At 23.0% G+C, this 57,671-nt stretch carries 40 protein-coding genes and 1 pseudogene (2 of these 41 only partly in view); 21 read left to right on the top strand and 20 right to left on the bottom strand.

Annotated features, from left to right (window positions below; genetic code table 11):
• The 5 genes from rpmE to era all read left to right on the top strand — a co-directional run.
• Positions 1–197: the 3' portion of a 50S ribosomal protein L31 gene (gene rpmE, locus WEOB_RS00730; RefSeq protein ID WP_281263999.1), read on the top strand. It extends 10 nt beyond the left edge of the window; 197 of the gene's 207 nt are visible here — the last part of the coding sequence; its start codon lies off the left edge, out of view; it ends in the stop codon at positions 195–197.
• Between the two features lie 506 nt (positions 198–703).
• Positions 704–2,497 (top strand): translation elongation factor 4, encoded by a 1,794-nt coding sequence (lepA, locus tag WEOB_RS00735; RefSeq protein WP_281264064.1) that lies wholly within the window; start codon positions 704–706, stop codon positions 2,495–2,497.
• A gap of 24 nt (positions 2,498–2,521) precedes the next feature.
• Entirely contained in the window at positions 2,522–3,502 is a 981-nt protein-coding gene (gene lepB / locus WEOB_RS00740; RefSeq protein WP_281264000.1) for a signal peptidase I, read from the top strand.
• A gap of 102 nt (positions 3,503–3,604) precedes the next feature.
• Positions 3,605–4,285, top strand: coding sequence for a ribonuclease III (rnc, locus tag WEOB_RS00745; protein WP_281264001.1), 681 nt, complete (start codon positions 3,605–3,607; stop codon positions 4,283–4,285).
• Between the two features lies 1 nt (position 4,286).
• Positions 4,287–5,147, top strand: a complete 861-nt coding sequence (gene era / locus WEOB_RS00750; protein WP_281264002.1) for a GTPase Era — start codon at positions 4,287–4,289, stop codon at positions 5,145–5,147.
• Between the two features lie 255 nt (positions 5,148–5,402).
• On the opposite strand, the pseudogene secA reads toward era, so the two are convergent.
• The 13 genes and pseudogenes from secA to WEOB_RS00815 form a co-directional block, all read right to left on the bottom strand.
• Positions 5,403–7,910: pseudogene (gene secA / locus WEOB_RS00755) on the bottom strand (preprotein translocase subunit SecA); the annotation flags it as partial.
• Positions 7,911–8,091: 181 nt separating this feature from the next.
• On the bottom strand, positions 8,092–9,270 hold the full coding sequence (ftsZ, locus tag WEOB_RS00760) for a cell division protein FtsZ (RefSeq protein WP_281264004.1): 1,179 nt from the start codon (positions 9,268–9,270) through the stop codon (positions 8,092–8,094).
• A 21-nt stretch (positions 9,271–9,291) separates the two neighbouring features.
• A complete protein-coding gene (gene ftsA, locus WEOB_RS00765) occupies positions 9,292–10,548 on the bottom strand; it encodes a cell division protein FtsA (RefSeq protein WP_281264005.1) in 1,257 nt (418 codons plus the stop codon).
• Positions 10,549–11,210: 662 nt separating this feature from the next.
• A complete protein-coding gene (murC, locus tag WEOB_RS00770; RefSeq protein ID WP_420885189.1) occupies positions 11,211–12,665 on the bottom strand; it encodes a UDP-N-acetylmuramate--L-alanine ligase in 1,455 nt (484 codons plus the stop codon).
• Positions 12,666–12,708: 43 nt separating this feature from the next.
• Positions 12,709–13,788, bottom strand: a complete 1,080-nt coding sequence (murG, locus tag WEOB_RS00775) for an undecaprenyldiphospho-muramoylpentapeptide beta-N-acetylglucosaminyltransferase (RefSeq protein ID WP_320408522.1) — start codon at positions 13,786–13,788, stop codon at positions 12,709–12,711.
• A 505-nt stretch (positions 13,789–14,293) separates the two neighbouring features.
• Positions 14,294–15,631: a UDP-N-acetylmuramoyl-L-alanine--D-glutamate ligase gene (gene murD, locus WEOB_RS00780; RefSeq protein WP_281264007.1), complete on the bottom strand. Its 1,338-nt coding sequence runs from the start codon at positions 15,629–15,631 to the stop codon at positions 14,294–14,296.
• 15 nt (positions 15,632–15,646) lie between these two features.
• The gene (gene mraY / locus WEOB_RS00785; protein WP_281264008.1) at positions 15,647–16,741 is read right to left on the bottom strand and encodes a phospho-N-acetylmuramoyl-pentapeptide-transferase; all 1,095 of its coding nucleotides are present in this window, start codon (positions 16,739–16,741) and stop codon (positions 15,647–15,649) included.
• On the bottom strand, positions 16,722–18,116 hold the full coding sequence (murF, locus tag WEOB_RS00790) for a UDP-N-acetylmuramoyl-tripeptide--D-alanyl-D-alanine ligase (protein WP_281264009.1): 1,395 nt from the start codon (positions 18,114–18,116) through the stop codon (positions 16,722–16,724). The genes mraY and murF overlap by 20 nt, the downstream gene beginning before the upstream one ends.
• Entirely contained in the window at positions 18,113–19,645 is a 1,533-nt protein-coding gene (gene murE / locus WEOB_RS00795) for a UDP-N-acetylmuramoyl-L-alanyl-D-glutamate--2,6-diaminopimelate ligase (RefSeq protein WP_281264010.1), read from the bottom strand. Before murE ends, murF begins: the two co-directional genes overlap by 4 nt.
• A gap of 663 nt (positions 19,646–20,308) precedes the next feature.
• Positions 20,309–21,256, bottom strand: coding sequence for a 16S rRNA (cytosine(1402)-N(4))-methyltransferase RsmH (rsmH, locus tag WEOB_RS00800; protein ID WP_281264011.1), 948 nt, complete (start codon positions 21,254–21,256; stop codon positions 20,309–20,311).
• A gap of 528 nt (positions 21,257–21,784) precedes the next feature.
• A complete protein-coding gene (locus WEOB_RS00805; RefSeq protein ID WP_281264012.1) occupies positions 21,785–22,537 on the bottom strand; it encodes a sulfite exporter TauE/SafE family protein in 753 nt (250 codons plus the stop codon).
• A gap of 746 nt (positions 22,538–23,283) precedes the next feature.
• On the bottom strand, positions 23,284–25,065 hold the full coding sequence (gene ligA, locus WEOB_RS00810) for an NAD-dependent DNA ligase LigA (protein WP_281264013.1): 1,782 nt from the start codon (positions 25,063–25,065) through the stop codon (positions 23,284–23,286).
• Positions 25,066–25,675: 610 nt separating this feature from the next.
• The gene (locus tag WEOB_RS00815) at positions 25,676–26,269 is read right to left on the bottom strand and encodes a peroxiredoxin (RefSeq protein WP_281264014.1); all 594 of its coding nucleotides are present in this window, start codon (positions 26,267–26,269) and stop codon (positions 25,676–25,678) included.
• A 1,613-nt stretch (positions 26,270–27,882) separates the two neighbouring features.
• Here WEOB_RS00815 and glpK point away from each other — a divergent pair.
• Positions 27,883–29,424, top strand: a complete 1,542-nt coding sequence (glpK, locus tag WEOB_RS00820; RefSeq protein ID WP_281264015.1) for a glycerol kinase GlpK — start codon at positions 27,883–27,885, stop codon at positions 29,422–29,424.
• A gap of 671 nt (positions 29,425–30,095) precedes the next feature.
• A complete protein-coding gene (locus WEOB_RS00825) occupies positions 30,096–30,839 on the top strand; it encodes an FAD-binding oxidoreductase (protein ID WP_281264066.1) in 744 nt (247 codons plus the stop codon).
• Positions 30,840–31,294: 455 nt separating this feature from the next.
• Here the strand turns inward: WEOB_RS00825 and yajC are convergent, their stop codons facing one another.
• Together yajC and tpiA are read right to left on the bottom strand one after the other, a co-directional pair.
• Entirely contained in the window at positions 31,295–31,633 is a 339-nt protein-coding gene (gene yajC, locus WEOB_RS00830; RefSeq protein WP_281264016.1) for a preprotein translocase subunit YajC, read from the bottom strand.
• Positions 31,634–32,767: 1,134 nt separating this feature from the next.
• Complete coding sequence (gene tpiA, locus WEOB_RS00835; protein WP_281264017.1) at positions 32,768–33,547, bottom strand: triose-phosphate isomerase; 780 nt, start codon at positions 33,545–33,547, stop codon at positions 32,768–32,770.
• A 383-nt stretch (positions 33,548–33,930) separates the two neighbouring features.
• Here tpiA and nusB point away from each other — a divergent pair, with 383 nt between their 5' ends.
• The gene (gene nusB / locus WEOB_RS00840; protein WP_420885190.1) at positions 33,931–34,353 is read left to right on the top strand and encodes a transcription antitermination factor NusB; all 423 of its coding nucleotides are present in this window, start codon (positions 33,931–33,933) and stop codon (positions 34,351–34,353) included.
• Between the two features lie 532 nt (positions 34,354–34,885).
• Positions 34,886–36,364, top strand: a complete 1,479-nt coding sequence (thiI, locus tag WEOB_RS00845) for a tRNA uracil 4-sulfurtransferase ThiI (protein WP_281264019.1) — start codon at positions 34,886–34,888, stop codon at positions 36,362–36,364.
• Between the two features lie 343 nt (positions 36,365–36,707).
• On the opposite strand, the gene cyoD is transcribed toward thiI, so the two are convergent.
• The 4 genes from cyoD to cyoA form a co-directional block, all read right to left on the bottom strand.
• Positions 36,708–37,055 (bottom strand): cytochrome o ubiquinol oxidase subunit IV, encoded by a 348-nt coding sequence (gene cyoD / locus WEOB_RS00850; RefSeq protein WP_281264020.1) that lies wholly within the window; start codon positions 37,053–37,055, stop codon positions 36,708–36,710.
• A 22-nt stretch (positions 37,056–37,077) separates the two neighbouring features.
• Entirely contained in the window at positions 37,078–37,704 is a 627-nt protein-coding gene (gene cyoC, locus WEOB_RS00855) for a cytochrome o ubiquinol oxidase subunit III (RefSeq protein ID WP_281264021.1), read from the bottom strand.
• Between the two features lie 24 nt (positions 37,705–37,728).
• Entirely contained in the window at positions 37,729–39,696 is a 1,968-nt protein-coding gene (cyoB, locus tag WEOB_RS00860) for a cytochrome o ubiquinol oxidase subunit I (protein ID WP_281264022.1), read from the bottom strand.
• 78 nt (positions 39,697–39,774) lie between these two features.
• Positions 39,775–40,626 (bottom strand): ubiquinol oxidase subunit II, encoded by an 852-nt coding sequence (cyoA, locus tag WEOB_RS00865; RefSeq protein WP_281264023.1) that lies wholly within the window; start codon positions 40,624–40,626, stop codon positions 39,775–39,777.
• Positions 40,627–41,150: 524 nt separating this feature from the next.
• Between cyoA and clpP the strand changes: the two genes are divergently transcribed.
• From clpP to rplI, 12 genes are all read left to right on the top strand, one after another.
• Complete coding sequence (gene clpP, locus WEOB_RS00870; protein WP_281264024.1) at positions 41,151–41,768, top strand: ATP-dependent Clp endopeptidase proteolytic subunit ClpP; 618 nt, start codon at positions 41,151–41,153, stop codon at positions 41,766–41,768.
• 100 nt (positions 41,769–41,868) lie between these two features.
• Complete coding sequence (clpX, locus tag WEOB_RS00875) at positions 41,869–43,131, top strand: ATP-dependent Clp protease ATP-binding subunit ClpX (protein WP_281264025.1); 1,263 nt, start codon at positions 41,869–41,871, stop codon at positions 43,129–43,131.
• Between the two features lie 236 nt (positions 43,132–43,367).
• On the top strand, positions 43,368–45,704 hold the full coding sequence (gene lon / locus WEOB_RS00880) for an endopeptidase La (RefSeq protein WP_281264026.1): 2,337 nt from the start codon (positions 43,368–43,370) through the stop codon (positions 45,702–45,704).
• 646 nt (positions 45,705–46,350) lie between these two features.
• The gene (locus tag WEOB_RS00885) at positions 46,351–48,234 is read left to right on the top strand and encodes a SurA N-terminal domain-containing protein (RefSeq protein ID WP_281264027.1); all 1,884 of its coding nucleotides are present in this window, start codon (positions 46,351–46,353) and stop codon (positions 48,232–48,234) included.
• Positions 48,235–49,620: 1,386 nt separating this feature from the next.
• Positions 49,621–50,589, top strand: coding sequence for a tRNA (adenosine(37)-N6)-dimethylallyltransferase MiaA (gene miaA, locus WEOB_RS00890; RefSeq protein WP_281264067.1), 969 nt, complete (start codon positions 49,621–49,623; stop codon positions 50,587–50,589).
• 77 nt (positions 50,590–50,666) lie between these two features.
• Positions 50,667–50,978, top strand: coding sequence for an RNA chaperone Hfq (gene hfq / locus WEOB_RS00895; RefSeq protein WP_281264028.1), 312 nt, complete (start codon positions 50,667–50,669; stop codon positions 50,976–50,978).
• Positions 50,979–51,630: 652 nt separating this feature from the next.
• On the top strand, positions 51,631–52,812 hold the full coding sequence (gene hflK / locus WEOB_RS00900; protein WP_281264029.1) for an FtsH protease activity modulator HflK: 1,182 nt from the start codon (positions 51,631–51,633) through the stop codon (positions 52,810–52,812).
• A 68-nt stretch (positions 52,813–52,880) separates the two neighbouring features.
• Positions 52,881–53,915, top strand: coding sequence for a protease modulator HflC (gene hflC / locus WEOB_RS00905; RefSeq protein ID WP_281264030.1), 1,035 nt, complete (start codon positions 52,881–52,883; stop codon positions 53,913–53,915).
• A 739-nt stretch (positions 53,916–54,654) separates the two neighbouring features.
• Positions 54,655–55,395 (top strand): 23S rRNA (guanosine(2251)-2'-O)-methyltransferase RlmB, encoded by a 741-nt coding sequence (gene rlmB / locus WEOB_RS00910; protein ID WP_281264031.1) that lies wholly within the window; start codon positions 54,655–54,657, stop codon positions 55,393–55,395.
• Between the two features lie 614 nt (positions 55,396–56,009).
• The gene (gene rpsF, locus WEOB_RS00915; RefSeq protein WP_281264032.1) at positions 56,010–56,354 is read left to right on the top strand and encodes a 30S ribosomal protein S6; all 345 of its coding nucleotides are present in this window, start codon (positions 56,010–56,012) and stop codon (positions 56,352–56,354) included.
• A gap of 184 nt (positions 56,355–56,538) precedes the next feature.
• Entirely contained in the window at positions 56,539–56,793 is a 255-nt protein-coding gene (rpsR, locus tag WEOB_RS00920; protein WP_281264033.1) for a 30S ribosomal protein S18, read from the top strand.
• A gap of 5 nt (positions 56,794–56,798) precedes the next feature.
• Complete coding sequence (rplI, locus tag WEOB_RS00925) at positions 56,799–57,260, top strand: 50S ribosomal protein L9 (protein ID WP_281264034.1); 462 nt, start codon at positions 56,799–56,801, stop codon at positions 57,258–57,260.
• 405 nt (positions 57,261–57,665) lie between these two features.
• On the opposite strand, the gene ppa is transcribed toward rplI, so the two are convergent.
• A protein-coding gene (ppa, locus tag WEOB_RS00930; protein ID WP_281264035.1) for an inorganic diphosphatase crosses the window boundary here: on the bottom strand, positions 57,666–57,671 show its 3' end. It continues 531 nt past the right edge of the window; the window shows 6 of its 537 coding nt (coding positions 532–537); its start codon lies off the right edge, out of view; the stop codon is at positions 57,666–57,668.

A 57,671-nucleotide genomic window follows, 5' to 3' on the forward strand; every position in this document is an offset into this window, starting at 1 on the left:
GTATTCATCCGAAATATGTTAAAATACGGGCTGTATGTTCATGTGGAAATATTATGAGTATTTTTTCTACTTTAGTTAATGATATTTCATTAGATATATGTAATGTTTGTCATCCTTTTTATACGGGAAAACAGCGTATTATTGATAGTAGTGGTCGTGTGAATAAATTTAATAGAAATTTTTCCTTGTTGAAATAACAATTTTTAATTAAGTAATTTTAGTATTTTAGTTTATATTCAAATTGTTGAACTGAATTTTGTTTTATTAAAAAGTGTGATTAGAGATTCTAAAAAATTAAATCTATTATATTTTAAAAGTTAAATGGTAATGAATTTATGTTCTTATATATTTATTATTTAAATTGAAAATTTTATATGATATATAATTTTTTTATTTTGTATAAATAATTTAGTTTAATTTTGTTTATGAATGTCATTTTATATATTTTTTGAAAGTTTATTTTAAAAGGATATTTTTTTATATTTGTTTTATAAATCGAATGAATTTTAAGTTGATTTTTTATGCAAATAAATTTTTTAATGTGATTTCATATTTTGAATATTTAAATGTTTTGTATTATTTAAATATAATAAATTTATTTTTTAGAAGAGTTTATTATATTATATTTTAGGGTTAAAATATTGAATAATTTTTATAACATTTATTAATAAGTGCATTTATTTTTTTGAATATTTATATGATTATAAAAAATATACGTAATTTTTCTATTATTGCTCATATTGATCATGGAAAATCTACCCTTGCTGATCGTTTTATTCAAATTTGTGGGGGGTTAAATAAAAGGGATATGGTAGACCAAGTTTTGGATTCTATGGAATTAGAGAAAGAAAAGGGTATTACAATTAAAGCACAAAATGTATCGTTGAATTACAAATCACGTAGCAATGAATTTTATCAATTAAATTTTATTGATACTCCAGGACATGTCGATTTTTCACATGAAGTATCTCGTTCTCTTTTTGCTTGTGAGGGAATATTATTATTAATTGATGTTAGTAAAGGAATAGAATCTCAAACTTTATCTAATTATTATTTTGCTATAAAAATGAAATTAAAAACAGTAGTTGTATTAAACAAAGTTGACCTTTGTGTTGATAATATTAATCCAGTGATTGAACAAATAGAAAATGTTATTGGAATTAGTTCGTCTGATATAGTTAAATGTTCGGCGAAGACTGGATTTGGCGTAATAGATGTACTAGAGCGTTTAATACATGATATTCCTTGTCCTATAGGAAATATTAATCTTCCTTTGCAAGCGTTGATTATTGATTCTTGGTTTGATAATTATTTAGGAGTAACATTATTAGTTTGTGTTAAAAACGGAATTTTAAAAAAAAACGATAAAATAAAAATGATGAGTAACGGTTTATCATATTTTGTAACTAAATTAGGTATATTTACACCAAAACGTTGTTATAAAGAAGTATTAATTTCGGGAGAAATTGGCTGGGTTGTTTGTTCTATTAAGGATATTGATAGTGTAAGAGTTGGGGATACGATAACACTTGAAAAAAATCCAGCTGTTTGTTTTTTACCATCTTTTAAAAAAATTAATCCCCAAGTATATGCGGGAATTTTTCCTTTGCATTCTAATAGTTACGAAAAATTTTGTAGGGCAATTAAAGAACTTAGTTTAAATGATTTTTCGTTTTGTTTTAATGTGGAACATTCTGTAACATTAGGTTATGGATTTCGATGTGGTTTTCTTGGTTTGTTGCATATGGAAATCATTAAAGAGAGATTGAAACGTGAATATGGTTTTGAATTAATTGTTACTTCTCCTACAGTTTCTTATGAAATAGTAATGAAAAATCATCATATAGTATATGTTAATAATCCTTGTGAAATATCTTTAATTAATGGAATTATAGAATTTCGTGAACCTTTTGTTGAATGTTGTATATCATTTTCTTTTCATAAATATATAGGGAAAATTATAGAATTATGTATTAGTAAACGTGGAATTCAAATTGATATTATATATAAAAAAAATCGAATAGAATTGATTTATCATATTCCTATGGTAGAAGTTATATCAAAATTTTTTGATGAGTTGCAAATTATTTCAAACGGGTATGCTTCTGTAAATTATGAATTTAAATATTTTAAAAAATCAAATTTAAAGTATGTAAATATACTTATTTGCGGAAAAAAAATTGATGTATTAGGATTTGTCGTTCCTTATAATAAAGCATTTAGTTTTGGAAGTAAGTATATTAATAAATTAAAATCTTTAATTCCTCGTCAACAATTCGATGTAGTTATTCAAGCTGCTATAGGGAAACGTATTATTGCTCGTTCTAATATACAACAGTTAAGAAAAAATGTTACAGAAAAATGTTATGGAGGAGATGTAAGTAGAAAAAAAAAATTATTAGAAAAACAAAAAAGAGGAAAAAAAGCAATGAAGAAATTAGGTCATTTATCTTTGTCAAAAGAAATTTTTTTGAGCCTTATGGATATAAAAGTATGATGTGATGAATTTTAAGAGGATAATATGGTCGGTTTTTGTTTTTTATTTGGAATGTTGTTTATTGTTTTTATGTTATTTTTTTGTATGCAAAAAATTCAAAAAATTCTTTATTTTGTTTTCTTTTATTTGTATAGTAAAATAAAGAAAAGAAGTTTTTTTTTCAAACAAAATAGTTTTTTTATTTTTAAAAGACTTAGTCAATTATGGTTGGTTCAAACGTGTACTTTATTTTTTTCTGTATTGTTTTGGGTATTTATATTTCGTTCTTTTTTTTTTGAGCCATTTCATATTCCTTCTGGATCTATGATGCCAACTCTTTTAGCCGGGGATTTTATTTTAGTAAATAAATTTTCTTATAATATTAAAAATCCAATTACAAAAAAAATTATTATAAATGTTAGCGTTCCTAAACGTGGAGATGTAGTAGTGTTTAAAAATCCTTTAAATCCGAAATTATATTATGTAAAGAGAATAGTGGGATTACCAGGTGATAAAGTTAAATATGATGTATATAAAAAACAATTGACAATACGATATAATTATGTTTATAAAGATAAAAAATATTCAAAAATATTTCCAATGTTTTACAGTGATATTATTCCTAGTGATTTTATAAAAATTTTTTGTTCAAATGATACAAATAATTTTATAAATATTCCATGCGATTCAATGTTAGAAAGTAATTTCCCAAGTATACGTTTAATGCAATGTAAAGAATATATGGGTGATATATTTCATTATATTTTTATTATTCCTGGATATCAGGATTTTTGCCATATGTATTATAAGCAACCAGGGACTTTGTCTGCAGAGTGGATTGTTCCAAACGGAAAATATTTTATGATGGGAGATAATAGAGATAATAGTTCTGATAGTCGTTATTTTGGTTTTGTACCTAAAGAAAATCTAGTTGGGAAAGTTTCAATGATATGGTTAAGTTTTGATAAACAAAATAAAAATTTTCCGTTTTATGTACGATTTAAGAGAATTGGATTAGTTTTTTAACATATAATGTGAATATATAAATTTTGTTGTTGTTTAATTTGATTTTTTAAAAGAAATGAATTTTAAAAATTTTAAATACTATAACATTTTATTTGATAAATTATGAATTTAAAATTGATAAATATGCTTCAAAAAAATTTGGGTTATTTTTTTCGAGAAGAAAAACTTTTATTTTTAGCATTGACTCATAGAAGTGCCAGTAGCATTCATAATGAGAGATTGGAGTTTTTGGGTGATTCTATATTAAATTACGTAATCGCTAATGTTTTGTATAGACGTTTTCCTAATATAGATGAAGGTGATATGAGTAGGATGCGTGCAGTTTTGGTTTGTAAAAATACTTTAGTGGAAATAGCAAAACGTTTTAAGTTAGGAATATATCTTTTTCTTGGAATTGGAGAATTAAGAAACGGGGGAATTTACCGTGAATCTATTTTAGCTAATGCTATAGAAGCATTAATTGGTGCAATATTTTTGGATAGTGATATTCGAAGAATTGAACAACTCATTTTATCTTGGTATTCTCAATATTTAAATGAAATTATTCCAGGAGAGAATCAAAAAGATCCAAAAACTAGATTGCAAGAATATTTGCAAGGAAATCATTTACCCTTACCTGTATATATTTTAGTAGAAACTAGAGGGGAGAAACATGATCAAGAATTTGTTATACAATGTCATGTTAGCGGATCTAAAGAAGTGATTTTAGGAATTGCTTCTAGCAGAAGAAAAGCTGAACAAATTGCTGCAAACAAAGCAATTAGATTATTGAAAATAAAATGAAATGAAAAATAAATGTTTTGGATTTGTAATGATAATTGGTAGATTTAATGTTGGAAAGTCTACATTATTAAATCGAATGTTAGGAAAAAAAATTTCTATTGTTTCTTCTAAAAGAAATACTACTATTTTTCCTATTGCTGGTGTTGTAAAAGATGATTTATATCAATGTGTTTATATTGACACACCTGGTTTATATATACAAAAAAAACAAAATATTGATTATTTTAAAGATGTTTTTTTGAATGTATCTATTTCTTCTAGTATGATTAATATTATTTTTTTTGTCATTGATATATATTGGACACATTATGATGAATTAATTTATAACAAACTTGTTCGTTTTTATAATAATTGTCAAGTTATTTTGATTATTAATAAAATAGATAATTTTTTACAAAAAAGTAAGGTATTACCTTATATTCAATTTCTTTCTAAGAAGATTAATTTTGATGAAGTTGTTCCAATTTCTGCAAAAAAAAATATTAATATTAATACTTTGTTTGAAATTGTAAAAAAAAAATTATCAAAATTAAAGTGTTATTTTCCAAATGAAATAACTGTAAATTATTCAAATAATTTTTTTGCGTCAGAAATTGTTAGAGAAAAAATCATGCAATATTTTTGGGATGAAATCCCTTATTCTGTTGTAGTGAAAATTGAACCTTTTTTAATTGATAAAAATTTTAATAATTTTTGTAATATTTATGGATTTGTTTTTGTGTTTTGTGATATGCACAAAAAGATGATTATTGGAAAAGAAGGAAGAAAAATTAAAAAAATTATTTATTTTGCAAAAAAAGATATGGAAATTGTTTTTAGTTCCCGTGTTAATTTGAAATTATGTGTGAAAAGGATGACATAAATTTATAATATTTTAAATTTGTTGATTTTTTAAAAAATATGAATTATTGAGGACTACAGTATTTATTATATGAGTTTTTTATGTTTGTCAAGAAAATTTAGAGAAATTTTGATATTTAAAATAATGTTTTAGATATAAATTAATATTACATTGTATGATTTTTCATGAAAACATGAAAATGTTTTGTCATAATAAGTTATATGAATAATACTATATTATTTTTGTAGAAATTTTGTATTTTAAAAATTTTTATTTTTTTGTATTTATTTTACTTAATGTGCTTATTACTTCATATTGTAATGAATCTAACATATTGCTAAACATTATAAAAGATTCTCGTTTATATTCTTGTTTCGGATCTTTTTGCGCATAACTTCGTAAATGAACACTATTTCGTAAATGTTCCATTAATGTTAGGTGTTCTTGCCATAAATTATCTATTGTTTGTAAAGTGATATTTTTTTCAAGATCACGTATAGAGGTTGTTCCTAATATAGTTTCTGTATTTTTGTATTTTTTTAATAGTTTTTTTACAATATATTTGTAAAGTTGTTTTTTATTATTTTTGTTTTTTATATTTTGATTGCGCAAATATAATGAAATAGATATTTTTAAATTAAAATCATTTTTTAAGCATTTTTCTATTTTTATATTTTGATTTTTTTCTGAAAAATTTGATATAAAATATTTTTTTAAAATATTTTTTATAGTTATTTTTCTGAAGTTTTTGATGATATTTTGAATATTATTTAAGCTCAATAATTGATTTCTTTTTATATAGACAATTTGTCTTTGATCATTTATTACATCGTCATATTCAAGTAATTGTTTTCTAATTTCAAAATTTCTATTTTCTACTTTTTTTTGAGCATTAGCGATAGCTTTATTAATCCACGGATGTTCAATTGCTTCATTTTGTTTGATTCCAAGTTTTTTTATAATATTAAATATACGATTTGATGAAAATATACGCATTAAAGTATCTTCCATAGATAAATAAAAACGGGATGAACCGATATCTCCTTGTCTTCCAGATCTACCCCTTAGTTGATTATCTATTCGTCTTGATTCGTGTCTTTCTGTTCCAATGATGTGTAATCCCCCAACAGATAATACTAAATTATGTCTTTTTTTCCATTGTTTTTTAATAGTAGAAATTTTCTTCTTATCAAAAATTTTTAGTGAATTTATTTCTTCTTTCCAATTTCCTCCCAATATGATATCTGTTCCCCTCCCAGCCATATTTGTTGCTATCGTTACCGCGCCAGGTTTTCCTGCCTGAGCGATAATATTAGCTTCCATTTCGTAAAATTTTGCATTTAATATTTTGTGTGGAATGTTTTCTTTTTTTAGTTTTTTCGATAAAAATTCTGATTTTTCAATAGATATAGTTCCTACTAATATAGGTTGACCTCTTTTGTTGCATTTTTTAATATCTTGAATTATAGCATGTATTTTTTCTTTTTCTGTTATATAAATTAAATCAGAAAAATCCTTACGAATCATTAAACGATTTGTAGGTATTACAATAGTATTTAGTTTGTAAATTGAATTAAATTCAAAAGATTCAGTTCTAGCAGTTCCAGTCATTCCAGACAATTTTTCATATAAACGAAAATAGTTTTGAAATGTAATAGAAGCCAATGTTTGGCTTTCCTCTTGAATAGTTACATTTTCCTTTGCTTCTATAGCTTGATGTAATCCATCAGACCAACGACGATTAGGTAATGGCCTTCCAGTATGTTCGTCAATGATAATTATCTTATTATTTTTTATAATATAATCTATATTACGAAAAAAAAGAACGTGTGCTCGAATAGCAGAAATAATATAATATATTAGTATTAAATTATTTTGTAAATAAAGTTCTGCTTTTTCTTTTAAAATTTTGTTCTTTACAAGTAATTTTTCTATTAAGATCATTCCTCTTTCTGTGAGGTTTATTTGTTTTGTTTTTTCATCTATTGAAAAATGCCCTGTTCCTTGAAAGTAATAAGAATCTTCTTGATTTTGTTTATTAAGATATGGAATAATAAGTTTGTCAATTTTGTGATATAAATTTGAATCAGTTTCTATTTGGCCAGAAATAATTAATGGGGTTCTTGCTTCATCTATTAAAATAGAATCTACTTCGTCAATGAGAGCATAATGCAATTTTCGTTGCACACGATCTTTTATGTTAAAAACCATATTATCTCGCAGATAATCAAAACCGTATTCGTTGTTTGTTCCATATGTTATATCCGCGGAATATGCAATTTTTTTTTCTGATATTGACATTCCAGGTAAATTAATTCCTACAGTCATATTGAGAAAATTAAACAATTTTTTGTTATTTTCTGCATCTCTTTTTGCCAAGTAATCATTAACTGTTACTATATGTACCCCTTTTTTGGTTAATGCGTTTAAATACGCTGGTAATGTCGCAGTAAGAGTCTTTCCTTCTCCTGTTCGCATTTCAGTGATATAATTATCATTTAAAGCGATTCCCCCTAAAAGTTGCACATCAAAATGTCGCATACCAAATATTCTTTTGCTTGCTTCTCGTACTACTGCAAATGCTTCTGGTAGGATATCACGAATAGTAACAAGTCCTTGATCAATTTTCGAGCGGAATTCAATAGTTTTTTTTGATAGTTTTTCATTGCTTAAATTTTTTAAATTTACTTCTATATTATTAATATGTTTTACTATTTTTTTCATTTTATGTAATGTTCTTTCGTTGTAACTACCAAAAATTTTATTAAGTAATTTTATTAGCATGATGAATTGTGTTTATTGTTTGTTATTTTGGAAATAATAATTATGAAATTTATAAATTATGTTTAAAGTAATAAAAATTACATAAATATTTGATATGTAAAATTTTTTATAAAATTTGTTTTAAAAATTTATAAATGTATAAAGTTTATTTTTATGAAATAAAATATTTTAAATTTTAAAGTTATTTATTTGTTTGTTTTCTTAGAAAAGTTGGTATATCGAGATAATCATAAGATTCTATATTTAATGTATATTTTTGGTTGGATTCTGTTAATTTTTTCTTTTTTTCTTTCTTGTTATTTAAAAAAATATTTGTTTTGTTTTGTTTGTTATAATAATTTTTAAAAGTAAATTGAGCATTTTTTTTATCATTTTTTGTTATCGGGATATTTTCTTGATGATGTTTATTCATTCCAATTCCTGTAGCTACTACGGTTATTCGTATTTCCCCACTCATATCTGGGTCTAGCGAGGTTCCAATAACTACTGTTGCATTATCTGAAGAAAATGATCGAATAGTATTTCCAACAGTTTCAAACTCATCTAGTTGTAAATCGAATCCAGCAGTAATATTTACTAATACTCCTCTTGCTCCAGATAGGTTAACATCTTCTAAAAGTGGACTAGAAATTGCTATTTCTACCGCTTCTTTAGCTCGATCTTCTCCTTTTGCTACACCCGATCCCATCATAGCATACCCCATTTCTGACATTACAGTTTTTACATCAGCAAAATCTACATTCATTAATCCAGGTTGTGTAATTAATTCTGCTATTCCTTGTACTGCTTCTTTTAAAATATTGTTTACTGTTCCAAATGCATCTAATAATGAAATTCCCCGTCCTAATACTTTTAATAATTTATCATTTGGGGTGATAATTAATGAATCTACATATTTAGAAAGTTCTGCAATTCCTTGTTCAGCAAAATTCATTCGTTTTTTTCCTTCAAAATTAAACGGTTTAGTAACAACAGCGACAGTTAAAATTTCAAGCTCTTTGGTTATTTCGGCAATAATAGGAGCAGCTCCAGTTCCTGTACCTCCCCCCATACCTGCTGCAATAAAAACCATATCAGCTCCTTCTAGTATTGCACGTAATGTTTCTCTATCTTCTTCTGCGGCATTTCTACCTATTTCTGGGTTTGCTCCTGCACCTAGTCCTTTTGTAATATTGTTTCCAATTTGTATTGTATGATTGATAGTTGTTTTTTTTAAAGCTTGAGAATCTGTATTAACAGCAAAAAAATCTACCCCTTCAATACATTCTTTTGCCATATGTTCAACTGCATTACTTCCCCCTCCTCCAATTCCTATTACTTTTATTATTGCATCATTTGTAGAATCTATTAATTCAAACATGTTTTTCTCCAATTAAATCGTTTATAGATACTTAAAATTTTTTAACCAATAATTAAATTTTTTTATTAAAGTAAAGAGTGAAATTTGTTTTTTTGTTTTCTTTTTCTTTTTATTTTGTGAATCTTTTCCGTATTGTAACAATCCAATAGCTGTTGAATAATGAGGTTTTTTCATTATTTCTGTAGGAGATGTAATATATATAGGGTAACCGATTCGTACTGGAGAATTAAAGATTTGTTGTGCTCGTTCTATTAATCCAGGAATTTGTGAACCCCCTCCTGTAAAAATAATTCCTCCTGATAAGTGATGGATTCCTCCTGTATTTCGAATATTATCTTGTAATTGTAAAATTTCATTATTTATTAAATAGAGTAATTCAGTGTAACGTGATTCAATAACTTTTGCTAGGATTTGTTGTTGGTAATTTTTTGATGGTTTTCCATTTATTTCAGGGGTTTTTATATTTTTTTTATTAATTAACGATTCAATGGCACAACCATAGCGAATTTTTATTATTTCTGCTTCTGTAGTCGGTGAACTGAATGCGCAAGCAATATCATTTGTTACTGTATTTCCAGCATATGGAATAACTTTAATATAACGTAATGTGTCTGCTATATATATTACTATATCTATAGTTCCAGCCCCAATGTCTACTACGCAGGTTCCTAATTTTCGTTCATCTTTGGTTAATACAGCATAACTTGAAGCAAGACCAGAAAAAATTATTTTTTTAATTTTTAATCCACATTGTTTTATTACTTTAATGATATTTTTTGTCATATCGATATGACAGGTAATTAGATGTGCTTTAACCTGCATATGTAAACCAGATAGTCCAATAGGATTTTTTATTCCTTCTTGGTAATCAATGATGTATTCTTGGGGAATCGTGTGTAGAATACGATATTCATTTCCAATATATACTGATTTAGCAGATTGTATTACGTTTTCTATGTCTTTATTAGTAACTTCTTCTTTAGTTATGTAAACTGTTCCTGTTCCATTTTTGCAGTTTATATGTTTTCCGGATAGCGCTAGATATATTGATGAAATTTTATAATTTGCCATTAATTCTGCTTGATTAATAGCTTTTTTTGTGCATTTAATTATTGATTGTAAATTGTTAACTCCCCCTTTATTCATTCCATGAGATAAATGGTTTCCTATTCCAATAATATTAATTGTGTTGTCAGGTGATATTTCTCCTATTAGAACTAATACTTTTGCTGTTCCAATTTCTATTCCAGTTATTATTTTTTTGTTTTTTTTTATCATTTTGTTATATTTTCCTGTTTATTTTTTATTTTATAAAATTTATTTAAGCTATTTTTTTAATGATATTTTAAATTAGAATGATTTATTAGTTTTTTATATTTTTAATAGATTAAAAGGTTTGCAGTGTTATACTGAAGATTAATTGTATAGTGTTATTTTGTTGTTATAAATTAATTTTATTGTAATAATTATTATAAAATTATTTTAGTATTTATTTATAATTTTATTTGTAATAATTTGAATAAATTTTATTTTGAATTTAGAATTTAATATAATTTATTTTTAAATTTTAATAAATATTAAGAATATTTATTGATTTTCATATATAAGTAGAAGTTGTAATTTACATAATAAATCAGATTAGATATATTTTAGTTACTGTATTATATAAAGTTTGAATTTATAAATAATGTGAATGATAAGAATGAATTTTTAATGTTTAAATGAGTTTAATATTTGATACTAATATTTTTTAATATTTAGAAATTTTATTTTTATAAAATATTTATTCTTAAATATAAGTTGGTTTTGATTATATAAATGAAGCATATACGAAAAAAAGGTTTAATTATATAATAATATTATTATATGTATTTAAATTTTTAATTATTATATGAAAATTTTTTATTATAAATAAAATATAATTTTTTAAAATAATAAAATTATGTGTATGTTTTTTTAAAAATAGTATTTATTAATTTTTGTGTAATATTTTCTATTGTTCCAGCTCCTTGTATGAGTAATAAATCGTTATTTTTTAATATTAACGGTAGTAATATGGGTAATATATTTGTATTTCTTATAAGAATGGGTTTTTTTTTATTTTTATAAATGGATTTACATAATTCATTACTGTTTATTCCAGAAATTGGAATTTCTCCTACAGAATAAATATTTAAAATTAGTAATATATCTACTTTGGAAAGTACGTAAACGAAATGTTCATATAGATTTTTCGTTCTAGTATAACGATGCGGTTGAAATATCATGACTAATCTTTTATTAGGCCATCCATTCCGGATGGTTTGAATAGTAACATTTATTTCGGTTGGATGATGTCCATAATCATCAATTAACAAAATTTTTTTAGTTTTTTCTTTTTCTTTATTTAAAAAATGGTACCCCAAATTTTCAAATCTTCTGTTTACATTTTTAAATTTTGACATAGCTTGTATTATTTTTTTATCGTCAATATTGTTTAATGTTGCTATGGCGATTGCTGCAGATGCATTTAATGCATTGTGATATCCTGGGGTATTTAATGTTATATGTAATTTTGGTTTTTTTTTTCTATAAATATCAAAATTGATACATGTTTCTTTTTGTTGATATTTGTTGATACGAAAATCCGCATTATTGCTGAATCCATAAGTAATAATTTTGCAGCGAATGTGAGGTAATAATTTTTTAATAATAGGATCGTCTATACATATGATAGCATATCCATAAAATGGAATATTTTGCAAAAAATTGATAAATGTTTGTTTTAATATTTTAAAATTTTTTTGATATGTTTCTAAATGGTCAGCTTCAATATTAGTAATAATTGCTATTATTGGTTTTAAATATAAAAAAGAAGCATCACTTTCATCCGCCTCAGTAATAAAATATTTGCTTTTTCCAAGATGAGCATGTATGTTACAATTATTACTAATTCCACCATTAATAAAGGTTGGATTTATTCCCGCATAAATATAAATATTAATTATCATGGAAGTAGTAGTAGTTTTTCCATGTGTACCAGCTATTGCGATTCCGTAATGGAATCTCATAAGTTCCGCGAGCATTTCTGCTCTTTTAATAATTGGAATGTTTTTTTTTTTAGCTGAAACTATTTCCAAATTATCAGATTTTACGGCACTTGATATTACTAATACATTTGCGTTTTTTATATTTTTTTTAGAATGTTTATAAAAAATTTTTATTCCTATTTTTTCTAATTGTTTGGTAATCTTATTTGGAGAAAGATCGGACCCACTTATTTTGTATCCAGAATGAAATAGTATTTTTGCAATTCCGCTCATTCCGATTCCTCCAATTCCAACTAAATGTATATTATTTATTTTATGTATTTTAATGAAAAAATTTTTATTTTTTAATAAGAACATTTTATTTATTGAAATATTTTGGTAAATTATTTAGAATTTGGATATAAATATTTTAATCAAAAACTGATTTGGTTACTGATTTTATATTTTTTATGATATTATTGGTTGCATTAGGAATGGATATTTTTTTAGCAAGATTTGCCATGTGTAATAATTTAGTTCTATTGAAGTTTTTTAATATTTTTATAACTTTTTCCGCGGTAATTTCGGATTGTTTAATAATTTTAGCTGCTCCAATTTTTTCTAAAGCTTTTGCATTCCAATATTGTTGTTGATCTTTATGCCTGTATGGTATAAATATAGCCGGAATTCCAATATGTGCAATTTCACTTACTGTCATTGCACCGGATCTACATATTATTAAATCTGCCCAAGAGTAAGCTAAAGAAATATTATAGATAAAATGAACTATTTTGTATTTTTTTGCTATGTTTCCACATAATTTTATGTAGTTATTTTTTACTTCATGTAAAATTTTTTTATTCATACCTACCTGATGCCAAAGAGTTAATTTTTTTGATAATTTTTTCGCTACTTGTGGCAAAATTGTATTTAATATTTCAGCTCCTTGACTTCCTCCCATAATTAATATTCGAATTGGTCCAAATCGGTTATTAAACCTTTTTGAAGGGGAAGATATAGATAATAGTTCATTTCTTATTGGATTTCCTACTAAATTTGCTAAAGGTAAAGTATTAGGAAATCCTTGAAGTGTTTTATTAGAAATTTTTGTTAACCATTTATTTGCTAATCCTGCAACAGTATTTTGTTCATGTATAACAATTGGAATATTACATGACCAAGCTGCTAAGATTCCAGGGATGGAAATGTAACTTCCCATACCTAGAACTACATCAGGTTTTTGTATTTTTATAATATTTTTAGCTTGGTAGTAGGCATATCCAGCATGAATAAGAGAAAATAATTTTTTTGTTATTTTTTTTCCTTGAAATCCAGTAACATGAAGAAAGTATATATCTATGTTGTTTTTCGGTATTATAGTTGATTCGATATGATTGTTTGTCCCTATCCATTTTATATTCCATTTTTCTTTTTTAAGAGCATGTGCTATAGTTAGTCCAGAAAATACATGTCCTCCCGTTCCTCCAGCTATAATAATAATTTTTTTCATATTTATTTTTATGTACAAATATTATAATAGATGCAATGAAATATTAGTTTTAATGATAGTGATGTTATAATAAATTTTAAAAAATTTTATATATTTGTGTTTAATTTAAGTATGTTTTGTACGACGAATGTGGACAGTATTTTTAGAATCAGAAAATTTTGCAAGACAATTTTAAATTATTAAAATTTTTTAATATTTTAATATAATAAATACTAAAAATAATACGACTATTGTAAATAAATAATAGTACGAAAATAAAATTTTATACACAAGTTTATTTTTGTTGTGTTTTACGGTTATAAATACATTTATATAGTTTAAATTAATTTATTTAAATGTGTAATTTAATATTTAGCTAATCTTCATTAATTTTGGAGAATGATTTATATCATGTGAATAAATTATAAATAAAGTTGTTTTACGATTAATGTATACTAATTTTAGTCTGTATTAAATATGAAGTTTGATTAAATTTTATTATGTTAGAAGGAAAAATTTGTATGTATTATGTATTTTGAAGTGTTTTGGCTAATTTTGTAAATATTTTTCCTCGTTCTTCGAAATTTTTAAATTGATCTAAACTTGAACAAGCAGGTGAAAGTAGTACTATATCTTTTTCTTTTACTCTGTTTTTGATAATGTGCATAGCTTCTTCAAGCGTATTAGTTAGTGTGGAAATATTTGGTTTTAAAGAAAAAAGTTTTGGTCCGCTTTTACCAATACAATATAAATTAAAATTTTTTTCTTGTATATATGGTTTTAATGGTAAAAAATTTTTTGATTTTCCATCTCCTCCTAATATTAAATGTATTGTGTGTGATTTTTTTTTTACTTCTTTAATTGCAGCTTTTGTGCTTTCAATGTTAGTTGATTTGGAATCGTTTATCCAAAGTATATTATTATGTTTATGTATTAATTCTAAACGATGTGATAATCCTTTAAATTTTTTTAAAGCTAATATACTAAAATGTCTTGGTATATTTATTGAGTCTGCTAATGCTAATGCTGATAATGCGTTTATATAATTATGTTTTCCGTAAATTTTCATATGATTTACGTTTAGTAATTTGTTTTTTTTTGTTGTTAACCAGATTTGTTTATTTTTGCATTTATGTAAATAATAGTTTCCACAATTATTTCCGAAACTAATGTAATTTTTTTTTTGTTTTGGTTTTGTTAGAGGATTATCAGTATTAATGAGACAAATTTTTGCGTTTTGATAGATTTTTAATTTTGCAGATAGATATTCTTTTATACCTTTTGGGTATCGGTTCATATGGTTTTCTGCGATATTTAAAATAGTTGCTACTAATGGTTTTAAAGAATAAGTAGTTTCTAATTGAAAACTTGATAATTCTAATATATATAATTGATACGGCTTGTATAGTAATTCTAGTATTGGAAAACCAATATTTCCCCCAACACCAACTTTTAATCCTGCATATTTTGCTATTTTTTCTACCATTTTAGTAACTGTGCTTTTTCCATTTGTTCCAGTAATAGCTATTATTTTTTTTTTTTTACTACACTTGTTTATTTCACATGAAAATAATTCAACATCCCCAATTATTTTTATTCCAATATTTTTAGCTTGTATTAAATATGGATGTGATAAAGGTATTCCTGGACTAATAATGATTAAAGTAGATTGTAGGATCCACGTTTTTTTGAATTTTCCAAAATGATATATTAAATGGTTGATTGATTTTTTAGTTTTATCAGAGGGAGATTTCATATCCAATATTTTAGGGAAAATATTATATTTGTGAAAATATTTAACGCAAGATAATCCAGTTATTCCTAATCCTATTATAATAATATTTTCATTTTTGAAATTTATCATATTTATTAACTAAATTTATATACTTAATATTCCAATATAAGTTAATATTGCGGATATAATCCAAAATCTAATTACAATTGTTTTTTCTGGTATTCCTTTTAATTCGTAATGATGGTGAATAGGAGCCATAAGAAAAATTCTTCTTTTTTTTATTTTAAAAAATACAAATTGTATAATAACAGAAATAACTTCAATGATAAATATTCCACTTATAATTAAGAGAAATAATTCCTGATGCAATAATATTGCTATAGTGCTGAGAATAGATCCTAATGATAGTGATCCAACATCTCCCATAAAAATTTTCGCTGGATAAATATTAAACAAAAGAAATCCTAACGCTGAACCGATTATTATTGCACAAATTATTGTAATTTCATATGAAAATGTAAGATATGGAATATGTAATGTAGTTTCAGTATATTTTATGTTGCTGCTTTTCCAAGATATTATTCCTAATCCAAGGGAAACTAAAATAATTGGAATAATTGCTAATCCATCTAATCCATCTGTTAAATTTACTGCATTGCTAATTCCTATAATAATAACATAGCATAATATAATATACCACCACATATTTTCGGATGAAGAAAAAGGAATATTTTTTTTAACAAATGGTAATATCAATTGAATTGTTTCTTTTTCTTTTAATAACATAAATATATTATGTATTATTAATAATGTTATTATAGATTGTAAAAAATATTTCCAAATAAAGTTTAATCCATCCGTGTTGTTGTTAGATATTTTTTTATAATCATCGATAAATCCTATTATTCCATACCCAATTAATGAAAATAATATACAAAAAATGTATGAATTAAATGGATAGATCCACAAGAATGTTGAGATAATTATTGAAAATATAATTATTAGTCCCCCCATAGTTGGGGTCCCTTGTTTTTTTAGATGTGATTTTGGTCCGTTTTTTCGTATTATTTGATTTATTTGTAGTTTTCTTAGTTTTTTGATTAATATATATCCAATCCATGTAGATAAAAGAAAAGAAGTTACGGCACTTGCAATGATTTCGTATATTCTAAAGCAGAAGAAAGTATTTATTTTTATTTGGTTTTGTATTAAAAAGTTTTCAATAAGACATTTGAACATGATATTCTTCCTGTAAAGAAAATATTATTTCTTCCATTTTAGTGTTTCTTGATCCTTTTATTAAAATAGTTATTTTTATATTTTTGGATAATGAATGAAGTAGATATGAAATTAATGAAATATTATCGTTAAAGTGTTTGCTTATATGGTTATCAATAGCACGGGTTATGTATTTACTTAAATATCCAAAACTAAGTACTTCGTCAATATTAATTTTTTTAATAAGTTTTCCAGCTATTTTGTGATATTGAATTTTTTTTGCCCCCATTTCTAATATATCACCAATAACCATAATTTTGTATCCTGGCATATTTTCTAATACTTTTGCTCCTTCAATTAATGATCCGATATTAGAATTGTAACTATCATCTAGAAGTAAATGATTTTTATTTAATGGAATTGGAAATAATCTTCCTGGTATTTTTTTTATTTGTTTTAGTCCGGTAGTTATTTCTAATAATGTGATATTTTTATTTACCGATATTGCTGATGTTATTGCTGCTAAAGCATTACTAACATTATGATTTCCTAATAATGGAATATATATTTTGCATGTGCCTTTTTTTGTACATAAAGTAAATGATGTTCCTTTTGTGTGATGGCGTATATTTTTTGAAAAAATATTTGCATGTTTGGAAAAGTTTTTTGAAAATCGTAAGATTTTTTTATTTTTTAATTTTCCTTTCCATAATGGAAAATAATTATTATCATTATTTAATATAGCATATCCTTTATTTGGTAATCCTGTAAATATTTCACTTTTTGCTTTTGCAATTCCTTGTAAAGATTTAAATCCATTTAAATGGGATAAAAAAATGTTGTTTATTAATGCAGATTTCGGCGAGGTTTGTTTTGCACATTGGTAAATTTCTCCAAATTGATTAGCACCTATTTCGATTACCCCGAAATTATGTTTTTTGTTTAATTTAAGTAATGTTAAGGAAACGCCAATATGGTTATTAAAATTTTTTTTGGTACATAATACTTTTCCTGTTTGTCGAAGTATAGATGCAGTCATTTCTTTTACTGTAGTTTTCCCTGAAGAACCGGTAATAGCAACTATTGGTATGGTAAATTGTTTTCTGATCCAATGTGATAGTTTATTTAATGCGTTCAATGTATCAGATACTATTAATTGTGGTGTTTTAAGAAATGGAAAATGACAGTTTACTAGTATAGCAATAGCTCCTAGAGAAATCGCTTTTTCCACAAAGTTGTGTCCATTGTATTTATTTCCGCATAAAGCTACAAATAGGCATTGTTTTTTATATTGAATATTTCTAGAATCAGTTTCTATTGTAAAAATAGTATGATTTTTACCTATCCGTTTTGCATTTAGTATTTTTGATATAATTTGAAGATCAAGTGTGATCATTTAAGCTTTCCTAATAATTTTTGAATAGTTTTTTTTTCAGAGTATATGTGATATTTATTTTTAATAATTTGATATTTTTCATTCCCTTTTCCTGCTAATACAATTAAATCATTTGAAGATGCTGATTTTACAGTTTTATGAATTGCTTGAATTCTATTGTGAATTATTTTAATTTTTTTTTTATTTTTAATTCCGTTTCTTATTTCTTTTGCTATTGTTTTTGGTTTTTCATTTCGGGGGTTATCGTCAGTTATAATTATTTTATCTGAATATTTTTCACTAATATTTCCCATAATTGGTCGTTTTTTTTTATCTCGATTTCCTCCACATCCAAAAATGCACCAAATTTTTCCTGTTTTGCAGTAATATCGTGCTGTTATTAATGTTTTTTTTAATGCGTCTGGAGTATGTGCATAATCTATTAAAACTATAGGTTTTTTTTTTGTATAAAAAATTTCCATCCTTCCATCTATAGGTTGTAATTGTTTTGATGTATTTAATAATTTTTTTAGTGAATATCCTAAAGATAATAATGTAGCTATTGTTAATAAAATATTATCTACATTACATTTTCCAATAAGAGGGCTATATATAGTGGAATGTCCCCAACTAGATTTAAACGAAATACATGTGTGATCGAAATTATATTGTATTTTTTTTGCATATATCCATTTTCCTTTCCATAAGGAAAAAAAAGAGGGTATATAATTTGGTGATACTGCTGTAATATACGGGTACTGTTTTTTTAATTGTAAATAAAATAACCAACGTTGTCCTATTTTATCGTTAGCGTTAATGATATATTTTTTTATTTTTAATTCAGAAAATAATCTCCATTTTGCTAATGTGTAATTTAGCATATTATTATGATAATCTAAGTGATCATGGCTAATATTTGTAAATATTGCTACATTAAATTGTAATCCATCTACTCTATATTGTGATAAAGCATGGGAGGAAACTTCCATTGAAACAAAATTAACTTTTTTATTTTTTAATTTTAATAAGAATTTTTGAATGTAAATAGAAGAATCAGTTGTATTTTTTGTTAAATCCATATCTTTATTTATTACTCCATTTCCCATTGTTCCCATAACCGCGCTTTTTTTTCCCAATATATTTACCCACTGACTAAGTAGGTGTGAAATAGTAGTTTTTCCATTTGTTCCAGTTATACCTATAATGAATAAAGAGTGTGATGGATTATTGTAAAATCTTCCCGCTAATTTTGATAAATTTTTATTGAGAGAAGAAAAATAAATTATTGGTATATTTTTAAATATTTCAATTTCCCCGTGTTTTTTATTGTTTGTTTTTTCTGCTAGTATTGCAGATACATTTTTTTTTATGGCTTGTGAAATATAATTTCTTCCATCAGTTAAGGATCCAGGTATAGCTATAAATAAATCTTGAGGTTTTGCTATACGACTATCAGATATTATATTTTTAAATATATAATTGGGGCAATTATTTATCCATGGGGAAAGTAAAAATTTTAAGTTTTGATTAATTTTTAAGATTTTTTTCATAATTTGTTATAGTGTAAAATTTTATTTGTATATATGAAAATTGATTTAATTTCAATTTAATTATATTTAAATATTTTAGGTAATAGAAATAAAATAATTATTTTATGTGAAATAAATAAATTGTTTTTTGTTTAGTTTTTAATTTGGTGTTATATTTCGTATTTTTAGTTTTTATGTTTTGTAATATTATTAAATATTTTATTATATTAAAGTTTTTAAATGTTAATATAAATATTTTGAATTTTTATTTTAAATTTTATGTGTTTTTTGGTTTTGTTGTTAATTTAATCGATGTAATAAAAATATTGTTAAATTATGTATTTAATATATAATATTGGATATAATTGTGAAATTATTATTAAATATTTTATTAATTTAAGTGTTTGTATTATATTTAAATATATTTTGTATGTATTTATTTAATAAAATTAATAAATTAAATATTTTAAAAATTTTGTTATTTTTTTAGTTATATTAAATATTTTTGTTTCTTATGATGTAATTAATTTAATAATTTAATTATTATTTTTGTTATTTTGAATATTGTTTATGATTATTTTTTTCAAATTTTTAGTTTTTAAATATTGTGTTAATTTTATTGTATTATGAGTAATGAAAATATTTCATATTAAGTTAATTTAATATTTGAGTTTTAATTTGAAATTAAATTTTTTTTATTATGTATAATGTTGCGCTTCTTGCTCGTGGATTTTTTTTGATTTCTTTTTTTGAAGGTTTAATAGTATCTATTATTTTTATTTGTTTTGTGTTTTTATATCGTTGCATGATTTCTTTTTCTTTTAGTGGTATATTATGTGGTATTTGTATATGTGGTTTGTTATATTTTTTTATAAATTGTTTTATTATTCTTTTTTCTAATGAGTGAAAACTAATGATAGCAAGTCTTCCTTGAGAAATTAATACATTAGAAATATTTTCTAATGTTTTTTTTAATTCTGAAAGTTCGTTATTGATAAATATTCTTATTGCTTGAAAACTTCTTGTCGCTGGATGTATTTTATATTTTTTATTATTTGGAATTGTTTGTAAAATTAATTCTGTTAATTCTTGTGTATAAGTAATATTTTTTTTTTTAAATATAGCTTTTGCTATTTTTTTAGAAAATTTTTCTTCCCCAAAATTTTTTAAAACCATATATATATCTTTCATTTTGGCTTTTTTTAACCATGTTTTTGCAGATTTAGAATTTGTAGTATCCATTCGCATATCTAATGGTCCATTTTTTTTAAAGGAAAATCCTCTTTTTGGATTATTTAGTTGTAATGAGGATACCCCAAGATCTAATAGTACGCCATTAATTTTATTTGTAAGATTATTTTTATAAATGTAATTTTTCATATTTGAAAATAGTTCATGTATTATTGTAAATCGAGAGTCGTATATTTTTAGTCCTATTTTGTAAGATTCTAAATCGCGATCAATGGCTAATAGTTTTCCTTTTTTGTTTAGTTTTGATAAAATTAAACGGGAATGTCCTCCTTGACCAAAGGTACCATCAATGTAAATACCATTTTTTTGTATATTTAATGAATTAATTGCTTCATTTAATAAAACTGGAATATGTATATAGTGTTTCTTAGTATTTTGCATAAATTTGTATGTATTTTGAATAATATATTTTATTAAAATTGAATTATACAATTTATAGAGAAATTAGAGAATATTTGTTCTATTTATTGTAAATAATTTATATTATATGATATATAACATAAATATGATTATTACATATGTTTAAAAACAAATTTGTGTATGATTCATTTTATATAATATATTTAAAAATAGTTTAAATGTTTATGAATATTATTTTAATATATTTTATTAATTTTTGTATAACAAGGAATTTTTTTATACATAAGTTTTATAATATTATTTTTAAATATTAAATGGTTTGTGCTGTTTTTGTTTTAAGATTTATTAATTTTGTAAATTTTTTGTATCATAAGATTTTAATATTTTATAAAAATTTGTAGAAAGATTTTGTTAGAATGAATATTGCTGATTTAATTAGATTGAATTAATTAAATGTTAGTATTTATAGTAATAAAATAAGTATTTAATTTATGAAGTAATTTTGAAGTTATGAAATTGTTTTAATGTTATTGCAAATATTTTATAAAATTAAATAATAGTTATTGCTATTATGATTAATACTGAAAAAAATATGCATTTTAACCATTTAGTTGGTAATATATGTGCAAGTTCTACCCCCCATATAATACCAACAGTACTACCAATTGCTAATGGTAAACCAATATTCCAATCTACACTATCATTTTGAGCATAGATAAGTAACGCAACTAACGCGCTAGGAGTTACTGAAGCTAATGCAATTCCTTGGGCTTGAGTTTGGTTAAATCCAAACAATGTAACTAGTGCTGGAACTATAATTAACCCTCCCCCTATAGTTAGGATACCGGACATTATACCACTTATAATTCCTAATAATGGTAGAAATTTAAAGGATAACATTTTTATGTTTTTTTTTACAATTTTTTTATGATCATTAATCCATTGAAAAATGTAATATATGGAAAGCAGAAATAAAAATATTGCTGATGTTTTTTGTAAACTATGTACAGGTATTGTAGTAACTATTTTTGCAGAAATCCAAGAGGATATTGTAGAAAATAAACAAAGAGTAAAAGTTTTTTTTAAATCAATGTAATTATGTCTTTTGTATATCAAAAAACCTATGAATACGTTTGGTGCTATTATAGTAAGTGTTGTTCCTTGTAATATATGTTGTTCCATATGAAAAAATGTATTAAATATAGGAATAGCTATTAGTCCTCCTCCTATTCCTAGCATTCCACCGAAAATTCCAATATTTATTCCTAGTATAAAATAGGATATTATTTCATAAAATGTCATTAGATGATAGTTTTAGTTATTTGAATTGTTTATATAATTATAAATATGGAGATTTATATTATAAATATTTTATATATTTTATTAAATAAATGTTTTAAATAACGATTAAATTTTACAATTATGTTTATTAATTTAAAAATTTTTAGATTAATTATATATAATGTGTTTTTAAATTTTATAAATTTACAAGTAAAAATTTTTAATGATTGTTTTGAAATATTTATAAAAATTGAAATGTTTAAATGTAAGTAAATGTTTAATTTTTAAAAAAGAAATATTTTTATATTATAAATTTTAATTAGTAATTAAAATTTTTTATTAAAAAAACGAGTTTTTTATTTAAATTTTTTGTATTTTAATGAGATTAAAATTTATTGTGAAAATTTATAAAGTTAAATAATTGTATTTAGGATTTTCTTAAAATAAAATAATATGTAATTCAATGCATATTGAATGTTGAAATTTAATAAAATTATATTTAATTTAAAATTGTTAAAATATGATTTTATTTTTTGAATTGTAATTTTATGTATGGTTATTTGAAAAGTTTATTTTTTGTTAATTTAATAATATTAAATTTTATTTAATAAAAAATAAAATATAGAGATTTTGTTAGAATTATATTTGTATTGTAAATAGAAGTTTGTTTTAATATTTATTATAAATATGCAATTTATATATTGTAATAAAATGTAAAAAAATAAATTTTTTTTATTTATGATGTTTTAATTTTTATTGTTACTTATTTATTTAAAATTTTTGGAATTTTCAAAATATATTCCAGTTTTTTTGCCAAGTAATTCTTGTATTATTCTTATATTATTAGGTTCGTGAAAATATTGGTATATGTACATTGCGGAAGTTTTTCCAATAGTAGGGACTTTCATTAAAGAATTAATATTAGCATGAATTAATTTATCAATTGTTTTATAAAATCCTGATAAATGTGTTGAGGTAATTTTTCCAACATAAGGAATATTTAAAGAATATAAAAAACGCGAAAACGTAGTTTTTTTAGAATTTTGTAGAGAAAATAAAAAATTTTCTGCTAATTTTTCGCTTAATATTTTGTTATTTATCAATATATTTTTTGTTAATAAAAACAAATCACTTGGAATGTTGATTAGATTGTTATCTACTAATTTATTAATGGTTTTGTTTCCTATTCCGATAATATTCATAGCATGTTTAGAAACAAAATGTTTTAATTTTTCTTTTTTTTGTGCTATGCACATTATTCCTGAATTACATCGCATAATATACGATGTATGTTCTATATGAATTTTGGAATTGCATGCAGGACATTTTTTTGGAAAAATAATTTTTGAAATTTTTTTTGTTCTTTTTTTTATTATTACTTTAGTGATTTTTGGTATAATTTCACCGGATTTTTTTATAAAAACTGTGTCCCCATTCATAATTCCAAGTTCTTTTATTTTTCGGATATTGTATAAATTTGCATGTTTTATAATTGTTCCGTTTATTGATACTGGGATTAAATTAGCAATTGGTGTAATAATTCCGCTTTTTCCTACTTGAAATTTTATATTTTTTATTTTTGTTGTTGTTTTTTTTGATGAAAACTTATAAGCAATTGCCCAATGTGGAAATCGATTATTAAATCCTAGTTGTTTTTGTATCATCAAAGAATCTATTTTTATTACTATTCCATCTATATCGAAATTTATTAATTTTCTTTTTTTTATGATAGTTTCGTAGTAATTTAATACTTCTTGAATATTTTTACATTTTTTTGTGTATTTGCAAATTGGTATTCCTAGTTTTTTTATTATTTGCAATTGTTTCCAATGACTTTTTAAAGAGATTTTTGTTGTGTTTATTTCGTTTATTCCATAGGCGAGAAAAGATAAAGGTCTTTTTGCGGTAATTTTAGAATTTAATTGTCGAACAGAACCAGAAGCAGCATTTCTTGTATTGGAAAAAATTTTATTTTCTTTTTTTTTCATGTGTTTGTTTAATTTTTTAAAATCTTTTTTTTGTATAAATATTTCTCCGCGAATTTCTATAGTGTTTGGTATGTAAAAATTGTTATTCAAATATTTTGGAATATCATGAATTGTATATATATTATTTGTAACGTTTTCTCCTATTATACCATCCCCTCTTGTAGTTGCTTGTATTAATTTTCCGTTTTTATATAAAATATTTATTCCTAAACCATCTATTTTAAGTTCACAACAATAGGTTATAGTTTTTTTAGTTTTGTTTTGTATTTTTTTGTCAAATAATATTACATCTTTTGATGTAAATACGCTATTTAAAGATAGCATAGGAGTTTTATGATGTGCTTTTTTGAAAATATTTTTTGTTTTTATTTTTCTAAGTATTTGTGTTGGGGAATCAGGGGTGAGTAAATCCGGCCTTTTTTTTTCTAAAATTTGTAATTCTTGCATAGTTTTGTCATATTTTTGATCAGATACTTTTGATTCTTCTTTGTAGAAATATAAATATTCCCAGTATCGTAGTTTTTTTCGTAATTTTAAAATTTGTTGTTTTATTTTTTTCATTATATATTTAAATAGAATTTGAATTATTATTTACGATTTGAAGTGATATAAATTTTTAAATTTATATTTAAAATGATATTGATACTATACTAAGATATATTTTATGTTTTTAAGTTTATGAATTGCGATTTTATTGCATTTTATTAATTTTTATGTGTAATGAAATATTTTGATTATTAATTATGATTTGATTTTTATACTATGTGATAAAATGAATTTTTTTGTTTTTATGCATAAAAAACAAAAAATTTTGCATTTCTGTATGTGCAGGTTAGTTATTTATATAAATGTTTAATTTGAATTAGATTTTTATCAAATTGAATTTGAATGGATCAAATTTTGATTTATTTTGTAATAGAAATAAGTAAACTATTTTTCAATAGAATTGAATTTAATTTTGTATGAAAGACTATATATTTTATTTAAAATTGTTATTTAAAGATTTTGTGAATATTAAATTCATTGAAATAGTAGTATTTTTTCTGATATTTTAAATTTTATGTTATAAACCCATTAGATTCTGTATATTTAACAATATCCGAAGTTTTATATAAAAGAAATTATTTTATTTAAATAAATTATTTTATTTGTATAAATATTTAAAAAATTTTTAAAAATTTTCAGATAAATATTTAGCTGTATTTTCTCTAGTCATGTGTATTCCTTGATTTCCTTTTTTCCATTGTGCTGGGCAAACTTCGCCATTTTTTTCATGGAATTGCATTGCATCAACCATTCTCATCATTTCGTCAATATTTCTTCCGAAGGGCAAATCATTGACAATTTGATGTCGTATTATTCTTTTTTTATCTATTAAGAAACTTGCTCGAAAGGCTACTCCAATACTAGGATGTTCCACATCATATGATTGTATAATTTTTCTTGTTATATCTGATATCATTGGAAATTGAATCATACCAATTCCCCCATCATTTATAGGCATTAATCTCCATTGCTGATGTGCAAATACAGAATCACAAGATATTCCTATTATTTCTACTTGTTTTTCTTTAAATTCTTTATAACGTCTATTAAAAGTTATTATTTCTGTTGGACAAACGAAAGTAAAATCTAACGGCCAAAAGAAAATAATTGCAGATTTGTTTTTTATAAAAGTTTTTAAGTTAAAATTTTCTTTGATATCACCATTTCCCATTATTGCGGGTGCAGTAAAATCTGGGGATTTACGAGTTATTAATAGCATAAATATAACCTCCAAAATAAGAATTATTTTTGAAAAAACAGTATTATGTATTGTTTATATAATTTTATCAAGGGTAAATTAATTTTATTTTGATAAAATAAAAATTTTTATTCTCTTTGCATATTTCATTGATAAAATTGATTATTTTGTACATTGAATTTTTATAGTATTATGAAAATAAAAGTTTCTCATATAAAATCGTGTTATAAATAGTTTTGTAAATATATTTTATTATATAGTATTTATATTATAAAATTAATATTTTGATATGAAAATTTCAGGATTATATAAACTACACTTTAATTTTATAAGCATTAATTTAAAAAAAATAAATATTTATTTCTTTAAATTAGTTTAATAGAATATTTACAAAAGTGATAAGATTTGTGGAATTTTCAAATTAAAAATGTAAGTTTAATAATATGTATCAATATATTTATTTATTTTTGGGGTTTAATTCAATTATAAATATAAATAATATAGTTGATCTGACTTATATAGCATGAAATAAATTTATTTTAATAAATACTAAGCATGTTTTTTGTAATTTTTAAAGATTTGTAAATAGATTTTTGCAAAATATTTTAATTTATTTAATTATTTAAAATTATTATTTAATTTTTATAACAGTATATTTTATTTTTATATAATATTGTTTTGGTTGTTAATAAATAAAATGAGAGTTATTTTTATTTTTAATTTAAAAATTATTTTTTTGCGAATATTAAAGTTGATATAAAAATTATTTGATAAATTTAGGAATATTTTTTATAGACTTAATTTTTTTGTTTTGTGTTACAATTCATTTCGAAATATTAAAAAATTAGTAGTATTTATGATAGAAAGAATATTAATGCAATAAAACTTTAATATTATTTGGATTTTGCATTTTGTATTTCAAGTGTTTGTTATTTAAATAATGTTATTTTTGGTAATATTTTAATTTTGTGTTAAAAATAGTCATTATTTCGTATTTGTTGTATTTTAATTTTATTGTGGTGTTGATTTTTTAACATTATGTATTAATTTATGAATTATTAATTGATTTTTAGGTTTTTGATAGTTTTATAAAAGATTTTGTATATTGAATTTATTAAAAATTTTTCTATTTTTGTCAAAATGTTTTTGGTCTTTTTGAGTTTAATATGTTTATTTTTATGTAGTATTAAATTTTTTATTATATAATAAGATAAACATTTATCTTGACTTTGATATTTTTAAAATAATTGTTTTATTATTTATTTTTTGATTTGTATAATAGTTAGTTTTGTATTTAAATTGTATTTTTTATGTGTGTTTTATATTTGGATACTAAATATTTATAATATGAATTTATGTAACAATATAAGCATTATCAATGTGTTTTATATAGTGCTATATGTTTATAAATATATTGTAATTACTTTGTAATATAATTTTTGAGATTAAGTATAAATATTAAACGGGATTAATTAAGGATATTACGGTTTTTGATGTTAAATTTTATAAAGTATGTTTTGTTATACGAAAATATTTTTCACAGATTGCGTATGTTGTTAAAAGTTTTCTTGTTTTGATAAATAATACATATTTAAATATGTTTAATTTTGTTGAGATAGTAAGAATAATTTATTATGACGTATAAAAAAAAATATATTGTTTCTCTGGATCAAGGTACAACTATTTCTCGCGCTATTGTTTTTGATTGTAATGCAAGTATTATTGGTATATCTAAAAAAGAGATTACTCAAATCTATCCAAATCCTGGTTGGGTAGAACACGACCCGATAGAAATTTGGAATATTCAATATTTTGTTTTTTTAGAAGTATTAAAAAATTCTGGAATTGATTTCAGTCAAATATCAGGGATTGGTATTACTAATCAACGAGAAACAATTATAGTATGGGATAAAAAAAGTGGAAAACCTATTTATAATGCTATTGTTTGGCAGTGTAGACGTACTGCAGATTTTTGTGAAGAACTTCAGTCTAATAGAAAATTTGTAAAATATGTAAGAAAAGTTACAGGTTTGGTTATTGATCCATATTTTTCCGCTACAAAGATAAAATGGATTCTTGATTTTATTCGTAATTCAAGAATTCGTGCATATCAAGGAGAAATATTATGTGGAACTGTTGATAGTTGGTTAATATGGAATATGACAAAGGGAAAAAAACATATTACAGATTATACTAATGCATCACGTACTATGTTATTTAATATTCATACATTACAATGGGATAATGAGTTATTGAATATTTTTGATATCCCCATTTCAATGTTGCCTAGAGTTTGTTCTTCTTCAGAAGTGTATGGAAAAATTAGTATTAAAAATAAAAAAAATATTATTAATGTTCCTATTTCTGGTATTGCGGGTGATCAGCAAGCAGCTTTATTTGGCCAGCTTTGTGTAACTCCAGGTTCTGCAAAAATTACTTACGGTACTGGTTGTTTTTTATTAATGAATACTGGCGATAAACCTGTGAAGTCGAAACGCAGATTATTGACAACTATTGTATGTGGCCCTCGCGGGGAATTAAATTATGCTTTGGAAGGGATGGTATTTATGGGAGGTGCAATTGTTCAATGGTTGCGTGATGAAATGAAATTAATCCGAGATGTTTCCGAAATGGAATGTTTTTCAAAAAAAGTTCATGATACTCATGGTGTTTATATTATTCCAACATTTTCTGGGCTAGCCTCTCCATTTTGGGATCCATATGTTAAAGGTTCTATTTTTGGTCTTACTAGAGGAGTTAATTCTTATCATATTGTTCGCGCTGCATTAGAATCTGTCGCTTTTCAAATACGTGATATTATTGAGGTAATGCAAAAAGATTATGGAAAAAATATTAATTCAATCAGAGTATCTGGTGGAGTTGTTATAAACAATTTTTTAATGCAGTTTCAATCAGATATTTTGAATATTCGTATAGATAGATCTCAAATTAGCGAAATTAGTGCGTTAGGAGTGGCTTATTTAGCTGGTTTATCAATAGGTTTTTGGAAAAATTTGGAGGTGGTACGAGATAAATTTTTGAAAACATATAAATTTTATCCTAATGCATATAATATTGAAAGGGAATATCGTTATTGTTGTTGGAAAAATGCAATAGTTTGTACTCGTTTATGGAAAAATATGAATTTAAAAACATATAATTTTTTTTATAAGTGAATTGAGTTTTAATAAATGTAATTCTAATGTATAATCATTATATTCATGTTATTAAAATGATGATTTATTATTAATAATTTATTTTATAAAATTGTGTGTTTTCTTGTTTTTGAAAATATTTTAATTTTGCTAAATATGGTATATTTAATTTATTAATATAATTGGGTATTATTATTTAAAAGTTAATTTTATTGAATAATTTGTAAAATTAATATATATAGAATTTTTGTAGAAATAAGAATTTTATATTTTAATTTTGTTAAATTCGTAATTTTATTAAAAAATTTTTGCAATTTTTGTGCATAGTTGTTAAAAATGCATTTTAATTTAATTTTGCTTAATTTTAAACAGAATATTACATATTTGTAGTATGATTTTTGTAGATTTTTTTAAAATACCATATTAAGTTTTGTTATTTATTTAAAAATTATTTAATAGATACTAATATGTATCACATGTAGTTAATAATCAATAATTTTAATTTATGTATTGTATTAATATATTTTTTAAAATATTATCAAAGTTTATTTATGTTAAATGCAATTTATATAAAGAATTTGTTTGTTAAAAATTTTATGTTTGATATAGAAATGGAATGTTTTTTGTTTTTTTGTTTGCAGTTTTGTGAATGTTTTATTGAAAGAAATGTTTTATTTTATAAGGAAAATATAATGAAAGATTGGGTTGTTGGAAAAGTAGTGAATTTAAAACATTGGAATGAATATTTGTTTACTCTTATTATTAATGCATCTATTAAGCATTTTATAGCTGGACAATTTACTAAATTAGGAATGATAATTGATGGAAAAAGAGTTTTTCGTGCTTACTCGTATGTAAATTCTCCAGATGATAGTAATTTGGAATTTTATTTGATTAACGTAAAAAATGGAAAACTTAGTTCTTGTTTGCATTCTTTAAAAATTGGAGAAGAAATAATGGTTCGTGAGCGGGCTTCTGGATTTTTTGTTTTAGATAGTATTCCTGATTGTAAAAATTTATGGATGTTAGCTACAGGAACTGCTATTGGACCATATTTGTCAATTTTAAGACATAGTATAGGGTTAAATCGATTTCAAAATATTGTTTTAGTACATGCAGTTCGTTTTTTTAAAGATTTGAGTTATTTGTCAAATATGTTCTTCTTACAAAAGAAGTTGAATAATTTAAAAATACAGACGATAGTTAGCAGAGAAAAATGTTCTGGTTCATTGATGGGTCGTATTCCTAATCTTATTTTAGAAGGAACTTTAGAATCTAAAGTGAATATTTCATTAAATTCTCAAGATAGCCATGTTATGTTGTGTGGTAATCCGTATATGATACAAAGTACAAGGGTATTATTGGAAAATACACGAGGTATGAAAAGAAATTTAAAAAATAGCCCTGGAAATATAACCACAGAGCAGTATTGGTAAATGTAAAGTATTTATTTTTTCAATATAAAGTTAATGAAAATTATATAGTTAATTTTATGTTGTTGGTTGATTATAAGTTTTTAATTTAGTGTAAATTTATTTTTTATTTAAATGAATATAATTTTAATATATTTGATTAAGTGATATTTTTGTGTTTATTAATTTGATACATATTTTTACATGTTAATATATAAAAGCTTTATTGATTTTTTTATAAAATTATTTTTATTTATTGTTGAATATGATATTTATGTTTTTTATTTTTGTTTATTTTGTATAAAATATATTTTATGTGTATATATTCTAACAATAGAAAAGTTTTTTGTTTAATAATAAAGATATTGAAAGTTTATTTTTATAATTTATTTGATATAGATTAAATTTGTTATTTTTTGTATTTTGTTTTATAGTTTACAAGAAACTTTTTTTTAGTAACTATTTTATTATAAAATAATTTACAAGAGAGTTTTTATGGTTCCTTTTGGTAAAATTGCAGAAATAGAATCTTTTTTGATTATTACTTCATTAGATGAATTAAGTGATATAAGAATGTAATCATTTTTTGTTGTTTTAGTAACACGTCCAATTAATCCTCCTGTAGTAAGGATTTCATCTTCTTTTCTAATGTTGTTTATTAATTTTTTGTGTGCTTTTGCTCGTTTTTGTTGTGGTCGAAAAATTGTAAAATAAAAAATTAAACTAAACAGAAGCAAAATGATGATAAAAGAAAAAGGATTTTCTTGATATTGAAGATTTTCATTGTTTGCGAAAACATCATAAATAATAGAAATCATTTGTTTTCTCCATTAATAATTAATAAAATGATAATTATTAAAATATTTTTTTAATTTGAAAATTGTTACATAGATGATATTTTTAAAAGTATGTTTTATAATAAATGTAAATAAATACATTAGTTTATAAATAAATATAAAATTGTGTTTGTTTTATATAACATTTGTAAATAGAATTTAGTGGATTATTTTGCATTATAACAAATAGAGTTAATATTTATAGAAATATTTTTAATCGAGTTTTGAAAATTAAAATTTAATAAATAAAATTATATATGTAAAAACTGATGTATATTATGTATTATTTATAATAATATTTTATTAAATTTAAAAAATATTTATAATATTATATATTTAAATCTACAAAATAGAATTTTGGTATATTAAAAATTAAATGTTTTGGTTTTATGTATTTATGTTTTTATTAAGTTTAATTGAATTAAATGTTTTAAATAATTAAAATTGTGTGTAAATTACATTGCGTTTAAAATATTAATATTTTATAATTTTTAACTTTTAAAAATTGAATAAATATTTAAAATGGTTATTTTAATTTATTAATATTGTTTCATAAAATTATATTTTGTAGTTTTAAAAACTAATATGAAATTATTTCTGTAATATTTAAAGAAAAAGATTTTTTATTTAGTTTAAATATTTTAGTTTATGAAAAATTTTTATTTAGAAAGTGTTATTTTTTTTATAATTTTGTTGTGAAATTTTATGTAATAAATTTGGTTTTAAAAAATTAAATTGTTTTAAATTAAAAGAATAGTTTATAATTAAATGAATTTTGTTTTATGTATTAAATATAATATGAATTTAGTAATAAGTTTATTTTTTTAAAAAATTCATAATATATTATTTGTATATTTTGTGTAATATTTTTATATTATGTGATACTAATTATTTTATATATACTTAGATAAGTAATAAATATAGAATATAAAATTTAACGATATTTGCAATTTTTAAAATTTTATTTAATAAAAGAAAATTAAATAAGATTTCTATTTTTGAGAAAATTTTAATATAATTTTTATATTTAAAATTTTATAATATTAATGCAAAATGTCATGTTTATAAATTATGAGTAAAATAGTTTAATTTTAAAAATATTATGTTTTAAAACAATCAATGTTTAATTTTGGTAGAAGTTAATTTTTCAACATGTTTTATGATATTCAAGAATGTTTTTGCACACAATGATGCGCTTCCTATAAGTACTCCATCGATATCATCTTGAGAAAGAAAATCGGTTATGTTTTTTAGATTAATTGAACCTCCGTATTGAATGGAAATTTTTTTAGAAATATTTTGGTCTTTTTTTTCAATATACAGGCGAATGTGTTTGTGTATTTCTTGTACTTTTGTAGGAGAAGGGAATATTCCTTTTCCAATAGCCCAAATAGGTTCGTAAGCAATTATAGTATTTTTTAATGATTTTATTCCTAATGCATCGATTATTGTATTGATTTGAAGAATACATGTTTCTTTTGTTTTGTTTGTTTTATTTTCTTTTTCGTTTTCTCCTATACATAAAATTGGTTTTAATCCTGCATTTTTTGTTGCAGAAAATTTTTTTATTATACATTTTTCATTTTCTTTGTGATAAATTCGTCTTTCAGAATGGCCAATGATTACATATTCTACACCAATATCTTTTAACATTTCTGGAGAAACTTCTCCAGTAAAGGCACCAGAAGAATGTATATCTACATTTTGCGCTCCTAATTTAATGGGAGATTTATTTAGATAATGTTTTACTAAAGTTAAGTATATCATTGGTGGAGTTATTATAATTTTGCAATTAGTATGAATATTCATTTTTTTTAATAAAATTGTAAAAAATTCATGAATCATATTTTTGCTTCCATTTAACTTCCAATTTCCTACTATTATCGGATTTTTCATGTGTGCATTTCCTTGCATATATTAAGTTCTAATTGAAAATTTTTAGAAATTTTTGCATAAAATTTAAAATTGTTTTAGATATAATTCATTTTATTTTTGAAAATAAAAGTTTTTAATTAGATATTGTAACAGATAAATATATTATTTTGTAATGAAATGGACATATTAATTCTCAAAAGTAAAGTATTTTTAATATTTCACAAGTATATTAAATTATATTACAAATCTTAAATTTGTAAAATATGCTAAATTTTAGTTATGTTTGGCCATTAGAATGGTTATTTAATTTTGGTTTGTCTTATTTTGTAAAATTAGGTGTTTTAATTTTTGTGTATAAATATTTAATTTGATACAAATATTTCTTAAAGGATAATTTTATGAAAATTAAGGAATTTAGCGTAAGAAGATATACACGTATTTCTGTTATTCAAGCGTTATATGCATGGCAAATATCCAAAAATAAAATTGTAGAAATTGAAATGCAATTTTTAATGGATTTAAATCATAATTTTGTAGATAATATTTATTTTCGAGAATTATATTTAGGTTCAACAACGCATGTTAAGGAATTAGATAAATTAATATTACCTAATATTACTCGATCATTAAATATGATAGGTTATGTGGAACATGCTATTTTAAGGCTTGCTATATTTGAATTACTTTATCAAAAATACGTTCCATATAAAGTTATAATTAATGAAGCTGTGGAATTAGGTAAAATTTTTGGGACTGAGAAAAGTTATAAATTTATTAATAGCGTGTTGGATAAAGTTGGTATGCAAATTCGTTTAAATAAGAAATAATTTCAAGGTAAATTTGTAGGTAAGAAAATGAATCAAATTTAATGTGTTAAAATAAGTTTATAGTTAAAGTTATTTATATTCTAGTAAGCTTAAAATGAAAATTTATAAATTAATTTTGTGATAATTAGAAATTTATTTGCATAATTTTTAATAATTTATTACTGTAATATACATTGTATATATAAATGTTTCATATTAATGAACATAGTGTTTTGTAGTTTTAAATGGATAATTTTATACGTATATTTTATAATATGTTGTAGAAATTTATTTATATAGTTTATCAAAATATGTTGTATGCAATTTATTTGTTAAATAAGAAGTTATTTTTTTGTATTTTATTAAGATATTTGTTTTGTATTTTGTTTTTTGTATTTTATTAAATTTGGTTATTTAATAATAAATTTTGTAGTATATAAAATAAATTAAAATTAATTATTATTTTTTTTATGTGAAGAGTTTAATATTTATGTATGTTTAATAAATTAATTATTTATTTTTTTAATATATTCTATATAAGCTAAAAACGATTATGAAATTTTTTGTCAAGTTTTTTCCTGAAATTATAGTAAAAAGTTCTTCCGTAAGAATTCATTTTACAAAAGTTCTTTTCAAAAATATTCAAAATATTTTAAAATATTATAATCAATCAGTTTCAATTATTCGTTGTTGGGATCATATTGAGATAGAATTTTACAATAATTATTGTGATGATTATAAACGTCTTGTTTATCTTTTGTCACGTATTCCTGGAATTCATTCTATTTTAGTTGTAAAAGAAGAATATTGGGAAAATATAAATGATATTTATACAAAAACTTTGAATATGTATTGTGATATATTAATAGGGAAAACTTTTTGTGTTCGTGTTAAACGTAGGGGAAAACATGATTTTACATCACAAGATCTTGAAAAATATATAGGATATAATTTAAGTAAAAATATTGAAAGAGCTTGTGTTAATTTAACTAATCCTGAACATATAGTATTTTTAGAAGTTCATAATGATAAGATGTTTTTTATAATTGATAAAATTAAAGGATTGAATGGATTTCCTATTGGAACGCAACAAAATGTTTTATCATTAATTTCTGGCGGTTTTGATTCTGCTGTTTCTAGTTATATGTTGATAAAAAGAGGATGTAGAGTACATTATTGTTTTTTTAATTTAATAAAAGACGAAAATGAATATTTTGTTCGAAAAATATCTTATCATTTATGGAATAATTTTGGTATATCACATGTAGTTCGTTTTATATCTATAGATTTTTGTTCTATTATAAATGAAATTTTGTTAAAAATACGTGAAAGTCAAATTGGAATTATATTAAAGCGCATGATGATTCGCGCTGCATCGAAAATTGCTCATCAATATAATATTTCTGCATTATCTACTGGGGAAGTTTTAGGACAAGTTTCTAGCCAAACGTTAACTAATTTACATATTATTGATCAAGTTTCTGATCTTTTTATATTTAGGCCTTTAATTGCATTTAATAAAGATAATATTATTGATGTAGCTCGTTCTATTGGTACTGAAAAATTTTCCAATAATGTTCCGGAATATTGTGGTTTATTCTCTAAACGTTCTACAGTGCATGCAATAGAAAGTCATATTTTAAATGAAGAAAATAAGTTTGATTATTTGTGTTTTATAGATGAAGCTGTGAAGAAGGCGAAAGTACTTGATATTCGTTATGTAATAAAAAATTTAGAATCTTTTTCGAAGAAAGATATTGTTGAAGTTACTAATGTATTACAACATAATGATGTTATTTTGGATATTCGTTCATTGAATCACAAAAAAAAGAATTTGCTTTCTTTGGTTATTAAAAATCATAAAATAACAGTGAAGATTTTACCATTTTATAATTTAGATAGTCAATTTGGCAAATTAGATCAAAGTAAATGGTATTTATTATATTGTGATAATGGTGTTATGAGTCGTATACAAGCTCGTTTTTTGTATAAAAAAGGATTTAGAAATATTAAAATATATCGTCCTTTATGAATTGTATATGTGGTAATAATTTACAATTATTTAATATTTATTAAACAAAAATTTATATGCTTATATTTTGTATAAAGTGAGTTTTTTGTTTTAGAATATTAAAAGTTATGTAATTATTTCGCATAAATTTTTCTTTATATAATACAGAAAAATATATTTTATAAGCAAATTTAATAATGTTATATTTTATGAAATATATAATTTTTTAGTGTATGAATTTAAACTGTTTTTAATAGATTGTGAAATTAATCAAAAATTTTTTGTAAAGAAATTAAATTGATAAAAATGATTTTTGATTTGGTGTTTTGAAGTAATTTTGTTGTTATTTTGTTATATTATTTTTTTACATTAAATTATGATGAAGATGATGCATTATCCATATTGAACCACTAACTAATATTATGATAATCAATATAGTAAAAAAACATGATATTAAATTCCATTGTTGTATGTTTGTTGACGGTAATTTTAAATGCAAGAAATATACGAATTGTATAATTATTTGCATAGTTATGCAGCTAATTATTGCTATTGTTATAATTTTTTTATTAATTTCGTCTCTTTCACATGCTAATAAAAATGGAAAAATTGTTAATATAAAACAAATTAAAAAAACTTTTCCTAAATGGAGTTTATATATTTTTTTATTAAAAAATTTATTATAACTTTTATATTTGCTGTTGATCTTCATTATATTTTCCTAATAATATTAGTTATTTTAATAAATATACTATTGTAATGATGATTAACCATATAATATCAAGGAAATGCCAAAATAGACCAAGACATTGTAATCTTATTTGATTGTTTGTAGTAAATCCATAATAGTGTATTTGTGTTATCATTATTATAATCCAAATTATACCTGATATTATATGAAGATTATGTGTCCCTAATAATGTGAAAAAAGAAGATAGAAAAGCGCTTTTATTTGGCCCATACCCTTGTATGATTAGATCATAAAATTCTTGTGTTTCCATATATACAAAATTAAAACCTAAAATTGCAGTTAAAATTAACCAAATGTTTATTTTTTTTTTATTTTTATTTTTTATTGTAATAGGGAAAATATATTTTAATGCTATGCTATAAGTTATACTACTACATAACAGTAATATAGTTTCAATAAAAATATATGGAAGTTTATAAATATTGTCTATTGTAGGTCCATTCGATATGTTATTTTTTAATAATATATATACAGAGCATAAAGTTGCGAATATTAAACAATCACTCATTAAATAAATCCAAAATCCAAATATTTTTATGTTTTTTAAATTATGATGATTTGTATTATGTGTAATGGATAAATTTTTTTTAAAAATCTTATTATTTGACATAGTGTTATCCGAAAAATATTGGTATTAAATTTGTTTTTTTTCAATTTTTTTTATTTCATTTATTGAAATTAAATAATTTTTATTATTTTGCAAAATATATTTTACACATAAGATTATTGCAAAAATTATTCCAAAGATTGCTATCCACCAAATATGCCAAATCATAGCGAAACTAAATAATAAAATAAATATAGAAATGAAAAAAGCATAACCTGTATTTTTAAACATATGAATAGGTTCATATTTTTTCATTTTTTTATTATTGCTATATTTTTTTTGTTTATTTTTTATTTTTTTAAAAATATTATATTTATTTTTTATGTTTGGTATGATAGAAAAGTTATATATAGGTGGGGGGGATGAAGTGAACCATTCTAATGTTTTTCCATTCCATGGATTTCCTGTAATATCACGGTTTTTTTTTCGATTTTTTATGCTAATAATAATTTGAATATACTGAAATAGAATTCCTATCAAAATTAGTATTACTCCTATACTTGCAATAGTTAATAAAATGTGAAATTTTTCGTCTATTTCTTGATTTAGACGTCGTGTCATTCCCATAAATCCTAATATATATAACGGCATGAATGCTGTATAAAACCCTATAATCCAAAACCAAAATGCTCGTTTTCCCCAATTTTCGTTTAATGTAAATCCAAATGCTTTTGGAAACCAATAATTTAGTCCAGCAAAACAACCAAAAACCACTCCGCCAATGATAACATTATGAAAATGAGCAACAAGAAATAAACTATTATGCAAAATGAAATTTGCTCCAGGTATTGATAATAATATCCCGCTCATCCCTCCAATAGAGAATGTAATTATAAAACCTATGGTCCATAGCATGGATGAATGTAGAACAATTTTCCCCTTATACATAGTAAATAACCAATTAAATATTTTCACTCCTGTTGGAACGGCTATTATCATTGTCATAATTCCAAAAAATGCGTTTACGTTTGCTCCAGATCCCATTGTAAAAAAATGATGTAACCACACACAAAATGATAATACGGTGATAGCTATAGTAGCCCAAATTAGTGATATATATCCAAACAATTGTTTTTTTGAAAAAGTGGATACAATTTCTGAAAATATTCCAAAAGCTGGCAATACTAAAATATAGACTTCTGGATGTCCCCATGCCCAAAACAAGTTAATATATATCATCGCATTTCCACCATCTTCATTTGTGAAAAAATGTGTTCCTATATAACGATCTAGTGTTAATAATGTAATTGTTGTTGTTAAAATAGGGAAAGCAATAACTATAAGTATATTTGTACATAGTGCAGTCCAAGTGAAAACCGGCATTTTCATTATTGACATATTTGGTGTTCGCATGAATAAAATAGTAGCGATAAAATTGATCCCCGTAAGTGTAGTTCCAATCCCAGCTATTTGTATACTCCATATCCAATAATCTACTCCAACCCCGGGGCTGTACTCCATTTCTGATAATGGGGGGTATGCTGTCCATCCAGTTTGTGCAAATTCACCTATTCCTAATGATAAATTTATTAAAACTATTCCAACCATAAAAAGCCAGAAACTTAAAGCATTTAAAAAAGGAAATGCCATATCTCTTGCACCGATTTGTAATGGTACTATTAAATTTAATAATCCAATTAGAAATGGTGTTGCCATGAAGATAATCATAATTACACCATGCGCAGTAACTATTTGATCGTAATGATGGGGAGAAAGAAATCCAATTTTTCCCCCTGAGGATAAAAACTGTTGTGCCCGCATCATGATAGCATCAGAAAATCCGCGAATAAACATTATTAGTGATGTAATAATATACATGATACCGATTTTTTTATGATCAACTGAAGTGATCCATTCATTCCAAATAAATTTCCATTTTTTATAATAAGTAATCAAAGTTAATAATGTTAGAATGATAGTAAAAACAGTAATGATAGTTATTATGATGATGGGTTCATTATATGGAATTGCGTTAATTGTTAGTTTTCCAAACATTTTTTTCCCTTTTTAAGAATTAATTGTAATATTTTAATTTACTGATATGATAGTCTGTTATTTTTAGCTAGAATATTTTCATTTATGTTTATTGATTATATTTTTGAATAATTCGTTTTCTACTTTAGAAAAATATTTTGCAACATTATATGTATCCTTTTTTTCTAATATTTTGTAGTCTTTTGAAGTATTTAACGTATCGGGAGAATTTTTTACTTTTTTTACCCACGTATTGAAACTAGATTTATCTTTTGTAGCGATAGCGAAAAATTTCATTTTGGAAAATTCTTTTCCGCTAAAATTAGCTGATATACCTTTGTATTTTCCTTCTTCATTAGCCATGAGATATAAAGTGGAATTCATTCCATTCATAGCATATATTTGACTTCCTAATTGAGGAATAAAAAACGAATTCATGACTGAATTAGAGGTAATTTGGAATTTTATTGGAGTATTAATTGGAAAAACAATTTCATTGATTGTCGCTATATCATATTTCGGATAAATAAATAACCATTTCCAATCGAAAGAAACAACTTGAATTAAAATTGTTTCTTTTTCTGATTTAATTGGTTTGTTTGGATCCAATTTATGAGTTGATATCCATGTTATGATAGCTAAAAATATGATGGATAGAATTGGTAATGTCCATATTGTATATTCAATTTTGTTGGAATGATTCCAATTTGGATCATATTTATTGTTATTAGAAGATTTGTATTTATTTAAAAATACAAGTGTCATAATAATAACAGGCGTGATAATGATTGACATCATTATTAGAGAAATCAAAATTAAAGAACGTTCTTGTATTCCTATATAACCTTTAGAGTGAAATAGTACCATATCATCGCAGCAACCGTTAAGTAATATTATTATTACAATCAGTAGTATGTTTTTTGTGATTTTTTTAGTTTTTTTAAAGTTCATATTGGAAATAATCGAATGTTTATGAAATTTTTATTATCATAATTGTACGAGAAAATTTTTATGGTGTAAATAATTATATAGTTTCTTGATGTTTCATTTGATGAGATATTTAAAACTTTATAAGACTAAATAAGTTAATTTTATTAGTATTGGAATGTTTTTGATAAAACATTTTAGGGTTGTCAAATTTTTCAGTGTATAGCAGTTTATTATTTTTTAGATTTTAATAACAAATTTGGATTATTTATTTGGAATTTTTTTGAGTACAATTTAATAAGATTGTATTTTACAATAATGCTACAATTTTAATAATATAAACTTTATGTTAGCATGGATTTTATATAAATAATTTTATTGAACTGAATACGTATTTATTGTATCTTAAAATTTTTGTAAATACAGAAATAAATTTTGTTTAAATGATTAAGTGAAAAATTTTTTTTAATACTTTATATTCAATTTTACAAGGGTTCTTACAATGTTATTAAATTATTGTTAAAACTAGTTTTTGGAGATATTTTCAGATGTTATATAATGAAAACAATTATAATTTGTCTTCAAATTTTATTCCAGTAATAATGGAAAAAACTATGCGTGGTGAATATTTGTGCGATATTTTTTCTCGACTTTTAAAAGAACGTATTATATTTATGACTGGTTATATAGAAGATCATATGGCAAATCTGATTATTGCACAACTTATGTATTTGGAAGCAAAAGATCCGGAGAAAGATATTTCTTTGTATATTAATTCCCCAGGAGGAATAATAACTTCTGGTATGTCAATTTATGATACAATGCAATTTATAAAACCTGATGTATGCACTTTTTGCATGGGACAAGCAGCATCAATGGCTGCTTTTATTTTGTCTTCTGGTCCTAAAAAAAAACGTTTTTGCCTACCCAATTCTAAAATTATGATTCATCAACCTAGCGGAAGTTTTCGAGGGCAAGCTACTGATGTAGAAATTCACGCTAAAGAAATTTTAAGGATTAAAAAACGCATGAATGAATTAATGTCGAGACATACAGGGCAGCCAGTGGAAATAATAGAAAAGGATACTGAACGGGATTGGTTTCTTTCTTCTAAAGAAGCAATGAATTATGGGATAATAGATATTATATTATGTAAGCGTATATAAATTTTTTTATTTTATATAAAAAGTACTTGATTTAACAAGTAAGGATGTAGTGATGTCTTAATTTATTTTGGTACAATTATGTAAAATATAAGGAGAATTTGTGTTAGATAAGTATTTTGATAATGGAAAGGGGTTATTTTCTTGTTCATTTTGTTCTAAAGACCAGATTCAAGTAAAAAAATTAATTTCTGGTTCATCAGCATATATATGTGATGAATGCGTTTGTTTGTATTTTCATGTTATTCAAAAAGAAATTAAAAATGTATTCATAAATAAGCATGATATATCATTTACCCCTCACGAAATTTTCCGGTATTTAGATAGCTATGTTATTGGACAAAATATGGCAAAAAAAGTGCTTTCGGTTGCTGTGTATAATCATTACAAGAAATTAAAAAATTTTGATCTAAATAACACAATAAAGTTTGGGAAAAGTAATATTTTGTTAATAGGTCCTACTGGGAGTGGAAAAACATTTTTAGCTGAAGTTCTTGCTCGTTTTTTAAATGTTTCATTTACTATTGTTGATGCGACATCATTAACTGAAGCAGGTTATGTTGGTGAAGATGTAGAAAATATTATTCAAAGGTCTTTGCAGAAGTGTGATTATAATGTTAAAAAAGCACAAACAGGTATAATATATATTGATGAAATTGATAAAATTTCTCGTAAATCCATGAATAATCCTTCTATTACACGTGATGTTTCTGGGGAAGGAGTGCAACAAGCTTTATTGCGAATAATAGAAGGTACTATTGCGTCTGTTTCTCCTTATGGGGGAAGAAAACATCCGCAACAAGAATTTTTGCAAATAGATACTTCAAAAATTTTGTTTATTTGTGGTGGAGCATTTTCTGGATTAGACAAAATAATTGAGGAGAGAATCAATACTAGATTTGGTATTGGTTTTAACGTTTCTTTTAACAAGAAGAACGCGGAAATATATGAAAGTGAATTATTAATGAATGTTGAACCAAAAGATTTAATTAAATTTGGTTTGATCCCTGAATTTGTAGGTAGATTACCAATTATAGCAGTATTACATGAATTAAATGAGGAAATGTTGTTACAGGTTTTAGATAAACCAAAAAATTCATTAATCAAACAATATAAAGAGTTGTTTAGTTTTGAAAATGTAGATTTAGAATTTTCTAATGATGCTTTAGTTGCTATCGCAAAAAAAGCTTTTTCACGTGAAGTTGGAGCAAGAGGGTTACGTACAATATTAGAAAATATTTTATTGGATACTATGTATGATTTACCTTCAAAAAATGATATTCAAAAAGTAATTATTAATGAAAAAGTTGTTTTTGGGGAATCAAAACCATTTCTTGTTCGCAGTAATTTAAATTATAATAAATGAATAAGTATGCTGGAGATTAAGTTATTTATTTTATTTTTAATTATTTATAGAAATTTTATAAAAAATTTATGTATTTATTTAATTAAATTTTAAATAGTAAAAACATATTAAGAATATTTTGTTTCATAAAATAGTTTTATGTTTCTGTATTATATTTAGATAGATTTGTATGAGAGTGATATGGATATGATTTTATGTATTAAAACTATTTTACAATTTTGAAAGAGAGGAATTATATGCATGATGTTTCTTCTGAAAAAATAGAGATTCCTGTTTTACCTCTTCGCGATGTAGTTGTGTATCCTCATATGGTTATTCCGTTATTTGTTGGAAGAGAAAAATCAGTTCGTTGTCTTGAAGTAGCGATGAAAAATGACAAGAAGATTATGTTGGTAGCTCAAAAGGAAGCAATTACTGATGAACCAGGTATTGATGATTTATTTTCAGTGGGCACAATATCATTTATTTTGCAAATGCTTAAATTACCAGATGGTACAGTAAAAGTATTGATAGAAGGATTAGTTCGAGCTAGAATCATAAAATTATCAGACACAGGAAAACATTTTGTTGCTGAAGCAGGATATTTTGATCCATTAGTTTTAGATGAACGTGAACAAGAAGTATTAATGCGTACTGCGGTAAATCAATTTGAAGGTTATGTTAAATTGAATAAAAAAATTCCTTTAGAAATTTTGGGCGCTTTAAGTTCAATTAATGAAGCAACACGTTTGGCAGATACCATTGCTGCTCATATGCCGCTTAAATTAGCAGATAAGCAATCTGTTTTAGAAATGCAGGATGTTAGTAAAAGATTAGAATATTTGATGGCAATTATGGAAACAGAAATTGATTTGCTAGAAGTAGAGAAACGTATAAGAAATCGTGTTAAAGAACAAATGGAAAAAAGTCAAAGAGAATATTATTTAAACGAACAAATGAAAGCTATTCAAAAAGAATTAAGCGAATTAGATAATGCTACAAATGAAAATGAATCTCTTAGAAAAAAAATTGAAAATACTAAGATGTCTCAGGAAGCACGAGAAAAAACAGAATCTGAATTTAAAAAATTAAAAATGATGTCCCCTATATCTGCTGAAGCTACTGTTGTAAGAAGTTATATTGAATGGATGTTATTAGTTCCATGGTGTACTAAAAGTAGAGTTAAGAAAAATTTAGTTAAAGCAAAGAAAGTTCTTGATAAAGACCATTATGGATTAGAACAAGTTAAGGACCGGATTTTGGAATATCTTGCTGTGCAAAATAGGATTAGTAAAGTTAAAGGCCCTATTTTGTGTTTAGTTGGACCACCTGGTGTAGGAAAAACTTCTTTAGGAAAATCTATTGCTCACGCTACAGGAAGAAAGTATGTAAGAATGGCTTTAGGGGGTGTGAGAGATGAAGCTGAAATACGTGGGCATCGTCGTACTTATATCGGATCTATGCCAGGGAAAATTATTCAAAAAATTTCTAATGTTGGTGTGAATAATCCATTATTTTTGCTTGATGAAATTGATAAAATATCTTCTGATATGCGAGGAGATCCTGCATCTGCTTTACTTGAAGTATTAGATCCAGAACAAAATATTTCATTTAATGATCATTATTTAGAGGTAGATTATGATCTTTCTTCTGTAATGTTTGTTGCTACTTCAAATTCAATGAATATTCCTTTTCCTTTGCTTGATAGAATGGAAGTTATTCGCTTGTCAAGTTATACCGAAGACGAGAAATTAAATATTGCACGTAAGTATTTACTACCAAAACAAATGATTCGAAATGCGGTAAAAAAAAGAGAGTTAGTGATAGAAGATGATGTATTTCTTAAAATAATTCGCTATTATACAAGAGAAGCTGGTGTAAGAAATTTAGAAAGAGAAATTTCCAGATTATGTCGTAAATCTGTTAAAATGTTGTTAGTAAACAAAATTGATAGTGTTAATATTAACGTAGAAAATTTGAAGAATTTTTTAGGAATACGAAGATTTGATTATGGTCGGGCAGAAAAAGAGAATCGTATTGGACAAGTTGTAGGTTTAGCATGGACAGAGATGGGTGGGGATCTTTTAACTGTAGAAGCAGCTTGTATACCAGGAAAAGGAAAATTTAATTATACTGGGTCTCTTGGTGAAGTTATGCAAGAATCTATTCAGGCTGCATTGACAGTTGTGCGTTTTTTTTCAAATAAATTGGGAATTAGTTCAAATTTCTATGAAAACAAAGATATACATATACATGTTCCAGAAGGAGCTACTCCTAAGGATGGACCAAGTGCTGGTATTGCAATGTGTACAGCATTGGTTTCATGTTTGACTTCTAATCCTGTAAAATCCAATGTTGCAATGACAGGTGAAATTACATTATGTGGCCAAGTATTACCTATTGGAGGTCTAAAAGAAAAGTTATTAGCCGCACATCGTGGTGGAATAAAATCAGTATTAATACCCCACGAAAATAAAAGAGATTTAGAAAATATTTCTTCTTTAGTTCTTAAAGATTTGGATATTTTTCCGATAAAACATATTGATGAAGTTTTAAAATTAGCTTTGCTAAATATTCCCTTTAATGATGAATGATAAACGTGTAATTTTAAGAATTAAATGCAATTTAATTGAATTAGGTAAAATTTTTTGATAAATCTATTTTTTTATTTGTAAATTTGGTTTTATTGATTTTTATTAAAAATTTAAGATATATAGTAGATTTTTTACTTTTAAAATATTTAGAAATTGTAATTATATATTTATGTTTTATTGATTTTAAATTTAAGAAGTTGAAAATTTTATTACAACAGTGTTTAGTTTTTGTTTTATATTTTATATTTTTTAAATAAATTTTGTTTTTTAATACTTGCATATTGTACTTAAAATAAAATTTTTAAGAGTTTATATTAGTTGTACTAACAACATTTATTTTTCGTATTTTATTCATAAAGGTTTTAGATAATATTTAGTCAAAATTTAGATGTTTAAATAATGCATATTTATGAATAAAAAAGTATAGATTAGGTGCTAAAATTTGTTAGGTTTTATTTTTTAATTGTATTAATTGTGTTTTATGTGTTCATTTATGAGTTTTAGATGATTTGGATTAAATTATTTTTTAATATAGTGATGAAGTTAAAATTTCATCTTATGAATGAAGATTTATTTTTTTATTTATAATGAATATTTTGTATCATAAATATTGTTTGTATATATTTATATGATAATAAATTTTAAAATGGTTAATTATAAATTTTATAAATTTTTTGTTTTTTTTCTTATTTTTTCTTTTATTCTTACTGGAATAGGTAACTATTTAATTTTTGATGATTTTGATGATTATGTTGTTAAAATAAATGGAAGAAAGATAGATTATACAATTTTAGAACAAATGGCTAAAATTGAATTTTATCAATATAAAAAAAAGAATAATGCAGATATAGCAAAAAATGAAGATTATAAAATTAAAGAAAAGATATATCAAAACGTTTTATCTAAATTAATTGATGAAATATTATTGGCGCAATATGCGGAAAAATTAGGGTTACTTGTTTCTGAGAAAAGAATTAAGAATGTAATTTTTTCTATTCCAGATTTTCATATTGATAATAAATTTAGTAAAGAAAAGTTTAATATTTTTTTAAAAAATGTAGGTTTAACTTTTTTTCAATATTTAAATATTTTAAAAGAAAAATTAATTATTCAACAATTGATACATGGAATTAGTTGTGGAACTTTTTTATTACCTATTGAAGTTAATGAGTTGTTGAAAGTTATTTGTCAAAGTAGAAAAGTTCGTTTAGCAAAATTTGATCCTATAAGATTAAAAAAAAATATTTCTAGTAGTGGAATTCAATATAGTTTTGATCTTAATCAAGATCAATTTTTTTCGTCAGAGATGTTTAAAGTAAATTTTTTTTTAATAAATCGTAATGATTTATATGATCAGTGTAGTTTAAATGAAGAAGAGATAAAATCTTGGTATAATAAACATATTAATCAGTTTGTTATTCTTCCTAAAAAACGATATAGTATTATTTATACTGATAGAATAGATAAAGCTTATGAGTATTTTCGAAGAATACATCAAGGGGAAAATTTTAATATTTTAGCTAAGAGTGTGTCTATTGATCCAATTTCTGCGAAAAAAGGGGGAAATATTGGTTGGGTAGATGATTGTGATTCCGTTTTTCATGAAATTAAAATAGCTAATTTAAAAGAAATAGGTCAATTTTCTGATATTATTAAAACTTCAAAAGGTTATTCTATTATTCGTTTAGATCAGATTCAATCTAGGGAGGTTTTTCCGTTAAATGTAGTATATAATTATGTAGTAAATATGATGAAAAAAGAAAAATCTTATAAACATTATATTTTTTTAAAAAAAAGAGTTATGAATATTTTAAATAAAAATAATGAGACTTATGAGAAAAAGTTAAATAATTTGGAAATAATTATTAATAAGAAAATTAAGAAAACTAATTGGTTAATTAGCAATCAAATACCAGTTTTGTTAAATTCTGATAAAATAAAGAGTTTATTAATTAATAAATCGATGTTAGGGATAGATGGAAAAGTTATTAAAAAATTTCAATTTATTGATATTGATGAACATTGTTTTTGTGTTTTTTCTTTTATTGATTATTTAAATGAAAAAGCTAAGTCATTTGTTGAAATGGTTGTAGGGGAAACAAATATAGTTGAAAAGCAAAAACAACTTTCATATCAAACACAAATTCATGTTCAAAATGTTTTAAAAAATTTAAAAGAGAAAAAAAAAGAAGAATATGAAATTCTAAAGAATTCTGGATTTGAATTTGGTGTATTTAGAGTGTTTAATTTTTTGTGTGATAATAGTATTTTAACTAGAAAGATTTTTTCTTTACCAGTTCCGAAATTAAATGAAATTAGTTATGAGATAGTTAACAATGAAGAAGGAGATATTATTTTAGTAGCTTTACATGAAGTTTTTTTAGATACAATGAATTGTCAGAATAATATTTTGTCAGTTGATAAATTAAATTTTCTTTTTATGAATAATGCTATATTTGATACTTTATTAATGTATTTAAGGAGTGTTGCTAAAATTAAAATTAATGAGAAATTTTTTGTGCCAAATTAAAAATTTAGAATTCTAAATTTATATTAAATAAAAAATTTTTTATAAAAAGAAGTGTAGTGGATTTTTAAAAAGATATATAAATTAATTTTATAAGAAAAATTTTTTGAAATGTAAAAAATATGATATATGATAATAAAATTATAATTCGAATGTGTTTATGTAAGACATAAAATACGTTATAGTTTTTATTAATTGTTATTTATTTTTTATAATAAAATATTTAAATTTGGTAATTTAAATTTTATTTTTACAAAAACTATTTGATTTATTTTTAAAAAGATATTAGGTTTTAATATATTTGAATTGTGAAAAATACTAATTTTATTAAATTTTTCAAATATTTTTGCAAAATATTTGGCTATATAAATTAAATTTACGAGATTTTTTGTAATTAAATTTATTTATCAATAATTATGTAATGGTAGATGTAATTTTTCTGAAAATGAGTTTTTAAAAAAAATTATTTTTGTGATATTATGAAATAATTTTGTTTATATTGAATAAGGGAAGTATGTTTATTAGTGTAAATTGGTGAATTTTATATTTAGTTTTGAATTTATTAATTAAAATCATTGAGATCTGAATATTTATTATCATAAAAATATTGATGTTTTATATTATGTATTTTAAAAATTATAGTAAATTGTTTAAAATAATATAGTACATTAGTAGATAATTTAGTAATTATGTAAAAACAGTATAATTTCTGAAAATAAAATATTAATTTTATGATAGCTATGATTTTAATTTTTTTATTTTTATAAAACAGTTTATATCTTAAGGTTATAAATTTAGTTAAGTGTTTAGTATTTATTATTTTTCGAATATAAATGCAGTCAATTTATCTAATATAAAATTAAACTGTTTTTTTGAAAAAAAGTTTGGTTTTATGATATATTTTAAAAAATTACGGGAGTATTTATTATTTTAAAAAATTTGATTGTTTATTTAAAATATCTAGTTTAGTTTATAAAACTGTTTTCGCATTTAAATATTTTGCAGATGTAAAAATATATGATGTTTTTATCTTTATATTATAAATCATAATATGTTTAAAGTATTTGCAGTTTTTATATATGAAAATGATTTAATAGAAGTTTATATGTTAAAAATTTTTTTATTTTATAAATAAAATATAGTTTTATAAAATAAAAGTATGTTTTAAATTTTGTGATTTATATTTTTGTTTAATAAGTTTTGTTAATAAATTTATTTTTTATTTGAATTTTTGATTTACAAGTTATTATGATAATTGAAAAATTTTATGTTGTTTTGTTGTTATTGTAAATAAAAATTTTTTCTTTTGTAAATATTGATTATGAATATATATAGATTATGTATTTAATTGAATTAAAATTTTATTGTAATAATATTTTTTGTTCTGCTATGATAATAACTGAAATTAAAAAAATACAAAATTGTTCTAAAGTTATTTTATTAATGGGTCCAACTGCTTCTGGTAAAACTGATCTTGCAATGTTATTGAGTCGTATATTGCCAATAGAAATTATTAGTGTGGATTCTGCATTAATTTATCGTTATATGGACATAGGTACAGCTAAACCTTCATTGCAGAATTTGTCAGAAGTTCCTCACAGATTAATTAATATAAAAGATCCAGCAGAGTGTTATTCTGTTGTAGAATTTTGTCAAGATGCTCTTCAAGCTATGGAAGAAATTATTAACAAAGGAAAAATACCTTTGTTAGTAGGGGGTGCAATGTTTTATTTTCATGCTTTATTATCCGGAGGTTTTCCAAGATTGCCTTCTTGTAAACCAGAAGTACGTTTATATATTGCTAAAAAAGCTAAAAAAATTGGATGGGATATGATGTATAAAAAGTTAGAGAGAATTGATAAATTTTCTGCGGATCGCATTCATCCTAATGATACACAAAGAATATCTAGGGCATTAGAAATATTTTTTATTTCTGGAAAAACACTTACAGAATTAAATAAGTTTTTTTTGAAAATTAATTTATTGAAAAAATATCAAGTATATAAGTTTGTTATAATGCCTTTTGACAAAATTGTTTTACACAAATATATTGAAAGAAGATTTTATAAGATGTTATCTTTAGGTTTTGAAAAGGAAGTAAGATTTTTATTTTCTAGAGGAGATCTGTATCAAAATATGCCTTCTATTCGTTGTGTGGGGTATCGTCAAATGTGGTTATATTTGTTAGGGAAGATTCAATATAATGAAATGATTTTTCAAGGTATTTGTGCAACTAAAAAACTTGCTAAGCGTCAAATAACTTGGCTTAGGAAATGGAAAGATGTTCACTATTTAAATAGTGATAATATTTTTTTGTCTTGTGAAAAAATATTAAAAGTTATAAATGAAAATAGATAATAATTTTTATAAATCAAAATGTTAGTTGATAATTAATTAAATATAATTAAATATATAATAAACCAGGGTGAATACTAATGGTTAAGGGAAAATCTTTACAAGATCCGTTTTTAAATACTTTACGTAGGGAACGTATTCCTGTTTCTATTTATTTAATAAATGGTATTAAATTACAAGGAAAAATTGAATCTTTTGATTTGTTTGTAATTCTTTTAAAAAATACAGTGAGCCAGATAGTTTATAAACACGCAATTTCTACAGTTGTTCCTTCTCGATCTATATTTTATCATCATGATAATATTAATAGTAATTTTAGTCATTATCATAATAAAAGTTCGACATTTTCTCGATCTAAAATTGGTGTATTTAAAAGTTTAATAAATGTTTAAAGTTTTGTTATTAAATTTTATAATTTAAAATTATATTTTAAGTATTATTTAAATGTAAATTATCAAAGTGTTTATGTTTTTGAAAATATTATATTATTAAATGTTTATTTTTTACAATATTATGCAGTTGATATATTATGGAATTTGCAAATTTGATTATATTGTTTCATTGTTTTTATAGGTCGTTTATATTATGATAAAGTTTATTTTATAGTCGAAAGTTTAGGTTTGATGGATTTTGATTGTTTTATTTTTTTATAATATTAAAATAAATTGGGTGAAGATTGTTTTTACTTTTTCATTATGGATAATTTTTTTAATAAAAATAAAATTGTTTCATTCGTAAATAAGAAATAATTTTAATATATTAATGTATTAGAAATTAAAGAAATTATATTGTGTTTTATTTTTATGTATAGCAAATTGGTTAAATATATAAAATATTTTTAGCATTAAAGTTATGAGTGCTAACTTTTAAGAAAATTTTATATGGATTTTATTAGTTTGCATATTTTTAAAATTAATAGTTTCGATGTTTTATTTTATGAAGATATGTATTAAAATTTAATATTTAATATTTTATTATATTAATAATTTTTTAAAAAATTTTGTTGAGTTATTAGTATTAAAGTAGAAAAATATTTGTAAAATGATGGAGTTAAAGATTATTATGTTATTTTTTCATAAAAGTAAAAGTTTGTATAATTTTCAAAAAAAAAACCATGTTAGTTGTTCTTGTATAGTTTGCTGTAATCAATCAAAAGGTAATGGTCCTCCTGATTTAGAAGAAATATTTCGAAATTTTTTTAAGAGTTGGAGATTCCGAAATTGTAAAGAAAGCGTTTTTAATGTAAAAAAAAGTTTTTTTAAAAGAAATAATTTTTATTTTTTTATTGTTTTTTTATGTGTCATTTTTTTATTTTTTTTTGGTAGTGGATTTTATACGATTAAAGAAGCTGAACGTGGTGTAATTTTACGTTTTGGAAAATTTTATAATTTAGTACATCCAGGATTAAATTGGAAAATAATTTTTATTGATACTTTATATACAGTTAATGTAGAATCTGTACAAGAGTTAGCAGCATTTGGTGTCATGTTAACTTCAGATGAAAATGTTGTTCATGTAGAAATGAATGTACAGTATCGAATTTTTGATCCTAGATCATATTTATTTAGTGTAACCAATGCTCATGATAGTCTTAGGCAAGCTACCGATAGTGCATTGCGCGGGGTTATTGGGAAATATACAATGGATCGAATTCTGACTGAGGGTAGAACTCTTGTTCGTAATGATACACAACGAATTTTAGAAGATATTATCCGTCCATATAATATGGGAATTATGCTATTAGATGTTAATTTTCAAACTGCTCGTCCTCCTGAAGAAGTAAAAGCAGCATTTGATGACGCAATTGCTGCAAGAGAAAATGAACAACAGTATATAAGAGAAGCTGAAGCATATGTTAATGAGGTTCAACCTCGGGCTAATGGTAAAGCGCAACGCATTTTAGAAGAAGGTCGTTCTTATAAGATTCGTTCTATTTTAAATGCAAAAGGGGAAGTGCAGCGTTTTATAAAAATGTTACCTGAATATCAGGCAGCTCCAGAAATAATGAAAGAACGTTTATATATAAATACTATGGAACGTGTTTTAAGTAATACAAATAAAATATTAGTTTCTAATGAAAAAAATAATATAGTAGTATTTGGAAATCAATTAGTTGCAAAAGAAATGCTAAATGATGTAAAAAATTGTAAAAGAAATAATGTAACGCTAGAGTCAAATAAAAATAATTTTAGTGATAAATATGATGTTAATTTGAATAAAAAATAGTGTAGATAATAGTTAATTTAATATAATATAGAGTGATTTAGTATGGGATTTCGAGGTAGTTTATTATTATGCGTAATTCTTTATTTATAGCTATTTTTGTGGTATTAATTATGTTTCTATATTCTTCATGTTTTATTGTTTGTGAAGGGCAATGTGGAATGATATTACGTTTTGGAAAAGTTTTACGTAATAAAAATAATGATCCATTAATATATAATCCAGGTTTACATATGAGAATTCCTTTATTAGAAAAGGTAAAAACTCTTGATATTCGAATTCAAACTATGGAAAATCAAGCAGATCGTTTTGTTACAATGGAAAAGAAGGATTTAATTATTGATTCATATATTAAATGGAAGATAAGTGATTTTAATCGTTATTATTTGGCTACTGGTGGAGGAGATATATCTCAAGCAGAAATTTTATTACGTAGAAAGTTTTCTGATCGCCTTAGATCAGAATTAGGAAAACTAGATGTAAAAGGTATAGTTACTGATTCTAGAAATAAGTTAATGAGTGATGTGAGACGTTTATTAAATTACGGAACTATTGGAAATAATAATGAAAAAAAGATAGCTCCAATATCTTTTAATTATAAAGATGTTCATCATTCTTTTTATAAAGAAGAAAATTTTGGATTTTTCCATGATATTTCAAATTCGATTTTTTACGCAAATAGTATGGCAGTTTTGGGTATTGAAGTAGTTGATGTACGTATTAAACAAATTAATTTACCAACAGAAGTTTCTGATGCTATTTATCAACGTATGCGTGCTGAACGTGAGGCTGTGGCTCGAAGACATAGATCACAAGGACAAGAAGAAGCAGAAAAATTGCGTGCTGTTGCAGATTACGAGGTAATCCGAACATTATCTGAAGCTGAACATCAAGCTTTGGTTATGCGCGGTGAAGCTGACGCAGAAATTGCTAAAATATATGCAAGTTCATTTAACAAAGATCCGAATTTTTATATATTTATTCGTATGCTGCGTGCTTATGAAAATAGCTTTAATGATCGTTCATGTAATGACATGATTATATTGGATTTAAAAAGTGATTTCTTTCGTTTCATGAAATTATATAATGGTAATATGAAACATTAACAATGTGAAAAGTTTTTGATATTAATAATAAAATTTAATATATAGATATGTGTTTTTATAAATTTATAAATAAACAAAAATTTTGTAATTATAAACTTGTATTATTTATTCATAAAGTGATTATTGCATGATTAGTATTGTTATTATTTAGTTTTTTATATAAATTATGCGTTTAATATAGTAAAATTTTTAATAAATGTGAAATTTAAAATATTTTCTTTTGATTTTTTAATTTTGTAATTTGATATCAATATAAATTATTAATATAATTTATAAAAGAAAGCTAGATAAATGTTAATTTATAATGGATAAATATAACATAGTATTGTGTTTTCATATATAATGAGTTTTTTATTTTGTTAAATATGTATTTAAGATAGTCTAAGTGTTTTATTTTAAAATTATTTTAATGAATAGAATTAGTTTATTCGTAGTTATATTAATTTTATTTATATGAATAATTTTATTTAATTATTTATTAATAAAATATTTAAAATTGAAAATTTTTGAAAAGAAAAAGTTTTTTAAAATATTAATAGTAGAGATTTATTTTTATATTGTATGTAAGATATTTTTATACATTAATTAAAACTAAAGTTTTAAATATGTAATTTATTGTATCATAAAATTTGTATATTCTAAGGAATAAATTATTTATATTATGTTAAATATGTTGTTATTTTATTAAATTTTGATACAAAGGTATTTTGTTATAATTTTAAGGTTTTTGATTCGATTAATGAATGAAATTATTTATGGAATACACAGTGTGGAATCAGTTCTTAAAGTTGATCCTTTTCGTTTTTTAAAAGTATATTTTATTGAGAATATTTACAATAATCGCTTACGGATTTTGATGCGCATATTAAAGGAAAGAGGTGTGATTGTGCAATTAGTTACAAAAAAACAATTAAATAATATGGTAAATTATGGAATACACCAAGGAGTTGTCGCTTTAGTAAAGAAAAAAATTTTTTTTGAAAAAGAAATAATTCCGGTTTTGGTGAAAAAACCTGTTGTTTTTTTTCTAATTTTAGATGGTATTACTGATTCTCATAATTTAGGATCATGTTTGCGTAGTGCTAATGCTGCTGGCGTAGACGCTGTTATTGTTCCTAAACACAGAACAGCTAAATTAAATTCTATTGCTAAAAAAGCAGCTAGTGGAGCAGCAGAATTAATCCCTTTAGTTCGTGTTAGAAATTTAATTAATACATTACGTATGTTAAAGAAACATAATATATGGATTATTGGAACTAGTTCCAAAATTGGTCGATCTTTATATAAATCTAGTGTGATTGGTTCGTTAGCTTTAATTATGGGATCTGAAGATAAAGGAATACGTTATTTGACATATAAATATTGTGATGAGATAATTAATATTCCAATGATTGGAACAATTTCTTCGTTAAATGTTTCAGTTGCTACCGGAATATGTTTGTTTGAATTTATTAAAAAAAACCAATTTTCGATTCAATAAAATGTTTATATTATATAATTATCGTAATATTTATAGAATAAAATATAATTGAAAAATTAAATTCATTTTTGTAAAATATATAATGAGATTTTTTAAATAAACATTTGTAATATTATATATTCTATTGATTAAAATCAAATATATAAATTAAATATGTATTTATAAAATATTATTTTTGTAATTTCATGTATTTTATTTTTGGTTATTATTTTATATGCTAACATAAATTATGTTTATTTTATTATTAGTATAAAGTTTATTTATATAATTTTATTGCAAAAGCAATATTTTGGATTATTTTTTAGACTAATATTATTTGTATTTAGCATAAATTTTTTACAAATTTATTATTTTATTTAAATTGATATATTGACAGTTACTTTGTTAAGTTTTATTTATAGAAATTTATGAATAGAATTTAATTATTTATTGTAAAGTTTGTTAATATGATAATTTTATATTAATATTATAAATGTGGGAAATAATACTTCGAATTAATTTTATATAATTTTAATGTAAGTTGTTATAAGATATCAGGTATGGTTTGATATTTTTTAATTTATAGTTTTTAAATAATATTAAAGTAGTATAACTTTTAATAAAGGTAAAAATTTATGCGGCATTATGAAATTGTTTTTATAATACATCCAGATGGGTTTGGAAAAATTGATAGTATAGTTAAAAATTGCTTGTCTATTATCAATATAGATAATGGTGTGGTACATCGTTTAGAAAATTGGGGTTGTCGTAGATTAGCATATCCTATTAAAAATGTGTATAAAGCTTATTATATTTTGCTGAATGTAGAAGTATTAATAGAAACATTAAATAAATTAAAGAAATTTTTCTTTTTTAATGAAGAAATTATTCGTAATATGGTTATTCGTGTTAAGTTTGCTATTACTGAGTCTTCTCCTATAATGAATATTGTGAAAAAAGAACAAAATGAAAAATTTTGAATTAAGATTGATAAAGGTGATTTAATTATAATAATTTGTGTATTAATTCTAAAGTTTGTTTTTTGTTTTTAAGATTATACATATGTTAAATATTAGAGTTTTTGTAATTTTTTATTGAGTGTGTTATAATAATATTTTGTGCTTTATATTAAAATTTTGTGAGTTTTTTGGAGATATTGATTATATGATTCGTTATGTTCGTCGTAAGTTTTGTCGTTTTAGTACAAGTAGTTCTGTTGAAATTGATTATAAAGATGTTATTTTGTTAAAAAATTATATTACTGAAAGTGGGAAAATAGTTCCAAGTCGTATTACAGGAACTAAATCTAAATATCAAAGGCAGTTATCTAAAGCAATAAAAAAAGCTAGATATATTTCTTTGTTGCCTTATACTGATATTGGTAATTGTTTGTTGTTAACAAAATCTTATAAGAGATAAAATATATGAAAGTTATTTTGTTAGAAAAAATATTAAAATTAGGGGATTTATGGGATCAAGTTCTTGTGAAAACTGGATATGCTAGAAATTTTTTATTTCCAAAAGGAAAAGCTGTTTTAGCAAATGAAAAAAATATCAAATATTTTATGAATCGTAAAAAAGAATTAGCTTATAAATTAAAATCCTCATATCTAGATGCTAAAAAAAGAGTTAATGAAATAAATAAATTAGGAGGTAGTGTAACTATTAAATCAAGAGTATCGAATAATGAAACAGGAAAATTATTTGGTTCTGTAAATGAACAAGATATTTCTAAAGCTATGAAAAATCTTGGTGTAAATATTTCCAAAAAAGAAATATGTTTGCCTGATGGTGTTTTTAATTATACAGGAAGTTATAATATTATTTTTCAATTTCATAGTAAGGTTTTTGTTAATTTTAGTGTTATTGTTGTTAACAAAGAGTAGGAAATATTTTTTATATAGTTTCGAATTTATTTGATGATTGTTATTGGTATATGAAGTATGGTTTGAGAAAATTTTTTACTATGAATGTAAAAGACATTCTTAAAGTGTTTCTATAGAGTTTATTAAATCTTAAAATTTATTTTGTTTATGTTTTTATAATTATAATATTATTTGATTTATTAAGTTTTTTAAACGCATGATTTCTAATTTTAATGTTTGTTATATTTATCGTATAAATGAAATATATTTTATTTAGGATGAGAATAAATTTTTAAATAAATCGATTTTGTTTGTTGAGTTTTTGTTTTATATCTTTTATGTTTATTTTATAAATGAAACCTTATAAAAATGAAATTTTAACTATTTAAAAAAATTAGTTCTAGTGTTCTCACATTAAATTAAAATTTATTT

Source organism: Candidatus Westeberhardia cardiocondylae (assembly GCA_001242845.1).
Lineage (GTDB): Bacteria > Pseudomonadota > Gammaproteobacteria > Enterobacterales > Enterobacteriaceae > Westeberhardia > Westeberhardia cardiocondylae.

Bases quoted from the DNA above. Each gene is read 5' to 3' on its own strand.
- murD (WP_281264007.1), bottom strand. From the start codon at position 15,631: ATGATAAATTTCAAAAATGAAAATATTATTATAATAGGATTAGGAATA.
- mraY (WP_281264008.1), bottom strand. From the start codon at position 16,741: ATGTTCAAATGTCTTATTGAAAACTTTTTAATACAAAACCAAATAAAA.
- WEOB_RS00805 (WP_281264012.1), bottom strand. From the start codon at position 22,537: ATGACATTTTATGAAATAATATCCTATTTTATACTAGGAATAAATATT.
- hflK (WP_281264029.1), top strand. From the start codon at position 51,631: ATGGAGTTAAAGATTATTATGTTATTTTTTCATAAAAGTAAAAGTTTG.
- WEOB_RS00825 (WP_281264066.1), top strand. From the start codon at position 30,096: ATGAAAGATTGGGTTGTTGGAAAAGTAGTGAATTTAAAACATTGGAAT.
- rpsF (WP_281264032.1), top strand. From the start codon at position 56,010: ATGCGGCATTATGAAATTGTTTTTATAATACATCCAGATGGGTTTGGA.
- era (WP_281264002.1), top strand. From the start codon at position 4,287: ATGAAAAATAAATGTTTTGGATTTGTAATGATAATTGGTAGATTTAAT.
- hflC (WP_281264030.1), top strand. From the start codon at position 52,881: ATGCGTAATTCTTTATTTATAGCTATTTTTGTGGTATTAATTATGTTT.
- hfq (WP_281264028.1), top strand. From the start codon at position 50,667: ATGGTTAAGGGAAAATCTTTACAAGATCCGTTTTTAAATACTTTACGT.
- thiI (WP_281264019.1), top strand. From the start codon at position 34,886: ATGAAATTTTTTGTCAAGTTTTTTCCTGAAATTATAGTAAAAAGTTCT.
- ligA (WP_281264013.1), bottom strand. From the start codon at position 25,065: ATGAAAAAAATAAAACAACAAATTTTAAAATTACGAAAAAAACTACGA.
- rsmH (WP_281264011.1), bottom strand. From the start codon at position 21,256: ATGCAAAATACTAAGAAACACTATATACATATTCCAGTTTTATTAAAT.
- miaA (WP_281264067.1), top strand. From the start codon at position 49,621: ATGATAATAACTGAAATTAAAAAAATACAAAATTGTTCTAAAGTTATT.
- murG (WP_320408522.1), bottom strand. From the start codon at position 13,788: ATGAAAAAAATTATTATTATAGCTGGAGGAACGGGAGGACATGTATTT.
- cyoB (WP_281264022.1), bottom strand. From the start codon at position 39,696: ATGTTTGGAAAACTAACAATTAACGCAATTCCATATAATGAACCCATC.
- WEOB_RS00815 (WP_281264014.1), bottom strand. From the start codon at position 26,269: ATGCTATTAATAACTCGTAAATCCCCAGATTTTACTGCACCCGCAATA.
- rplI (WP_281264034.1), top strand. From the start codon at position 56,799: ATGAAAGTTATTTTGTTAGAAAAAATATTAAAATTAGGGGATTTATGG.
- murE (WP_281264010.1), bottom strand. From the start codon at position 19,645: ATGAAAAAAATCTTAAAAATTAATCAAAACTTAAAATTTTTACTTTCC.
- murF (WP_281264009.1), bottom strand. From the start codon at position 18,116: ATGATCACACTTGATCTTCAAATTATATCAAAAATACTAAATGCAAAA.
- rlmB (WP_281264031.1), top strand. From the start codon at position 54,655: ATGAATGAAATTATTTATGGAATACACAGTGTGGAATCAGTTCTTAAA.
- cyoD (WP_281264020.1), bottom strand. From the start codon at position 37,055: ATGAAGATCAACAGCAAATATAAAAGTTATAATAAATTTTTTAATAAA.
- rpsR (WP_281264033.1), top strand. From the start codon at position 56,539: ATGATTCGTTATGTTCGTCGTAAGTTTTGTCGTTTTAGTACAAGTAGT.
- tpiA (WP_281264017.1), bottom strand. From the start codon at position 33,547: ATGAAAAATCCGATAATAGTAGGAAATTGGAAGTTAAATGGAAGCAAA.
- ftsZ (WP_281264004.1), bottom strand. From the start codon at position 9,270: ATGTTTGAATTAATAGATTCTACAAATGATGCAATAATAAAAGTAATA.
- rnc (WP_281264001.1), top strand. From the start codon at position 3,605: ATGAATTTAAAATTGATAAATATGCTTCAAAAAAATTTGGGTTATTTT.
- glpK (WP_281264015.1), top strand. From the start codon at position 27,883: ATGACGTATAAAAAAAAATATATTGTTTCTCTGGATCAAGGTACAACT.
- ftsA (WP_281264005.1), bottom strand. From the start codon at position 10,548: ATGATAAAAAAAAACAAAAAAATAATAACTGGAATAGAAATTGGAACA.
- cyoC (WP_281264021.1), bottom strand. From the start codon at position 37,704: ATGTCAAATAATAAGATTTTTAAAAAAAATTTATCCATTACACATAAT.
- lepB (WP_281264000.1), top strand. From the start codon at position 2,522: ATGGTCGGTTTTTGTTTTTTATTTGGAATGTTGTTTATTGTTTTTATG.
- WEOB_RS00885 (WP_281264027.1), top strand. From the start codon at position 46,351: ATGGTTAATTATAAATTTTATAAATTTTTTGTTTTTTTTCTTATTTTT.
- lon (WP_281264026.1), top strand. From the start codon at position 43,368: ATGCATGATGTTTCTTCTGAAAAAATAGAGATTCCTGTTTTACCTCTT.
- clpP (WP_281264024.1), top strand. From the start codon at position 41,151: ATGTTATATAATGAAAACAATTATAATTTGTCTTCAAATTTTATTCCA.
- cyoA (WP_281264023.1), bottom strand. From the start codon at position 40,626: ATGAACTTTAAAAAAACTAAAAAAATCACAAAAAACATACTACTGATT.
- yajC (WP_281264016.1), bottom strand. From the start codon at position 31,633: ATGATTTCTATTATTTATGATGTTTTCGCAAACAATGAAAATCTTCAA.